Origin of the sequence: Actinokineospora sp. NBRC 105648 (assembly GCF_030269645.1) — a bacterium.
Taxonomy (GTDB): Bacteria; Actinomycetota; Actinomycetes; order Mycobacteriales; family Pseudonocardiaceae; genus Actinokineospora.
The window spans coordinates 284425-341801 of the sequence record NZ_BSTR01000001.1 but is presented as its reverse complement, the minus strand read 5'-3'; the positions used below and the strand labels follow the sequence as shown (position 1 = coordinate 341801).

The 57377-nt window shown below is 72.3% G+C and carries 51 protein-coding genes (2 of these 51 only partly in view); 12 read left to right on the top strand and 39 right to left on the bottom strand.

Translation table 11 applies throughout. The features are described 5' to 3' along the window. From QSK30_RS00910 to QSK30_RS00870, 9 genes are all read right to left on the bottom strand, one after another. On the bottom strand, positions 1 to 551 hold the 5' portion of the coding sequence (locus tag QSK30_RS00910) for a response regulator transcription factor (protein ID WP_285498792.1). The gene continues 139 nt to the left of window position 1, outside the view; 551 of the gene's 690 nt are visible here — the first part of the coding sequence; the start codon lies at positions 549 to 551; the stop codon falls past the left edge of the window. Further along, complete coding sequence (locus QSK30_RS00905) at positions 548 to 1090, bottom strand: hypothetical protein (protein ID WP_285498791.1); 543 nt, start codon at positions 1088 to 1090, stop codon at positions 548 to 550. The genes QSK30_RS00910 and QSK30_RS00905 overlap by 4 nt, the downstream gene beginning before the upstream one ends. Positions 1091 to 1118: 28 nt before the next feature. Beyond that, positions 1119 to 2318: an ABC transporter permease gene (locus tag QSK30_RS00900; protein ID WP_285498790.1), complete on the bottom strand. Its 1200-nt coding sequence runs from the start codon at positions 2316 to 2318 to the stop codon at positions 1119 to 1121. After that, complete coding sequence (locus QSK30_RS00895) at positions 2315 to 3001, bottom strand: ABC transporter ATP-binding protein (protein ID WP_285498789.1); 687 nt, start codon at positions 2999 to 3001, stop codon at positions 2315 to 2317. The genes QSK30_RS00900 and QSK30_RS00895 overlap by 4 nt, the downstream gene beginning before the upstream one ends. Continuing rightward, a complete protein-coding gene (locus QSK30_RS00890) occupies positions 2998 to 4122 on the bottom strand; it encodes an efflux RND transporter periplasmic adaptor subunit (protein WP_285498788.1) in 1125 nt (374 codons plus the stop codon). The genes QSK30_RS00895 and QSK30_RS00890 overlap by 4 nt, the downstream gene beginning before the upstream one ends. A gap of 82 nt (positions 4123 to 4204) precedes the next feature. Further along, the gene (locus tag QSK30_RS00885; RefSeq protein WP_285498787.1) at positions 4205 to 5086 is read right to left on the bottom strand and encodes a hypothetical protein; all 882 of its coding nucleotides are present in this window, start codon (positions 5084 to 5086) and stop codon (positions 4205 to 4207) included. Then, complete coding sequence (locus QSK30_RS00880) at positions 5087 to 5629, bottom strand: class I SAM-dependent DNA methyltransferase (RefSeq protein ID WP_285498786.1); 543 nt, start codon at positions 5627 to 5629, stop codon at positions 5087 to 5089. A 512-nt stretch (positions 5630 to 6141) separates the two neighbouring features. Then, complete coding sequence (locus QSK30_RS00875) at positions 6142 to 6849, bottom strand: SRPBCC family protein (protein ID WP_285498785.1); 708 nt, start codon at positions 6847 to 6849, stop codon at positions 6142 to 6144. Between the two features lie 24 nt (positions 6850 to 6873). Continuing rightward, complete coding sequence (locus QSK30_RS00870) at positions 6874 to 7464, bottom strand: ArsR/SmtB family transcription factor (protein ID WP_285498784.1); 591 nt, start codon at positions 7462 to 7464, stop codon at positions 6874 to 6876. Between the two features lie 108 nt (positions 7465 to 7572). Here QSK30_RS00870 and QSK30_RS00865 point away from each other — a divergent pair, with 108 nt between their 5' ends. Then, positions 7573 to 8607, top strand: coding sequence for a TRM11 family SAM-dependent methyltransferase (locus tag QSK30_RS00865; protein ID WP_285498783.1), 1035 nt, complete (start codon positions 7573 to 7575; stop codon positions 8605 to 8607). 333 nt (positions 8608 to 8940) lie between these two features. Here QSK30_RS00865 and QSK30_RS00860 read toward each other — a convergent pair whose 3' ends face one another. Beyond that, positions 8941 to 9876 (bottom strand): acyl-CoA dehydrogenase family protein, encoded by a 936-nt coding sequence (locus QSK30_RS00860; RefSeq protein ID WP_285498782.1) that lies wholly within the window; start codon positions 9874 to 9876, stop codon positions 8941 to 8943. A 115-nt stretch (positions 9877 to 9991) separates the two neighbouring features. Between QSK30_RS00860 and QSK30_RS00855 the strand changes: the two genes are divergently transcribed. Genes QSK30_RS00855 through QSK30_RS00840 form a run of 4 tightly spaced genes read left to right on the top strand, consistent with a single transcriptional unit; the run spans position 9992 to position 12429 of the window. Further along, positions 9992 to 10546, top strand: coding sequence for an RNA polymerase sigma factor (locus QSK30_RS00855; RefSeq protein ID WP_285498781.1), 555 nt, complete (start codon positions 9992 to 9994; stop codon positions 10544 to 10546). Position 10547: 1 nt separating this feature from the next. After that, positions 10548 to 11342, top strand: coding sequence for a methylated-DNA--[protein]-cysteine S-methyltransferase (locus QSK30_RS00850; protein WP_285498780.1), 795 nt, complete (start codon positions 10548 to 10550; stop codon positions 11340 to 11342). After that, positions 11321 to 11797 (top strand): hypothetical protein, encoded by a 477-nt coding sequence (locus QSK30_RS00845; RefSeq protein ID WP_285498779.1) that lies wholly within the window; start codon positions 11321 to 11323, stop codon positions 11795 to 11797. Before QSK30_RS00850 ends, QSK30_RS00845 begins: the two co-directional genes overlap by 22 nt. Beyond that, a complete protein-coding gene (locus tag QSK30_RS00840; RefSeq protein WP_285498778.1) occupies positions 11788 to 12429 on the top strand; it encodes an alpha-ketoglutarate-dependent dioxygenase AlkB family protein in 642 nt (213 codons plus the stop codon). Before QSK30_RS00845 ends, QSK30_RS00840 begins: the two co-directional genes overlap by 10 nt. 18 nt (positions 12430 to 12447) lie before the next feature. On the opposite strand, the gene QSK30_RS00835 is transcribed toward QSK30_RS00840, so the two are convergent. From QSK30_RS00835 to QSK30_RS00795, 9 genes are all read right to left on the bottom strand, one after another. Beyond that, positions 12448 to 13344: a PDR/VanB family oxidoreductase gene (locus QSK30_RS00835; protein WP_502871775.1), complete on the bottom strand. Its 897-nt coding sequence runs from the start codon at positions 13342 to 13344 to the stop codon at positions 12448 to 12450. Further along, positions 13344 to 14702, bottom strand: coding sequence for an acetyl-CoA carboxylase biotin carboxylase subunit (gene accC / locus QSK30_RS00830; RefSeq protein WP_285498776.1), 1359 nt, complete (start codon positions 14700 to 14702; stop codon positions 13344 to 13346). Before accC ends, QSK30_RS00835 begins: the two co-directional genes overlap by 1 nt. Further along, the gene (locus tag QSK30_RS00825; protein ID WP_285498775.1) at positions 14702 to 15229 is read right to left on the bottom strand and encodes an acetyl-CoA carboxylase biotin carboxyl carrier protein; all 528 of its coding nucleotides are present in this window, start codon (positions 15227 to 15229) and stop codon (positions 14702 to 14704) included. Before QSK30_RS00825 ends, accC begins: the two co-directional genes overlap by 1 nt. Then, on the bottom strand, positions 15229 to 16923 hold the full coding sequence (gene accD, locus QSK30_RS00820) for an acetyl-CoA carboxylase, carboxyltransferase subunit beta (RefSeq protein ID WP_285498774.1): 1695 nt from the start codon (positions 16921 to 16923) through the stop codon (positions 15229 to 15231). Before accD ends, QSK30_RS00825 begins: the two co-directional genes overlap by 1 nt. A gap of 11 nt (positions 16924 to 16934) precedes the next feature. Next, the gene (locus QSK30_RS00815; RefSeq protein ID WP_285498773.1) at positions 16935 to 18494 is read right to left on the bottom strand and encodes a PfaD family polyunsaturated fatty acid/polyketide biosynthesis protein; all 1560 of its coding nucleotides are present in this window, start codon (positions 18492 to 18494) and stop codon (positions 16935 to 16937) included. Next, positions 18491 to 20728 (bottom strand): beta-hydroxydecanoyl-ACP dehydratase, encoded by a 2238-nt coding sequence (locus QSK30_RS00810; RefSeq protein ID WP_285498772.1) that lies wholly within the window; start codon positions 20726 to 20728, stop codon positions 18491 to 18493. Before QSK30_RS00810 ends, QSK30_RS00815 begins: the two co-directional genes overlap by 4 nt. Beyond that, the gene (locus tag QSK30_RS00805; protein ID WP_285498771.1) at positions 20725 to 28281 is read right to left on the bottom strand and encodes a type I polyketide synthase; all 7557 of its coding nucleotides are present in this window, start codon (positions 28279 to 28281) and stop codon (positions 20725 to 20727) included. The genes QSK30_RS00810 and QSK30_RS00805 overlap by 4 nt, the downstream gene beginning before the upstream one ends. A 98-nt stretch (positions 28282 to 28379) precedes the next feature. Further along, positions 28380 to 28961: an SGNH/GDSL hydrolase family protein gene (locus QSK30_RS00800; protein ID WP_285498770.1), complete on the bottom strand. Its 582-nt coding sequence runs from the start codon at positions 28959 to 28961 to the stop codon at positions 28380 to 28382. Continuing rightward, positions 28961 to 30157, bottom strand: coding sequence for an NAD(P)/FAD-dependent oxidoreductase (locus tag QSK30_RS00795; RefSeq protein ID WP_285498769.1), 1197 nt, complete (start codon positions 30155 to 30157; stop codon positions 28961 to 28963). Before QSK30_RS00795 ends, QSK30_RS00800 begins: the two co-directional genes overlap by 1 nt. Positions 30158 to 30352: 195 nt before the next feature. Here QSK30_RS00795 and QSK30_RS00790 point away from each other — a divergent pair, with 195 nt between their 5' ends. Further along, positions 30353 to 30883 (top strand): PaaI family thioesterase, encoded by a 531-nt coding sequence (locus QSK30_RS00790; RefSeq protein WP_285498768.1) that lies wholly within the window; start codon positions 30353 to 30355, stop codon positions 30881 to 30883. Positions 30884 to 30945: 62 nt separating this feature from the next. Here QSK30_RS00790 and QSK30_RS00785 read toward each other — a convergent pair whose 3' ends face one another. Genes QSK30_RS00785 through QSK30_RS00775 form a run of 3 tightly spaced genes read right to left on the bottom strand, consistent with a single transcriptional unit; the run spans position 30946 to position 34562 of the window. Further along, positions 30946 to 32610 (bottom strand): AMP-dependent synthetase/ligase, encoded by a 1665-nt coding sequence (locus tag QSK30_RS00785; RefSeq protein ID WP_285498767.1) that lies wholly within the window; start codon positions 32608 to 32610, stop codon positions 30946 to 30948. Between the two features lie 2 nt (positions 32611 to 32612). After that, positions 32613 to 33629, bottom strand: coding sequence for a LysR family transcriptional regulator (locus QSK30_RS00780; protein ID WP_285498766.1), 1017 nt, complete (start codon positions 33627 to 33629; stop codon positions 32613 to 32615). A gap of 24 nt (positions 33630 to 33653) precedes the next feature. After that, complete coding sequence (locus QSK30_RS00775) at positions 33654 to 34562, bottom strand: LysR family transcriptional regulator (RefSeq protein ID WP_285498765.1); 909 nt, start codon at positions 34560 to 34562, stop codon at positions 33654 to 33656. Positions 34563 to 34827: 265 nt separating this feature from the next. Here QSK30_RS00775 and QSK30_RS00770 point away from each other — a divergent pair, with 265 nt between their 5' ends. Continuing rightward, entirely contained in the window at positions 34828 to 35319 is a 492-nt protein-coding gene (locus QSK30_RS00770) for a PaaI family thioesterase (protein ID WP_285498764.1), read from the top strand. A 515-nt stretch (positions 35320 to 35834) separates the two neighbouring features. Here QSK30_RS00770 and QSK30_RS00765 read toward each other — a convergent pair. The 11 genes from QSK30_RS00765 to QSK30_RS00715 form a co-directional block, all read right to left on the bottom strand. Further along, positions 35835 to 36533 carry a DUF3592 domain-containing protein gene (locus QSK30_RS00765; RefSeq protein WP_285498763.1) on the bottom strand — a complete coding sequence of 233 codons (699 nt, stop codon included), beginning with the start codon at positions 36531 to 36533 and terminating at the stop codon, positions 35835 to 35837. Between the two features lie 203 nt (positions 36534 to 36736). After that, complete coding sequence (locus QSK30_RS00760; protein ID WP_285498762.1) at positions 36737 to 37291, bottom strand: DUF3558 family protein; 555 nt, start codon at positions 37289 to 37291, stop codon at positions 36737 to 36739. A 10-nt stretch (positions 37292 to 37301) separates the two neighbouring features. Then, complete coding sequence (locus tag QSK30_RS00755) at positions 37302 to 37685, bottom strand: hypothetical protein (protein ID WP_285498761.1); 384 nt, start codon at positions 37683 to 37685, stop codon at positions 37302 to 37304. A gap of 173 nt (positions 37686 to 37858) precedes the next feature. Then, positions 37859 to 38698 carry an acyl-ACP desaturase gene (locus QSK30_RS00750; RefSeq protein ID WP_285498760.1) on the bottom strand — a complete coding sequence of 280 codons (840 nt, stop codon included), beginning with the start codon at positions 38696 to 38698 and terminating at the stop codon, positions 37859 to 37861. Next, the gene (locus QSK30_RS00745) at positions 38695 to 39525 is read right to left on the bottom strand and encodes an SAM-dependent methyltransferase (protein WP_285498759.1); all 831 of its coding nucleotides are present in this window, start codon (positions 39523 to 39525) and stop codon (positions 38695 to 38697) included. The genes QSK30_RS00750 and QSK30_RS00745 overlap by 4 nt, the downstream gene beginning before the upstream one ends. Beyond that, positions 39522 to 39779, bottom strand: coding sequence for an acyl carrier protein (locus QSK30_RS00740; RefSeq protein ID WP_285498758.1), 258 nt, complete (start codon positions 39777 to 39779; stop codon positions 39522 to 39524). The genes QSK30_RS00745 and QSK30_RS00740 overlap by 4 nt, the downstream gene beginning before the upstream one ends. Beyond that, positions 39776 to 40288 carry a PaaI family thioesterase gene (locus QSK30_RS00735; protein WP_285498757.1) on the bottom strand — a complete coding sequence of 171 codons (513 nt, stop codon included), beginning with the start codon at positions 40286 to 40288 and terminating at the stop codon, positions 39776 to 39778. Before QSK30_RS00735 ends, QSK30_RS00740 begins: the two co-directional genes overlap by 4 nt. After that, the gene (locus QSK30_RS00730) at positions 40288 to 41079 is read right to left on the bottom strand and encodes a ferritin-like domain-containing protein (RefSeq protein WP_285498756.1); all 792 of its coding nucleotides are present in this window, start codon (positions 41077 to 41079) and stop codon (positions 40288 to 40290) included. The genes QSK30_RS00735 and QSK30_RS00730 overlap by 1 nt, the downstream gene beginning before the upstream one ends. Before the next feature lie 11 nt (positions 41080 to 41090). Beyond that, positions 41091 to 42710: an AMP-binding protein gene (locus tag QSK30_RS00725; protein WP_285498755.1), complete on the bottom strand. Its 1620-nt coding sequence runs from the start codon at positions 42708 to 42710 to the stop codon at positions 41091 to 41093. 17 nt (positions 42711 to 42727) lie between these two features. After that, a complete protein-coding gene (locus tag QSK30_RS00720; RefSeq protein ID WP_285498754.1) occupies positions 42728 to 43918 on the bottom strand; it encodes a cytochrome P450 in 1191 nt (396 codons plus the stop codon). Between the two features lie 12 nt (positions 43919 to 43930). Beyond that, positions 43931 to 45166: a cytochrome P450 gene (locus QSK30_RS00715; RefSeq protein ID WP_285498753.1), complete on the bottom strand. Its 1236-nt coding sequence runs from the start codon at positions 45164 to 45166 to the stop codon at positions 43931 to 43933. A 225-nt stretch (positions 45167 to 45391) separates the two neighbouring features. Here QSK30_RS00715 and QSK30_RS00710 point away from each other — a divergent pair, with 225 nt between their 5' ends. The 3 genes from QSK30_RS00710 (at position 45392) to QSK30_RS00700 (ending at position 49248) form a co-directional block, all read left to right on the top strand. Then, complete coding sequence (locus QSK30_RS00710) at positions 45392 to 46717, top strand: FAD-dependent oxidoreductase (protein WP_285498752.1); 1326 nt, start codon at positions 45392 to 45394, stop codon at positions 46715 to 46717. A gap of 81 nt (positions 46718 to 46798) precedes the next feature. Next, a complete protein-coding gene (locus QSK30_RS00705; protein ID WP_285498751.1) occupies positions 46799 to 48055 on the top strand; it encodes a cytochrome P450 in 1257 nt (418 codons plus the stop codon). Next, entirely contained in the window at positions 48052 to 49248 is a 1197-nt protein-coding gene (locus QSK30_RS00700) for a cytochrome P450 (protein ID WP_285498750.1), read from the top strand. The genes QSK30_RS00705 and QSK30_RS00700 overlap by 4 nt, the downstream gene beginning before the upstream one ends. A gap of 81 nt (positions 49249 to 49329) precedes the next feature. Here the strand turns inward: QSK30_RS00700 and QSK30_RS00695 are convergent, their stop codons facing one another. Continuing rightward, positions 49330 to 50400, bottom strand: a complete 1071-nt coding sequence (locus QSK30_RS00695) for a TetR/AcrR family transcriptional regulator (protein ID WP_285498749.1) — start codon at positions 50398 to 50400, stop codon at positions 49330 to 49332. Positions 50401 to 50486: 86 nt separating this feature from the next. Here QSK30_RS00695 and QSK30_RS00690 point away from each other — a divergent pair, with 86 nt between their 5' ends. Beyond that, complete coding sequence (locus QSK30_RS00690) at positions 50487 to 51656, top strand: cytochrome P450 family protein (protein ID WP_285498748.1); 1170 nt, start codon at positions 50487 to 50489, stop codon at positions 51654 to 51656. Between the two features lie 165 nt (positions 51657 to 51821). Here QSK30_RS00690 and QSK30_RS00685 read toward each other — a convergent pair whose 3' ends face one another. Beyond that, positions 51822 to 53003 (bottom strand): hypothetical protein, encoded by a 1182-nt coding sequence (locus QSK30_RS00685; protein WP_285498747.1) that lies wholly within the window; start codon positions 53001 to 53003, stop codon positions 51822 to 51824. 190 nt (positions 53004 to 53193) lie between these two features. Here QSK30_RS00685 and QSK30_RS00680 point away from each other — a divergent pair, with 190 nt between their 5' ends. Then, positions 53194 to 54066 (top strand): LysR family transcriptional regulator, encoded by an 873-nt coding sequence (locus QSK30_RS00680; RefSeq protein WP_285498746.1) that lies wholly within the window; start codon positions 53194 to 53196, stop codon positions 54064 to 54066. A gap of 19 nt (positions 54067 to 54085) precedes the next feature. On the opposite strand, the gene QSK30_RS00675 is transcribed toward QSK30_RS00680, so the two are convergent. From QSK30_RS00675 to QSK30_RS00660, 4 genes are all read right to left on the bottom strand, one after another. After that, positions 54086 to 54967 (bottom strand): carbohydrate ABC transporter permease, encoded by an 882-nt coding sequence (locus tag QSK30_RS00675; protein ID WP_285498745.1) that lies wholly within the window; start codon positions 54965 to 54967, stop codon positions 54086 to 54088. An 8-nt stretch (positions 54968 to 54975) separates the two neighbouring features. Beyond that, complete coding sequence (locus tag QSK30_RS00670) at positions 54976 to 55929, bottom strand: carbohydrate ABC transporter permease (protein ID WP_285498744.1); 954 nt, start codon at positions 55927 to 55929, stop codon at positions 54976 to 54978. Positions 55930 to 56014: 85 nt separating this feature from the next. Next, positions 56015 to 56875, bottom strand: a complete 861-nt coding sequence (locus QSK30_RS00665) for a metallophosphoesterase (RefSeq protein WP_285498743.1) — start codon at positions 56873 to 56875, stop codon at positions 56015 to 56017. Continuing rightward, positions 56872 to 57377, bottom strand: the end of a protein-coding gene (locus QSK30_RS00660) for an ABC transporter substrate-binding protein (protein WP_285498742.1). It continues 874 nt past the right edge of the window; 506 of the gene's 1380 nt are visible here — the last part of the coding sequence; the start codon falls outside the window, past its right edge — the gene reads right to left on this strand; the stop codon is at positions 56872 to 56874. The genes QSK30_RS00665 and QSK30_RS00660 overlap by 4 nt, the downstream gene beginning before the upstream one ends.

Below are 57377 nucleotides of genomic sequence, written 5' to 3'. Positions count from 1 at the left end.
TGGTCGAGGATCTGCGCCTTCGACACCACTCGCCCCGCGTTGCGCAGCAGGTAGTGCAAGAGCTTGAACTCGGTCGGGGACAACTCCACGACCCGCCCGGCCTTGCGGACCTGGTGGCTGTCGACCTCCAGCTCCAGGTCGCCCACCGCCAGCCGCTCCGGGCGGTCCTGGCCCGCCGGCCGGGTGCGGCGCAGCACCGCGGTGACCCGCGCGATGACCTCCTCCAGGCTGAACGGCTTGGTCACGTAGTCGTCGCCGCCGATGGTCAGGCCGGTGATCTTGTCCTGGGCGGCGTCGCGGGCGGTGAGGAACAGCACCGGCACCGCGTGCCCACCGGCGCGCAGCTTGCGCAGCACCTCGAAGCCGTCCCGGTCGGGCAACATGACGTCGAGCAGCATCAGGTCCGGGCGCAGCCGCTCGGCCGCGCGCAGCGCCTCGGCGCCGGTGGCCGCGGTGTCGACGTGGAACCCGGCGAAGCGCAGGCTCGCCGCGAGCAGGTCGCGGATGCCCGCGTCGTCCTCGACGACCAGCAACGACGCCCGCTCGCTCACCCCGCCGCCTGCCTGCGGGTCAGCGTGCGCGCGGCGACCGTGCCGTCGGTGCCCGGCTGGCCCTGCACGACGACGGAGTCACCCGCGGCCAGGTCGGCGAGCTTGCCGACGGCCACCAGGTCGACCACGGTGGAGTCCGATGTGGACACCTTGACGACCTTACCGTCCTGGGTCTTGACGTACACGGTGGTGCCGTCGACGTGGTCGATCGTCCCGATCGTGCCACCGCGGGCCGGACCGCCCTGTCCGGGTTGGGCGCCCTGCCCGCCGCCGGTGCCGCCGCCCGTCCCGGTCCCCCGGCCCTGGCCGTAGCCGCCGGGCCCGCGGTTGCCCGCCGGGGCCGCGGCCGACGAGGTCGGCGCGGACGCGAACGCCTTGTGCGCCAACGCCCCGCCGCCGAAGGCGAGCAGCACCAGCACGGCGACGCCCAGCCCGATGGTCAGCTTGCTCGGCCCCTTCCCGGCCTTGCTCAGCTCGGTGTCGATGTCGCCGCCGACCGGTTGGGACAGCAGCGGATCGGGGTCGGATGTGGTTGCCACCAAGATCTCCTACTCGTGTCGCAGTGCTCTACTCGTGTCGCAGTGCTTCGATGGGCCGCAGCCGGGCGGCCCGGTGGGCGGGGTAGCTGCCGAAGAACAGCCCGATCAGCGCGGAGACGGCGAAGGCCAGCAGCACCGAGGACGGCACGATCACCGGCTTGATGCCCGCGATGGTGAACCGGGTGCCGATGAACCCGGCCGCCACGCCGAGCGCGCCGCCGAACAGGCTCAGCATGGTGGCCTCCAGCAGGAACTGGCCCAGGATGGCCGGGCGCCGGGCGCCGACCGCCTTGCGGATGCCGATCTCGCGGATCCGCTCGGTGACCGTCACCAGCATGATGTTGGTGACGCCGATCCCGCCGACCAGCAGCGAGATCGCCGCGACCGAGGCCAGCAGCACGGTGAAGGTGTCGGTGGTCGCGGTGCGCGCGGTGAGCAGCTGCTCCTGGCTGAGCAGCCGGTAGTCGGCGGTCTGGCCGAAGCCGATCCGGTGCCGACCGTCGAGGATCGTGGCGACCTGGGCGGTGGCGGCGGTGAGCGTGTCGGCGCTGGTGGCCTGCACGACGATCTGGCTGAGGCTGCCGTAGCCGGTCAGCGCGTTCTGCACGGTGCTCAGCGGCGCGATGGCGGTGTCGTCGGCGTCCTGCAGGCCCGAGGAGCCCTTGGCCGCGAGCACGCCCACCACGGTGAACGGGATGTTGTTGACCAGGATGGACTCGCCGACCGGGTCGCTGCCCGGGAACAGCTGGGTGGCCACCGTCGCGCCGATCACCACGACCTTGCGGGCGTGCGCGAGGTCGTCGGCGCTGAACAGCGCGCCGCGGGCGACCGCGCTGTTGGTGGTGCCGAAGTAGGCCGGGTCGGTGCCGAGGAACTGCCCGATGCTGTAGCTGACGCCCGCGTGGCTGGCAGTGGCCGAGGCGGAGGCGACCGGCGAGGCCGACTTCACCGCGGGGGCCTCGGCGGGGTCGGCCAGCGCGGTGGCGTCGGCTGTGGTCAGCGGCTTGGCCGAGGTGCCGGGCTGGGCGCGCTGCGGGGAGATCGTCAGGACGTTGGTGCCCAGGCCCGCGATGCTCTGCTGCACCGCGGCCGACGCGCCGTTGCCGACCGCGATCAGCAGGATGACCGACGCGACGCCGATGAGGATGCCCAGCGTGGTCAGCGCGGAGCGCAGCTTGTTCGCCGCCACGCCGCGCACGGCGAAGGCGAGGACCTCGGTGAACCTCACGCGCGGACCTCCTGGGCGATCTGGCCGTCGACGACCCGCACGACCCGGTTGGCGTGCGCGGCGACGTCGTCCTCGTGGGTGATCAGCACGACCGTGCGGCCGCCCGCGTGCAGGCCGTCGAGGATGGCCATGACGTCCTGGCTGCTGCGGGTGTCGAGGTTGCCGGTCGGCTCGTCGGCGAGCACGATCGCGGGCCCGGTGACCAGCGCGCGGGCGATGGCCACCCGCTGCTGCTGGCCGCCGGAGAGCTCGTTGGGCCGGTGGTGGGCGCGGTCGGCGAGACCGACCAGGCGCAGCGCGGCATTGGCCCGGGCCCGGCGCTCGGCCCGCCGGATCCCGGCGTAGACCAGCGGGAGCTCGACGTTGGCCAGCGCCGAGGTGCGCGGGATCAGGTTGAACGACTGGAACACGAAGCCGATCTTGCGGTTGCGCATCAGGGACAGCTGCGCCTCGCCGAAGTCGGCGGTGTCGATGCCGTCGAGCAGGTAGTGCCCCGAGGTCGGCACGTCCAGGCAGCCCAGCACGTTGAGCAGGGTCGACTTGCCGGAGCCGGACGCGCCCATGATCGCCAGGTACTCGCCGCGGCGGACGGTGAGGTCCAGGCCGCGCAGGGCGTGCACGGCGGTGTCGCCGCTGCCGTAGGTCTTGCGCAGCGCGCGGACCTCGATGACGGGGGCGGTCACCGGCCCGGCCCGGTTCCGGTGCCGCCGGTGCGCCCGGTCCCGCCCGCGCCGCCCTGGCCGCCGAAGCCGCCGGTGCCCAGGCCGGTGCGGTTGCCGTTCTGCTGGCCGGTCTGGCCGGTGGGCACCGAGGGCAGCACCACCTGGTCGTTCTCGGCGAGCCCGGAGGTGACCTGCACGTACTGGTCGCCGCGCACGCCGAGCTCGACGGTGCGCCGGGTCTCCGCGCCGTTCTCCAGGACGGTGACCGTGGTGACCGCGCCGACGGTCTGCACGGCGGCGGCCGGGACGGCGAGCGCGCCCTGGGCCTCGGCCACGGTGATCGACACGCTGGCCGACTGGCCGGGCTTGAGGTTCGCGGGCGGGCTGGTCAGGGCGAGCGTGGTGCCGTACTGCACGACGTTGTTGGCGGTCGTGGGCAGCAGGTCGACGGCGGTGAGCGCGGCCTGGATCGGCTGCGTGGGCAGGGCGTTGACGGTGACGGTCGCGGTCTGGCCCGCCTTGAGCTTGCTGACGTCGCTCTCGGCCACGTCGGCGCGCAGGGTGAGGTTCTTCAGGTCGGTGATGACGAAGTTGCCCGTGGGGGTGGTGCTGGTCGCGCTCGTGCTGGTGCCGCCGGAGCCCGCCTTGTCGCCGACGGCGATGCCCACCGAGGTGACGGTGCCGTCGCCGGGGGCGTAGAGCGTCATCCCGGCGAGGGTGGACTTGGCCTGGTCGCGGGCCAGCACGGCCTGGTTGACCGCGTTGTCGAGCTGGTCGGTGTCCTTGCCCGCGGCCACCGCGTCGTCCCGGTTGGTGACGGCCTGGCTGACGTTGTTCTGCGCGATGGTCAGCTGCAGCCTCGCCTGCGAGGTGTCCAAGGTGGACAGTGGCTGGCCCTTGGTGACCACGTCGCCCACCTTGACGTTGACCGTGGCCACGGTGCCGGTGGAGCTGAACGACGCGGCCCCGGTGTACCCGCTCTGCACGGTGCCCGCGGCGGTGACGGTCTCGGTGACGTCGCGCGTAGTGGCCGCCGCGGTGCGGGTCGTGGCCGCCGCCGCGGGCTCGGTGCCGGTGTCGAAGAAGAGGAAGTACCCACCGACCCCCAGCCCGACCAGCACGACGGCCAAGACCCCGTTCACGACTACACCACGTCTCATGGTCGGTCATCGTCGAGCACCGGGCTGTGCTGGACCTGCGAGCAAGCCGGCAGTTTCCTGTGAGTCAGGCCAGCAGGTCGACGAGCGCGGCGCAGGCCACCAGGGCGAGGTAGTGCCAGTGCTTGACGTCGACCACCCGCCGAACCCCGGGCCCCGGGCGAGCGGCCGCGCGCCACCGCTCGACCACAGCCATCCGGCTCCGATCACGACCGTGGCGGGGACCGCTGAGGGCGCCCTGGGCGGCCTCGGGGGTGAGCACGCGGCCATCGCGCAGCCGGATGTGCAGCCGGTCCTCGACCGTCCAGGTGAGGTCGACCTCGGACCAGGGGATGTCGTGGCGCAGGGCGGTGGTGACCACGATGAGCCCGTCCGGCCCGATCACGACGCACTCGTGCGCGGTCGACAACCAGACCCACCACGCGGCGGCCAGCCCGGACGCCTGGAGCGGCAGCACCTGCCAGAGCGGGCCGGGGTCGGTGCCGCCCAGCGCGACCGCCACGAACCCCATGACGGCCAGGGACGTCCAGCCCAGCACGCTTTCCCGCCCGAGGCGCAACACGATGGGGCGCGGCGGACCGGTCACCACCAGGCGCTGGCGGAGGCGGAGGCCGGTGAGCCCGCGGAGCAGCTTGCCGGGGACGGTCCGCCGGACGCCGTCGCCGTCGAACCGGTAGTACTCGCCGTCACTGACACCCACCTCGACGAGCAACCTGCCCGCGCAGAATGCGGTGACGACGCGGGAGAGGTCCTGGAACTCGTCGTGGCTGAACCTGGCGACGGGCCTGTGGTCCAGGCTCATCGAGACGCCTGCCGCGGTGGTGTGCAGGGTGAGCGTGTGGCCGGACGCGTCGGTGAGCACGCATTCCCCCGCCTTGCGGGTGTCCGCCTCCGGGAACTCGCGGAGCACGCGCTCGATCACGTGCTCGACACCCTCTGGCGCGGTCATTCAGGGGCGGCGGTGGACCGAGACGGCGTAGTCGCCGTTGGTGAAGGGGTCTTGAGACCAGGTGGCGTAGCGGTGGACGAGTTCGAGTCCGGCTTCGGCGGCGTGTTCGTCGTAGTTCGTGAGGGAGTAGGCGCGGTCGAGGCTGAAGCCGGCGATGAGGACACCGCCCGGGCGCACGTGCCGGGCCACGCCTGCGACGAGGGCGGGTTCGGTGCCGGGTGGGGTGAAGAGGGGGACGTTGCCCGCCATGATCACGACGTCGAAGGTCTTGCCGAGGTCGAGGGTGGTGAGGTCCGCCCGGTGCCAGGTGATGTGCGGGGCCAGGCGGGCGGCGGTGGTGAGCATCGACTGGTCGACGTCGGCGCCTTCGACCTCGATGCCCCGGTTGGCCAGCTCGATGGCGACCCGGCCGGTGCCGCAGCCTGCGTCCAGGACGGTGGTGGGGGTGAAGGTCTGGACTAGGACCACCTCGCCGTGCATGTCGGTGCCGGTGGCGGCTAGGGCGTCCAGGCGTTGCTGGTAGGTGGTGCCGTCCCAGGTCATGTCTCTTATGTTGCCATGGCTTGGGCTTTGAGGCTTCGGACTTTGGGGCTTCGGGTTTCGGGGCTTCGCGTTGGGTCTTCGGGTTTGGGTCTTCGGTGGGGTGGGTGGGTTCCGGCGGATGGCTGGATTGGGTGGAGTGGCTTTGTTTGGGGCCCCTAAGAAAAGAGGCGCCGGGGTGAAGCGGGTGGGGAAGGGATCACCCACGCCGGAGCCAGGCTAGCGCCTCTTTTCTCCCCAAACAAAGCCACTCCACCCAATCCAGCACGTTGGTGGGGGTGGGTGAAGAGCATCGACTGAGGTCGCTGGGGTGTGGGTTGTTGTTGTGTGGCAAGGGAAGAGAGGGAGCGGAAGTAACGAGCGGGGGAGCGGGAAGGGGAAGAGGAAGGGAGTGGAAGTAGGAGTGGCAGTGGGCAGGGAGTGGGCAGGGAGTGGAAGTCGGAGTGGGAGTGGCAGTGGGCGCAGGGCTTCCCGGGGGCGCCCCGGCCTCGGCGGCCGGGGCGCGGTCCCGTGAGTCAGGCGAAGACGCCGTTGAGCCAGGACTGCCAGGCCGCGGTGGACTTCTCGGTGTCGGTGTCGCCGGCGAAGAGGTGGTGGGCCAGGGAGACCGGGGCGCCCCAGGGCTCGCGGCAGTAGAAGCGGTACAGGGCGTCCGTGCTCCGGATGCCGACGAACTGGCCCTCCAGGTAGTCGACCTCGCCCTCGATCGGTGCCAGGCCCGGCACCTCGATGTGCACCCGCTGGCCCAGTTCGGTGACGCCGAGTGCGTTGCGCAGGACGTCGACCGAGCCCGGCTTGGTGGAGGAGTCCGGGCCGTCGGCGGCGAGGTAGTTCGCGCGCTGGCCGGGGAAGTGCTTGACGTACTGGTTGAGGGAGTGCAGGTAGAAGTCGGTGTGCTTGCCCGCTCCGTCGTACTGGGTGTCCCAGTCGTCGGTGAAGATTCCGCTGTGGACGTAGCGGAGGACGGTGGTGCCGCCGTCGCGGGCCTCGATGATGTGCTCTAGTGCGTTGAACCAGCCGCCCTCGCCGTCGACGCGGACGGAGGCCTCGTGCGGGGGGTTCCAGGCGGTGACGCGGTTGCCGGTGGCGTCGGGGGTGCCGTCGGCGGGCGGGAAGGGGACCGGGAACAGCCAGGCGCCGTTGTTCTCGGTGATGGCGTTGAAGACCTGCTCGGGGGAGGCCTCCAGGACGACCTCGCGGCGGATCTCGAACTGCTTCGACATGACAGGGCTCCTCTTGCTTCTGGGTCAGTTCTGGGGGGTCTTGAGACTCGGGTGCAAAGCGACGATCAACCGGTGCTTGCGCCCACCGGGCGCGTCCTGCGTGTGGTACTTGCGGACCAGGTCGGCCACCGCCTCCTGCAGCTCACCGGCGAAGGCGGCCCGGTCGGCCGCGGTGGCGAAGGTGACCTCGGAGTCGCTGGCGTAGGTGGCCAGCTTCTGCTTGGCCGCGGTGGCCCCGGCGATGAGCTGGCCGAGCTCGCGCACCAACCGGGCGGCGAGCGCGACCAGCCAGCGCGCGGACAGCTGGTCGGGCGACTTGGCCGGGTCGGGGGCGACCGCGGCCAAGGCGCTCGGCGAGATGACGTACGAGGCGGCGGTGGCGCGCAGGACCCGCTCGGTGCAGTTGCCCTTGCGCCGCTCCTCCACCAGTTCGACCAGGCCGTGCTTCTCGAGGGCGCGCAGGTGGTAGTTGACCTTCTGCCGCGGCAGCCCGACCACCGCGGCCAGCGAGCTGGCCGAGCCGGGCTCCGCCAGCGCGGCCAGCAGGGCCGACCGCACCGGGTCCAGCGTGACCTCGGCGGCGGCCGGGTCCTCGATCACTGCGACGTCGAACATGGGGAAAGCCTCTCACCGACAACTTTTATTGTCAAGGATGAAGTTAGTTGTCGGCTCGGTGAGGTCGTACCATGCCCTGACCACGAGAAATCCGACGGAACGGGAGCCATGCCCACCTACGCGCTGCTGGTGCGCCCCGCGCTGAACCGCGTCTACGCCGAGTCCTCGGTGGGGCTGATGGCGGCCGAGCTGGCGGTGTTCAGCAGGCACCTGCTGGGCGACCGGGTCACCGACATCGCCCCGACCCGGATCGCGGGCGTGCCGTACCTGGGCTTCCAGGCACCGGACCTGACCGACCGCGACGCGGACTTCCTGGCCAACCTCTCCTCGGCCTACGCCCTGTTCGAGGTGCGCGGCGACCTGCTGTCCCCGGTCCCCCTGCGCCCCCTGGACCGCTTCGACGACGACCTGGTGACCATCCAGAAGTACGCGGGCAAGACCAACGAGCACTTCACCAAGCTCCTGCTCAACCTGGCCGTCGTCTCCTCGGCGGCGGGCCAGGACATGCTCGACCGCAGACTGCGCGTCCTCGACCCGCTGTGCGGACGCGGGACCACGCTCAACCAGGCACTGATCTACGGCTACGACACCGCGGGCATCGAACTGGACGGCAAGGACTTCGACGCCTACGCCACGTTCATCCAGACCTGGCTCAAGCGCAAGCGCCTCAAGCACCAGGCCAACACCACCCGAGTCCGCCGCGACGGCAAAGTGGTGGCCCGCAGGCTGGAGGTGTCGGTCGGCGTGACGAAGGAAAGCTACAAGGCGGGCGACTCACTGAGCCTGGACTACGTCAACGCGGACACCACCGAAGCCCGCCGCTTCCACAAAGCCGAAACCTTCGACGTCGTAGTCACCGACGCCCCCTACGGCGTGCAACACGGGAGCCGCGCGGGCGGCGGACTGCACCGAGGACCACTGGAGCTGGTCCAGGCAGCGGCAAGCGGCTGGGCAGCACTGCTGCGACCGGGCGGCGCACTGGGACTCTCCTGGAACACCAACGTCATGCCCCGAACAGAACTAGTGGCAGCCCTGACAGACGCGGGCCTGGAACCGCTGGACGAGGGCCCCTACCTGGACTTCACCCACCGGGTCGACCAGGCGATCGTCCGCGACGTAGTGATCGCACGACGGCCAGGCTGATCAGGGCGCAGTCCGCACCGCCCAGCCAAGGCTGGGGTTCGGCGTCCCGGTGGTCCGGTTCCGGCGGATGGCTGGATTGGGTGGAGTGGCTTTGTTCGGGGCCCCTAAGAAAAGAGGCGCCGGGGTGAAGCGGGTGGGAAAGGGATCACCCACGCCGGAGCCAGGCTAGCGCCTCTTTTCTCCCCAAACAAAGCCACTCCACCCAATCCAGCACGTTCGTGGGGAGTGAGTGAAGAGCATCGGCCGAGGTCGCCGGGGGGGGTGGTTGTTGTATTCGGGCTAGGGGTGGTGTGCCCCGGGGGCTCAGCCACACGCCGAACCGGAGCCGGCTCGTCAAAAACCGCGGGCCAACTCGCCAAGCCGAGCCAAGTCCCGCTCCGCCAAGCTCTCCCGCAGGTACACGTGCAGGTCAGCCACCCGCATCCCGTGCTCCACATCCGCGCACAACGGCCCAGCCCCCGTGGCCCGCCCCACCCGCTCCGCCACCTCAGCAGCGACCCGTTCCACAGCCGCCCGCACCCGCCGGGCCACCTGCTCAGCGTCCGCAGCCGGGTTGGCATCAACCCACCGCGCAGCGCCGTCCAAGACCGCCGCGCCAGTGGCTAGCAGCTCGTCCACCGCCCCGATGTGGGCGAGTTGGTGCTGGTCAGGGGCGCTCAGCCGGGTCAACACGCGGGCCACGCCGCGGGCGCCGCCCAGCCACACCGCGGCCACTCCCATGGTCGCGTGCCAGTACCCGGGTGAGGCGAGGTGGTCCGCCAGTGGCCCGATCAGCCGGGCCGGGGCGTCGGAGAACTCGACGGTGCCGCTGTCGCTGGCTGCCATGCCGGTGGCGGGCCAGGTGTCGGCGACGGGCTGCACGCGCGGGTCCTCGGTGCGGACGTGGAAGAGCGCGGGCCCGTCCGGTCCGACCGCCGCGACCAGGGCATCTGTGCAGGTGTGCGCGCCCGCGCACCACTGGCGGTCGCCGGTGAGGCGCCACTCGCCCGGGCCGGGGGCGGCCTTGAGGCTGGTCGGATCAGCGGCCCACACACCCCAGTACGTGCCGGGGCCGATCTCGTCGCCCCGCTCCGCCAGGATCGCCGCCGCAGCGACGTGGCCCTCCGCAAGCCGGGCAATGGGCAGGCTCCGCTCACCGAACGACGCCAGCTCGGCCCAGCGGCGCGCGGTCTCGCCGCGGCCGGCGGCGGGGAGGCTCAGCGCCCCGGAGTCGGCCAGCGCCCGGAAGCCGTCCGCCGTCTCGACCGCTACCGCGGCATGCGTGCGCACAGTCTGGTCCCTCCACTCGCCGGCTACCCTCTACTCGCGGTGGGCGCGAAGTACCCAGCCGCGCGCGCTGGGAAACGCCTGCAACGCCGACGCGGAGGGCGGTGTTCTCCTGACCATGTCCGACCTGCCCGAAGCGGCCGTGCTCGCCGCCATCGCCGACGACCTGGACGCCGGGTTCGCCGAGCTGGTCCGCGCCAACCAGCGGATCGTCTACTCCGTCGCCCTGCGGGTGGGCGGCGCGGACGCCGAGGACCTGGCCGCCGAGTGCTTCCTGCGCGCCTACCGGGCGCTGCGGGGGTTCGACCGGTCCCGGATCCTGGCGCTGCGCCCCCGGTCCTGGCTGCTCACCATCCTGCTCAACACCTGGCGCAACCAGGTGCGGACCGCGTCCAGGCGACCCGCGATGGCGCTCGCCGAGCTACCCGAGCGGGCGGTCCCCGGGCCAAGCGTGGAGGAGGTGGTGACGAGTGCCGAGACCCAGCGCGAGCTGGGCGGGCTCGTCGCGCGGCTGCCCGAGGGGCAGCGGGTGGCGGTCGTGCTGCGGCACGTCGTCGGGCTGCCGGTGGCCGAGATCGCCGCTGTGATGCAGGTCCCCGAGGGGACCGTGAAGTCCCACGTCTCGCGTGGCCTGGCCAGGTTGCGCGAGCAGTACGCGAAGGAGGTGGTCTGACATGGGCACGTCCGATATCGACACGTCTGACATGGGCACCGACGACCTGACGGCCGCGCTGGCCGACGAGCTGCGCGGGCTGGCCGCGGAACCGCCGCGCGAGCTGGCCGCGAGCGTTTACGGCGACTGGACGCTGGTCCCCGGACCAGTGGGCGAGCTGTTCGTGGCGTTCACCCCGGTGGGCGTCAGCTACATCCGCACCTCGGAGTCCGTGCACGGGGACGCCGAGGAGTTCCAGGACACCTACCGCCGGGTGTTCGACCGCCCGCTGCGCCGGGCCCGGCACGCGCCGTCCGGGCTCGAACCCGCGCTGCGGGACCCGGCGCGGGCCGCCGGGGTCCCGGTGGACCTGCGGGTGCTCACCGACTTCGAGCGCGACGTGCTGGTCGCCGCCCGCCGCATCCCGGTGGGCGAGACCCGGCCGTACGCCTGGGTGGCCCGCGAGATCGGCCGCCCCCGGGCGGTCCGCGCGGTGGGCACGGCGCTGGGGCACAACCCGGTGCCGGTGCTGATCCCCTGCCACCGGGTCACCCGGTCGGACGGGCAGCTGGGCCAGTACGTGTTCGGCCCGGCGGTCAAGGAGCGGCTGCTGCGCACCGAGTTGTCCAATGTGGACGAGGCACTCGGGCTGGCCCGGGCGCGGGTGCTCTACCTGGGCGACTCGTCGACGAAGGTGGTGTGCTACCCCAGCTGCGCCCGGGCCCGGGCGATCCCGGCGGCGAACCGGGAGGGGTTGCGCACCATGGCCGCGGCCACGCAGGCGGGGTACCGGCCGTGCGAGCTGTGCGGGCCGTGATGGATCAGGAGTTGGCCGCGGGCAAGGAGTTGGCTACCGTCCTGGCGCTGGTTCGGCGCCGGGGCGGTGGCCTGGTCAACGTCGGCCACGGTCGGGACCCGGTCTCCAGCGCGGCGGCGACGGCATTTCTGTCCACATGGGACGGCGGAGTCGGCGAGGTGGTCTCCTGGCCCGCGGAAGCGGCGTCGTGGTTGCGCCAGGCGTGTCGGTTCACCGGTGGCGCACCGGATGTGTGGGTGGTCGCCGACGCCGCGCAGGCCTGGTCGGGCATGGCGCGCCGGCTGGCCGCCACACCGGGCTGGCGCCCAGCGCGAACCGTGGCGTTCGGCGGGTTGGCGTGCCCGGATCTGCCCGCACTGGTCGGGTTCGACGCGACCGAGGGCATCAGCGGCGCCACCACCGACGGTTCCGAGTGGACGTTCTTCGACGGTGAGCTGAGGGTGTCATGGAGCTGATCCCCCGCCCCCGCCTGGAGTTGGCGCCGGGCGCCGTGCACATCCCGGACTGGCTGGACCTCGCCGCGCAACGACACCTGCTCAAGGCCTGCCGCGGCTGGGCGTCCGGCATGCGGCACACCCAACTCCCCAACGGCGGTGTCATGTCGGTCCGGACGGTGTGCCTGGGCTGGCACTGGATCCCCTACCGCTACAGCAAGACCACCGACGACGGCTCCCCGGTGCTCCCGTTCCCCGACTGGCTGGCCAACCTGGGCGCCGACGCGGTGGCGGCGGCGCACGGCGCGGCGAACGGGTACCGACCGGACACCGCGTTGGTCAACTTCTACGACGCGGACGCCAAGATGGGCCTGCACCAGGACAAGGACGAGCGTTCCCCGGACCCGGTCGTCTCGCTCAGCCTGGGCGACACCGGGGTCTTCCGCTTCGGCAACACGGAGAACCGGGGCCGCCCGTGGACCGACGTCGACCTGCGTTCCGGCGACCTGGTGGTCTTCGGCGGCCCGTCACGGCTGGCCTACCACGGGGTGACCAAGATCCGGCCGGGCACAGCCGCCCCCGCCCTGGGGATGGGCGGGGGCAGGCTGAACATCACCCTCCGGGTGTCCGGTCTGGACGATCCAAGCCCGTGACGAGATCGACGGCCTACCTCACACGTCCAGGACCAGTCGGGGGGTGTGCGAGCGGGAGACGCAGATCATCAGGCACTTGCCCTCGGCCTGCTCCTCCGGGGACAGCACCGAATCGCGGTGGTCGGGGGTGCCGTCGAGGACCGCGGTCTCGCAGGTGCCGCAGGTGCCTTCCTCGCAGGAGGAGGACACCGGGACACCCTGTTGTTCGAAGACCTCCAGGATGGTCCGGTCGGCGGGGATCGTGAACACCTGGCCCGTCGAGGCGAGTTCCACCTCGAACGGGAGGAGGGCACCGGTTGTCGGCTTGGGGCTGAACCGTTCCACGTGCAGGGAGCCGGACGGGCACAGCTGTTCCACCGCCGCCAGCAGGCTTTCCGGGCCGCAGCAGTAGACGGCGGTGTTCGGTTGCAGGGCGCCGAGTTCGGTGGCCAGGTCGATCAGGCCGACCTCGTCCTGCGGGCACAGCGCGACCCGGTCGCCGTGGCGGGCCACCAGGTCCTCGGCGAAGGCCATGGCGGAGCGGGTGCGGCCGCCGTAGACCAAGCGCCAGTCGGTGGACGTCGCCAGCATCGGGATCAGCGGGGTGATGCCGATGCCGCCCGCGATGAACAGGTGGCGCGGGGCGTCGACCAGCTCGAAGTTGTTGCGCGGCGGCGCGATCGTCAGATTGTCCCCTTCGGACAGTTCGTGGACCAGCCGGGAGCCGCCCCGGCCCGCGGGTTCGTCCAGGACCGCGATGCGGTAGCGGGACAGGTCACCCGGGTCGCCGCAGAGGGAGTACTGGCGGACCACGTCCGGGCGCAGGACCACGTCGACGTGCGCGCCCGGCGACCACGCGGGCAGGTCCGGGCCGACCAGGTCCAGCGCTACGACGCCGTCGGCCACCGCGGTCCGGCAGGCAACCGTCACCGGGATCACCGGGCACCGCCGAAGAGCATGTCGCCCACCAGCGACGTGTCGTGCTTGCCCTCGCGGAACAACGGGTTGTCGAGGACCTCCCGCAGGAAGTCCGCCGTGGTGGCCACACCCGGGCCGCGCACGGTCAGCTCCCCCAGCGCCGCGTGCATCCGCGCGATGGCCACCGCCCGGTCCGGGCCCCACACGACCACCTTGGCCAGCAGCGAGTCGTAGGCCGAGGGGATCTTGTAGCCGCTGTAGAGGTGGGTGTCCACCCGGACGAACGGGCCGCCGGGGGCACCGAACTCGGTCACCGTCGCCGGGGCGGGCGCGAAGCCCCGGGTCGGGTCCTCGGCGTTGATCCGGCACTCCAGGGCGTGCCCGCCGAGCACGACGTCGGCCTGGGTGAGCGCGAGCGGTTCCCCGGCGGCCACCCGCAGCTGCTCGGCCACCAGGTCGAGCCGGGTGACCATCTCGGTCACCGGGTGCTCGACCTGCAGCCGGCAGTTGACCTCCATGAAGTAGTACCGGTTCTCGGTGTCCACGAGGAACTCGAACGTGCCCGCGCCGACGTAGCCCACGGCCAGGGACGCGCGCACGGCGGCGGCACCCATTTCGGCGATCAGTGTGTCCGGCAACCCGGGCGGCGGCGACTCCTCCACCAGCTTCTGGTGCCGCCGCTGCACGGAGCAGTCGCGCGCTCCCAAGTGGACAGCGTTGCGGTAGCGGTCGACGAGCACCTGGATCTCCACGTGCCGCGCGGATTCCAGGTACCGCTCGACGTAGACGCGGCCGTCGTTGAAGACCGCCTGGGCGTCGAGCCGCGTCTCGCGGTAGGCGCGCGCGAACTCCTCGCCCGAGCGGACGATCCGCATGCCGCGCCCGCCGCCGCCCGCCGCGGCCTTGATGATCACCGGGTAGCCGATGTCGTCGGCCAGGGCCTGCGCCTCGGTGACGGTGTCGATGGCCTCGGTGCTGCCCGGCAGCAGCGGCAGGCCCGCCTCGACCATCAGCGCCCGGGCCACCGCCTTGTCACCGAGCTTCTGCATGACCGAGGCGGGCGGGCCGACGAAGACGATGCCCTCGTCCTCGCACACCTCGGCGAAGTCCGGGTTCTCCGAGAGGAAGCCGTACCCGGGGTGGATCGCCTCGGCGCCGGTGCGCCGGGCCGCCTCGATGATCGCCGGGATGTGCAGGTAGCTGGCCCGCGACGGCGGCGGTCCGATGTGGACAGACTCGTCGGCGAACCGGACGACCGCCGAGTCGCGGTCGGCGGTGGAGTACACCGCGACCGTGCGCACCCCCAGCTCCCGGCAGGTGCGGGCGACCCGCAGCGCGATCTCACCGCGGTTGGCGATGAGCACGGTGGTGAACATCAGGCGGTCTCCGGGACGTAGGAGATGAGCGGCTCGCCGTACTCGACCGGGGTGCCGTCGGCGACCAGCAGCGCCACGACCCGGCCCGCGCGGTCGGCCTCGACCGGGATCATCAGCTTCATCGCCTCGACGATGCCCACCTGCTGCCCGGGGGCCACGGTGGCGCCCTCGGCGACGAACGGGTCGGCACCGGGCTCGGGCGAGCGGTAGAACACGCCGACGGTCGGCGACCCGACGTGCCGCAGGTCCTCGACCGCCGCGGCGGGCTCCGGGTCGCGCTCGACCGGTCGCGGCGCCAGGGCCGGCACCGGTGCGGCGACCGGGGCCTGGACCGGAGCGCCCGCGATGGCCACGGCGACGTCGGCGAAGGAGATCTCCACACCGACCTCGCCCGCGGTCACCTTGACCCAGCTCGGCGGCCGGGGGGCCTGCGCGCACAACGCGATCACGTTGTCCCGCAGTGCCTCCAGCACGTCCACCGGGGAGGACGTGCCGGCGGTACCAGTGGTGTCGGTCGTGGTGGTCATCAGGCGCTCTCCCTCTCGGCGGCGATCTCCTGGTCGATCAGGTCCGGGGCCGGGGTGCCGAACCGGCGGAACCGGGCGTGCCGCTGCGGGACGAGGTTCATCGCGTCCAGCGGCATCAGCGAGCGCAGGGTGCTGGTCAGCGCCTCGCGCAGGGCCGCGGCGGCGAAGCCGTGGTCGGTGTGCGCGCCACCCTCCGGCTCGGGCACCACACCGTCGACGATCCCCTGGGACAGCAGGTAACGGGCGTCGACGCGCAGCGCGGCGGCGGCCTTGGGGGCCGCGCCCGGGTCCTTCCACAGGATGGCCGCGCACCCCTCGGGGCTGATCACCGAGTACACCGCGTTGGCGCACATCAGCACCCGGTTGGCCACCGCCAGCGCCAGCGCGCCGCCGCTGCCGCCCTCGCCGGTGACGACGGCGACCGAGGGCACCGGCAGACCGGCCATCAGCCGCAGGTTCTCCGCGATGGCGACGGCCTGACCGTCCATCTCCGCCTCGACACCGGGGAAGGCACCCGCGGTGTCGATCAGGGTGACCACCGGCAGGCCCAGCTTGGCCGCCAACCGCATGAGCCGCGCGGACTTGCGGTACCCGGCCGGGCTGGGCATCCCGTAGTTGCGCTCGGTCAGCTCGGCGGCGGTGCGGCCCTTCTGGGTGCCGACCACGACCACCGGGATGTCGTCGAGGTAACCCAGTCCGCCGACGATCGCCTTGCAGTCGGCGGCCCGGCGGTCGCCGTGCAGCTCGACGAACCCCTGGGTGAGCAGGTTGATGTAGTCCACTGTGGTCGGTCGACCGAGGGTGCGGGCGGTGCGCACGACCTCCCACGGGTGCCGCTCGGCCAGCTCGGTGTGGTCGGTGACCAGCGCGGGCCCCGGCTCGGCGGGCACCCGCTCGCCCGACGGGCGGCGGGTGGCCGCGGCCAGCAGCTTGGCCAGCACCGGGCGCAGCTGGTCGCGCGGGCTGAGCACGTCGACGATCCCGTGCTCCAGCAGGAACTCCGCGGTCTGCAGGCCGGGCGGGAGCGACTGGCGGATGGTCTGCTCGATCACCCGCGGCCCGGCGAACCCGAGCCGGGCGCCCGGCTCGGCGACGATGATGTCGCTGAGCGTGGCGAACGAGGCCGCGACCCCGCCGAAGGTCGGGTCGGTGACCAGGGTCAGGGTGAGGATGCCCGCCTCGTCGAGCTGCCCGAGGGCCTGGCTGGTCTTGGCCATCTGCATCAGCGAGATCACCCCCTCCTGCATCCGCGCGCCGCCGGAGGCGGTCACCAGCAGCAGCGGGGTGCGCTCGCGCAGCGCGGTCTCGGCGGCCAGGGTGATGGCCTCGCCCACCGCCGCGCCCAGGCTGCCGCCCAGGAAGCGGAAGTCCATCACCGCGACGATCACTGGGTGGCCGCCGATCGCGCCCCGGGCGCAGACCACGGCCTCGTCCAGCCCGGTCTGCGACCGGGCCTTGCGCAACCGGTCCAGGTAGGGCACGGAGTCCACGAAGGACAGCGGGTCGGCGTCCGCGACGGCGAAGTCCAGCAGCCGCATGGAGCGCTCGTCGAGCAGGTGCGCCAGCCGCTCCGGCGCGTTCAGCGCGGCGTGGTGGCCGCACAGCGGGCAGACCTTGGCCGCGCGGGCGAACCGGCGACCGTAGATCATCTCCCGGCAGTCGGGGCAGAGCAGCCAGGACTTGGTGTCGCTCATGGCAATCCCTCCTAGGCGGTGGGCGCGGGTCGGTAGGTGGCGCAGGCCGCGGGCAGCCGCACACCGGCGAACCGCAGGGCCGAGACCCGGGCGGCGAACGCGGCGCCGCGCAGCACCTGGTCGGCGAGGGTGGCGACGTGCCGGTTCTCCACCGGGGCCAGGAACGTGCCGTGCGCCCAGGTGTTGAACGCGCCCATCGCCGGACCGCACCAGATCTGGTAGTCCTGCGCCCGGTCCGCGTCGCCGGACATGCTCCAGCGCGAGGACAGGCCCAGGTACCAGCGGAAGATGAGGGCCATCCGCCGCTTCTCGTTGCCGCGCGCCCGCTCGACCTGCTCCGGGTCGCGCTCGGCGAAGTAGGCCACGGTGTCGGTCCAGACGTCCTCCAGCGGGCGCCGGAACACCTTCTGCTCCAGCTCGGCGCGGGTGGCGGCCGGGATCGCGTCGATGCCCTCGTGCAGGCGGTAGAGCTCGTAGAGCTTCTTGGCGCGGCTGGGGAACATCGTGCCGCGCTTGAGGATCTGCACGTCCACGCCCAGCTCGAACATGTCCGACGACGGCGCCATCTCGCAGTCCGCGACGCCCGCGGTGGCCAGCAACCGCTTGACCGCGGGCGACTGGCCGGACTCCACGGCCGCCTGGTTGATCGAGCCGGTGACCACGTACGCCGCGCCCATCGCGTAGGCGGCGAACGCCGCCGCGGGCGTGCCGATCCCGCCCGCGGCACCGATCCGGACCGGCTTGCGGTAGTGCAACTCGGCCTGCAGCATGTCGCGCAGCCGCAACAGGTCCGGCAGCAGCACGGGCAGCGGCCTGCGGTCGGTGTGGCCGCCGGAGTCGGCCTCGGCGGTGATGTCGTCGGCGACCGGCGCCGACCGGGCCAGCTCGGCCTGCTCGGCGGTGATGTCCCCGGCGGCCACCAGACCGCGCAGGATCGACTCCGGCGCCGGGCGGATGAACCGCTCGGCCACCTCGGCGCGCGACACCTTGGCGATCACCCGGTTGTCGGCGACCACCTCACCGTTCGCGCCGCGCCGCAGGCCGACCGCGCGGTACCGCACGATCTGCGGTGTCAGGTCGAGGAAGGCCGACGCCTCCACGCAGCGCACCCGGTGCCGCAGGCACAGGTCCACAGTGGAGCGCTCCATCGCGAGCTCGCTCGGGCTGTGGATCAGGTTGCAGGCGAACGGCGCGCCCTGCGCGGTCCTGGTGATCTCGGCGAGCGCCTCGTCCACCTTGGCCGGGACGGTGGAGGCGGCGCCGTAGGAGGCGAGGTAGCCCGCCTGGGCCATCGCGCCGACCATCCGGGCCGAGGCGATGCCGTTGGCCATCGCGCCCGCCATGTAGGCGTGCCGCACGCCGTGGTCACGGGTGAAGTCGGGCGCGCCCAGGCGGTCTGGCCCCATCGGCGGGACGGCGGCGAGCACCGTGCCACCCGCGCGGGCGACGCCCTCGTCGTTGGTCGCGGCCACACCGCCGTTGTCGACGATGTAGCAGGGCCGTTCGAGGTCGGCGAGCACCGTGTAGACCTCGGCGGCCGTGCGCGCGGGCCCGTTCGCGATCGCGGTCACTTGGCACCCACCCCGCGACACTCCACCGCGACGTCGTCGAGCTGGTAGATCCGCATCCCCGGCTTCCACACGCTGGCGTCGCCGACCACGCGCACCCGCTGGTCACCGCGCTCGACCCGCTTGATGTGCACCTCCAGGGTCATCTCGCCGTCGGTGGCCAGGATCTGGCCGCGGTAGCGCCAGGACAGCGCCAGGCCGGTGGGCAGCACGAACTCGGGCGCGACCAGCTCGTCGGCCAGGCCGGTGTCCACCAGCCACTCCTGCATGGCCTGCAAGACGGCCTCCACCCCGAGCGAGCCGGGCATGACCGGGTCGAGGTGGAAGTGTCGGCGGAAGTACCAGTCGTCCGCGCTGATCGGCCGGACCGCCCGCAGGTAGCCCAGGCCGTGCTCGCCGCCGCCGTCGACCACGTGCACCTCGTCGAGCAGGTGCAGGTGCGCGGTGGAGCGGGCCGGGCCGTTCGGGCCGCGCTCGCCCACCTCGATCCGCCGGGTGGCGGTCGGGTGCTGGTCGAGCCAGGTGGGCACGTAGGCGCCGCCGTCGAGGCCGGTCTGGTTGGCCAGCGCCTTCTCGTTGAAGAACCCGAACAGCGACTCGCCGCGGTAGAACGGTTCGCCGTCGACGGAGAGCTCGTAGCTGAAGCTCTGCAGCACCGCTCCGCTCAGGACACTGGTGTTGATCAGCTCCGAGTGCTGGCGGATCGTCTTGCCGCGCAGGTCGACCTCGCGCAGCACGGTGGCCGAGCCGTCGAGGTTGCGCAGGCTGAAGTCGTCGTCCGGGTCGGTCAGCGTGGCGCCGAGGAAGTAGCCCAGCAGCAGCGCCGACTGCAGCGAGGTCTCCATGTAGATCACGTTCGGCATCGAGGCGTTCGCGGTCTCGGCGAAGTACCACGAGTCGGCGTGGGCGTCGTACTCGGTGTCGCCGCTGCCGCTCGCGAGCTTGTGCCGCTCGCCGTCGACCCGCATCACCCGGTCGCACAGGCGCAGCCCGCCGCTGGGCATCCGGGTCGCGCGGCGGCCCAGGCACCGGGCGAACTCCGGGCCCAGGGTGATGGCCAGGTCGCCGCGGGAGCTGTGGATCATGTGGAACTCGTTGAGCAGCGCGCGTTCCCCGTCGGCGTTGCGCCTGCCGAACCAGCCGGGGACGACCCCGCCCGCGGCCGGACCGATGGCCACGCCGGGGCGCTCGCGCACCTCGAGCCGCAGGCCGTGCACCCGGGCGACGACGGTGCCGCCCGCGGACAGCTCGACCTCGGCGGTCAGCCGCGGCCGCGGCACCATGTCGACATCGGACAGTTCGAGGGCCAGCGCCAGCTCGCCCTCGGCGGCGCCCACCAGCTCGACCTCGCCACCGTGCACCTCGAAGGTGGCGTCCGGCAGGCACAGGTGCAGGCCGAGGTTGACCGCGATCACCTGCGCGGCCTGGGCGGCGACCTCGGTGATCGCGGCCACCGGGTCGCCGGGGGCCAGCAGGCAGCGCGCGTGCAGGGTGCCGTGGTTCCAGCGACCCGCGCGGCGCACGGTCCGCGTGACCTCGCTGAGCACACCGTGCTCGGTCGCGAACAGGCGGATGTGCGGGTTGGCACCGTCCTGGTCGTAGGCGGGGCCGAACACCCCCGCGATGTCCCCCGCGCGCAGCCGGTCGAGCTCGGCGGATCCCAAGTGGACAGCGGTGGTCTGGGCGAGTGGCTTGAACGCGCCCTCGGTGGTGGCGGGCTCGGCGTAACGGCGCTGCGCCGGGCTGGGGACCTCGGTGGCGGCGATGACCAACAGGTGCCGGTCAGTGCGCTCGGCGGTCACCACGTAGTGGCGTACAGCACCGCGCCGTACAGCACCGTGCCGAACGACGCTGTCCTGGACGGGCGCGGCCGCGGGGGTGACTTCGGCCCAGGTCGGCGCTGAATCGTCCGGTCGGGGCGTCGTGCGCTCGGCGGCGGCGCGGACCGGGGTCTGCCCGGTCAGCGCCGCGATCTGCCACCGCTGCATGGTCTCCTGGGTGGCGAGGGCCGAGGCGTGCGCGGTGATGATGCTCTCGCGCAGCCGGGCCACCACCCGGGCCGCGTGGTCACCCGGCACCGGGGTGGGGACCACCGGCTCCGGGGTCACCTCGGCGACGGGCGTCCCCGGGCGCACGACCACGTCGGTGGCCGGGTGGGTGGGCTGGGCGGCTGGGGTGGGCAGGCCGTCGAACGCCTGACCCTCGAAGGCGAGCAGGTCGTCGTGGATGGCGGTCATCGGGTCGTCTCCGCTCGCAGGTCGCCGGTGCGCCGCTGGACGGCCTCGGCGAACTTGTCCCTCATGTCCGGGGTGGTCACCACGGACACATCACTGAGCCGCTGCAGCACCCGGCCGCCCGGCTCGCACACCGCCACGTCGACGGTGACCGTCATCGGGCCGTCGCGCAGGTTGTCCACCACCGCGATGAACGGCTCGCCGTCGGGCAGCGGGGCGAAGAACTCCCAGCGGCCCAGGGTGAGCGGCAGGCAGCCCGCGTCCAGGAACCACACACCGAGCACGGCGGCGGCCTGCAGCACCACGTCACCGAGAACCGGGCTGTGCAGGGCCGACGCGTACGCGCCGAAACCGACCGGCTCGTCGGCCAGCGCGCACTCGGCGACCAGGCGGCGCGGCTGGTGGTCCAGCACTCGCTTGACGCCCTGCAGGAGAGGGCCGTGGAAGAGGTCCGCGTCGGCGTAGGCGGTCGTCGGCGTGCCGGTGCCGATCGCGTAGGCGGGGCCCGACGGTGCGGGTTCTGCCTGCGCGGCAAGGACAAACGTGCCGCGGTAGTGCGAACGGCGCTGCGAGTCCGGGTTGCTGACGACAGCGGCCTTGATGGTCAGCTTGTCGTCGGTGACAGTGCCCGGCTCGGCGTCGAGCCAGTACTCCGCTTCGGGCGAGCCGTCGAAGACGATGCCGCGCTGCACCTCGAAACCGCGCACCTCGACCACGCGCAGACCCGGGTTCGCCCGCTCCAGCGCACCGGCGATCCAGCCGAGCGCGCCCGAGGCGGGCAGCACGGCGTGCGCGCCGATCCGGTGGTCGTCGACGACCGGGTCGTCGGCCAGGGCCCGGACGTCGCGACGAGCCAGCAGCGCGGCCGACTCGCGGACGGCGTTGGCCCCGGCCAGCGGCTCGGCCGGGCCGACGAGCACCTCGATGTCACCCCGGTGCGAGTCGGCGAACTGCTCGGCGAAAATGGCCGCGCCGGTCGCCGTCGGCAGCAGGTCGACACCCCGGGCGCGGAACAGCTCGGCCAGCTCGGGGGTGACCATGCCACCGTCCCAGGCGCCCCAGTTGACCGCGGTGACCCGGCGGTCGGGCACGGCCCGCTTCCAGCTGGCGGCGAGCCTGCCGAGGGCCTCGTTGGCCACCGCGTAGTCGGCTTGGCCGGTGTTGCCGAAGACCCCGGCGACCGAGCCGAACAGCACGATGTGCCGCAGGGAGGAGGCGTCGACGGCATCGACGACCGCGCGCAGGCCGTCGAGCTTGGGGCCTAGCACCGTGCGCAGGTCACCGGTGGTCTTGTCGGTGATCAGGGCGTCGGCGAGAGCGCCGGCGCCGTGGACCAGACCGGTGACGGGGATGCCCGCGAGCGCCGCGCGGACAGCGTCGGCGTCGGTGACGTCGACGGACAGGTAGCGGACCTTGGCGCCCGACGCGGCGACCGCGTCCAGGGTCTCGCGGATCTCCCTCTGGGCCAGGATCTCGCGATGCCTGCGGTCCACTTCGCGCGGGGTGACGGGACCCGCGGCGCGCATGGTCTCGATCAGCTTGGGCTTGAAGTCGCCCTCGGCGGCCCACTCGGGGACCTCGGCCAGCTCAGTTCGTCCCAACAGGACGAACTCGCCACTCCCCTGCTGGGCAAGGGCTTTCACGCACTCGGCGGTGACACCGCGGGCACCGCCGGTGACCACGATGACGTCGTCGTGGGCCAGGCCCGGCTCCCCGGTGATCTCCGGGCGGGTGGTGAACGCCGAGGTCCAGCGGTTGCCCGCGTGGTCGACCCCGACCTCGACGGGCTCGGCGGCCGCGTCGGCGATCTCGCGGAGCACCTGGTCGACGGCGGCCCCGGCGGGCAGCCGCGGCGAGAGGTCGAGCGCCCGGGCGAAGAGCCCCGGGACCTCGTGGCGCAGGGTCTTGACCAGCCCGGCGATCCCACCGGCGACGGCGTCGGCGGGGGCGGCGGCGCCCTCGTGACCTAGCGCGCCGTCGAGGGTGGTCACGGCGACGAAGCCCGCGCGGGTGTCCCCGGGCAGCTTGGCGGTGGCGTGCTTGGCGAGCAGGAGGTGCTCGGCGAGCAGGCGGGTGTTGCCGTCCCAGGTCGCGCCGGTGGGGTGGCCGACCAGGACGAGGTCGATCCGGTCCACTGTGGACAACTGGGCCCGCAGGTGCGCCTCGGCCGCGTCGAGGTCCCCGTCGGCGCGGGTGAGGCGGGTGACGGTCCAGCCGCGCTGCTCGAGGGCGTCGGCGTAGGCGTCGGCCTGGCTCACCACGGCGACGGGGTGGTCGGCGTAGGGGTTGCGGGCCTCGTCGACGGCGGGGAGGCGGCGGAGCTCGAGGTGCAGGCGGCGCATCTCGGGCTCGGCGGCCGCTGTGGTGCTCGCGGTGCTCTCGGTGTTCCCGGTGCTCTCGGTGCTCTCGGTGCTCTCGGTGTTCCCGGTGTTCTCGGTGTTCCCGGTGCGCTTGGCGCTCTCGGTGCCAGTCAGGAACCCGACCACGGCGGCGGGGGTGCGCAGGTCCGCGACCTGCTCCGGGCCGACCGCGGGCAGCGCCGGGAACCGCTCACCGAGGGCGCCGAGGATCTGGACGCGCTTGATGGAGTCGACGCCGAGGTCGGCCTCCAGGTCCATCCCGGGGTCGATCATCGTGGTGGGGTAACCGGTCTTGTCCGCGATGATCTCGATGAGCGTGGTCTGCACCTCCGGCGCCGTGTGCGCGGTGGTGGTGGTGGTGCCGGCGGCGGTGGGCTCGGCGGTGACCCCCATGAACGCGACCACATCGGCGAGGGTGCGCAGCTCGGCGATCTGCTCGGGACCGACTGCCGGCAGCTCCGGGAACCGCTCGCCCAGGGTGCCGAGGATCTGCACCCGCTTGATCGAGTCGACACCGAGATCGGCCTCGAGGTCCATCCCGGGGTCGATCATGGTGGTCGGGTAACCGGTCTTGTCCGCGACGATGTCGATCAGGGCAGCCTGGATGTCGGCACCCGCGGGCGCGGCTGAAGCCTCCACCACCGGACCTGCCGAGGGGGCCGCACCCATGAAAGCGACCACATCGGCCAGGGTCCGCAGCTCAGCGACCTGCTCCGGACCGACAGCCGGCAGCTCCGGGAACCGCTCACCCAGGGTGCCGAGGATCTGCACCCGCTTGATCGAGTCCACACCCAGGTCAGCCTCGAGGTCCATCCCCGGGTCGATCATCTCAACCGGGTAACCGGTCTTGTCCGCCACGATCCCGATCAGCGCAGCCTGGACATCAGCGCCCGCGGGCGCGGCGGCCACCCCACCCGCAGCGGGGGCCGCACCCATGAACGCGACCACGTCGGCCAGGGTCCGCAGCTCAGCGACCTGCTCGGGGCCGACAGCCGGCAGTTCGGGGAAGCGCTCACCCAGGGTGCCGAGGATCTGCACCCGCTTGATCGAGTCGACACCGAGGTCGGCTTCGAGGTCCATGCCCGGGTCGATCATCTCGACCGGGTAGCCGGTCTTGTCGGCCACGATCTCGATCAAAGCGGCCTCGATGCCGGGAACCTGTGCCACCGGGGCCGCGGGCAGGGCGGGTGCGGAAGCACCCATGAAGGCCACCACATCGGCGAGCGTCCGCAGCTCAGCGACCTGCTCGGGGCCGACGGCCGGCAGCTCCGGGAACCGCTCACCAAGCGTGCCCAAGATCTGCACCCGCTTGATCGAGTCCACACCGAGATCAGCTTCGAGGTCCATCCCCGGGTCGATCATCTCAACCGGGTAGCCGGTCTTGTCCGCCACGATGGCCACCAGTGCGGCCTCGATGTCCGCGGCGGGTGCCGCTGCGCTGGGAGCCGCGGCGACCACAGCCGGAGCCGCAGCCCGGGCAGCCGGGGACGCAGTGGCGGCCACCGCCGGGTTGTGGGTGGGTGTCGGGGAGACCGGAGGGGCCGAGCGCTGCGCGGGAAGCGCCTGCTGGGCCGGGGCGGGAGGGGCAGCCACGGCGTCCGCGGTCGGAGCCGCGATGCCGAGGGCTGTCGGGGCCGGACTGCCAAGCGAGGTCGGGGTGGTCGAGACCTGACCGGCAGCAGGCTGGCCGGTAGTGGCCGGGGCCGGTCGGGCACTGGCCGGGCTCGCGACAACCTGGCCGACACCGGCCGGGGCCGGTCGGGCAGTGGTGGGGTCCTGGGGTGCGAGCCGGGACGGGGAGAACTCGAGTTCGGTGAGGGCCGCCAGGATCTCGTTGACCCGCACGTGCGTCTCGCCGATCGCGATGCTCTGGTCGGTGACCGCCTCGACCGCCGCGTGCAGGCCCGCGCCGCCGTCGGGGGCCGAGCGGAGCGCCGACACCAGACCGTCGGCGACGCGGAGTTGGCCCTCGACGTAGCGGGTGTGCAGTTCCAGGTGCCGGGCGGCGACCTCGCCGAACCCGGCCACCACGCGCTCGTCGACGACCGTGCCGACCTCGGCCGGGCGCTCCGCCAGCTGGGTGGACAGCGCGAGGTCCGCCCCCTCGGCAGCGGACGGGGATGCCCCCTCCCAGCCGCCCGCGGCCGCACCGACCGCGGGCAGCACCTGCTGCGGGACGGCGGAAGCCGCTGGTCCAGCCGACACGGCAGCGTGCGGCGCAGCAGGCTCCTGCCACTCGGTCTGCGGCTCAGTGTGTGGCGCGGCAGGCTCCTGCCATTCGGTCTGCGGCTGAGGGAGCGGGCTGGACTCTCGCTGCGGCGAGGAAACCTGTTGTGAGCCAGACGCTTCCGCGCCACCCGCAGGCTGTGCGGCCTTGCGCACCGACTCCACCTGGTAGGTGCCGTCGAGTGCCGTGGCGTACGCGGCGCTCCGGGTGTCCGGGACGTAGTCGCGACCGGTCAGGGTCACCGTCATGCCCTTGGGGGTCTCGCGGACCACCGGCGGCGCGTCGAAGCGGTTGATGTCGCTGATCGGGGCACCCACCACGGCCAGCTCGACGGCCGCGCGCTTGAGCGCCAGGTCACTATCCACCTTGGACCCGAGGTCCGTGGCCACCGCGACGACCGCGTCGCCCAGCGTCCGGGTGGCCAGCTGGGTCAGCACCTTGCGCGGGCCGAACTCGACGAACACCGTGCAGCCGTCGGCGCGCATGGACTCCAGCGCGGAGACGAACTCCACCGGGTTGCGGAGCTGCTCGGCCAGCACCGACCGGTTGGCCGCGACGTCGGTGCCGTAGGAGGCACCCGAGGTGTTGGCATAGACCGGGTTAGTGGGAGCAGAAATCTCCACATCGGACAGTTCAGCGCGGAACGCCTCTACCGCGTGGCCCACGTGCGAGGTGTGGAACGCCGCCGCGACGGGCAGCACCTTCGCGGTCAGGCCGCGCGCCTTGCACGCCGCGACCACGTCGGCCACCGCGATCGTGGCGCCGCCGACCACCACCTGGTCAGGGGCGTTGTGGTTGCACACGACGACCTCGGGGTGGGCCGCCAGGACCTCCTCCACCGTCGCCCGGTCGGCGTCCACGGCGACCATCGCGCCCGCGTCGAAGTCCGACGAGGGCGGGGCCATCGCCAGGCCGCGCGCCCGCGCCAGCCGGAAGAAGTCCACATCGGACAGCGAACCCGCCGCCCACAGCGCGGACAGCTCACCGAAGCTGTGGCCGAGGAAGCCCTCGCAGGAGAGCCCCAACGAGCTCAGGAAGCGGAACTGGCCCGCCGCGAGCGCGCCGATCGCGGGCTGGGCGAACTCCGTGCGCCGCAACGCCAGCTCGCGGTCGGCGTCGGTCTCGCCGTCGAACGTCGCCGCCGGGAACACCACCTCCGACAGCAGCCGGTCCGCGCCCAGGAACACCGCGTTGGCCTCGTCGAAGGCCGTGCCCACCAGCGGGTTGTTCAGCACCGCCGTCCGGCCCATGTTCACGTACTGGCTGCCCTGGCCCGCGAACAGCGCGCCGACCCGCACCGAGGGCAGCGCCCGCCTGCGGTAGAACACGCCGGAGGGGTGCGACCACTGGTCGTCGGAGGACGCCTCGAGCTGCGACAGCGCCACCTCGCGCAGCGCGTCGTCGAAGCCGGCGAAACCGATTCGCGCGTGGTCCGCCGGGATGGTGTCGGTCGACGGCTCGGCGCCAGAACGCAGCAGCGCCAGCAGTTCCGCCGGGGTCGGGGCGTGCCAGAGGTAGGCCCGCGCCGTGCGGTGCAGGGTGCGCGTGATGGTGCGGTCGGCGCTCGCCTCCTCCAGCACGACGTGGAAGTTGGTGCCGCCGAAGCCCATCGCCGAGGCCGCCGCGCGCCGCTGCGGGCGGCGCGGGTCGGTGATCCACGGCCGGGTGCTGGTGTTGAGGTAGAAGGCCGCCGAGTCGAAGTCGATCGTCGTGTTGGGACGCTCGATGTTGATCGTCGGCGGCAGTGTCTTGTGGTAGAGGCCCAGCGCCAGCTTGATCAGGCTCGCCGCGCCCGCGGCGCCCTTGGTGTGCCCGATCTGCGACTTCACGCTGCCGATGGCGGCGAACCGCTGCTCGTCGGTCGTGTCGCGCAGCAACGAGTTCAGCGCGGTGAGCTCGGTCTTGTCACCGACCCGCGTGCCGGTCGCGTGCGCCTCGAACAGCCCGATCGAGGCGGGTGAGCAGTCGGCGTCGGCGTAGGCGCGCTCCAGCGCGACGACCTGGCCCTCGGCCCGCGGCGCGTAGATGCTCTTGAACCGGCCGTCGCTGGAGGCGCCGACGCCGCGGATCACCGCGTAGACCCGGTCACCGTCGCGCTCGGCGTCGGCGAGGCGCTTGAGCGCCAGCATGCCGATGCCCTCGCCGACCAGGGTCCCGTCCGCCGAGTCGTCGAACGGCTTGATCTTGCCGGACTTCGACAGCGCGCCGGTCTTGCTGAAGCACAGGTAGCCGAACACCGAGTTCTCGGTGTCCGCGCCGCCGGTGATCATCATGTCGGCGCGGCCGGAGAGCAGCTCGCCGATCGCGATGTGCACTGCGGACAGCGACGACGCGCAGGCGGCGTCGACCGTGCAGTTCATCCCGCCCAGGTCGAGCCGGTTGGCCACCCGACCCGCGATCACGTTGCCCAGCAGGCCGGGGAAGGAGTTCTCCTCCCACGGCGGGAATGCCTCGACGTAGCGCGCCGCGATCTCCTCAGCGTCCTGTTCGGACAGTCCACACGAGCGGACAACCTCGCGCAGGACCGGTGTGGAGAGCCGGGCCGCCAACGGGTGCGACAGCGTGGTCGGACCGGCGACACCGAGCACGACACCGGTGCGCTGCGGGTCGTACCAGTCCGAGCCGACCGCGCCCGCGTCGCGCAGCACGTCGCGCGCCACGCCCAGGCTCAGCATCTGCACGACCGTGGTGACCTCCATCTGGTTGGGCGGCAGGCCCCACTCCAGCGGGCTGAACGCCACGTCCGGCACGAAGCCGCCGCGGGTGCAGTAGGTCTTGTCCGGGGCGCCGGGGTCGGGGTCGTAGTAGTCCTCGACCCGCCACCGGGAGGCTGGCACGTCCTGCGTGCAGTCCGCGGCGTCGACGATGTTCTGCCAGAAGTCGCGGTGGTCGTGCGCCATCGGGAACAGGCCCGACACGCCGACGACGGCGATCGGGGTGTGCGCGGTGCGGTGCTGGTCGGAAGTCACTTGCGTCCCTTCTGCGGCCGCCCACGCGGGGCGGCTGGGCACGGGCGGACACCCCCGGTCGTCCGGAGTGGACAACCGGGGGCCGCTCGGCGAGGTCGTCAGGAGAGCAGCTCGGCGAAGCCGGCCGCGATGGCCCGGTGTCCGGCCGGGCTCGGGTGCATGCCGTCGGGTCCCCACATGGCCGGGTCCCTGGTCAGCGGGGTGTCGACCATGTCGTAGCAGACCAGGCCCAGCTCGGCGGTGAGCTTGGCCATGAAGTCGTTGGCCTCGGCGAAGCGCAGCCGCAGCGCGGCGCGCGCCTCGGGCGGCAGGCCGGGGAGCTTGCCGGGGATGTCGGGCCAGTTGATGGTGAACACCCGCGCGCCGCGCAGGCTGAGCCCGCCGAGCACGTGCCGCAGGTTGCGGCGGAAGGCGTCCTGGTCGAACGAGCCGCGCACCAGGTCGTTGCCGCCCACCGTGACCCCGTAGAGCGGGGCGTCCGCGCTGAGCGCCCTGGCCAGCTGGTGGTCGATGACGTCCTGCGTGGTGGCGTTGTAGGCACCCAGGTTCACGTACTCGTGCGGCGCGATCCCCAGCGACTCGGCCAGCCGCGGCACCCAGCCGAGGAACCCGCCGTCCGGGCCGGGCTCGCCGCGGCCCTCGGCGAAGCTGTCGCCGATGGTCATCAGCCGGATCGCCATCAGGCGGACCCGAGCATCTTCGCGACGTTGTCCGGGTGGAAGAACTGCTCACCGGTCATCGCACCGGAGATCACGTTGAAGAAGTCCTTGGCATAGGTCTCGTGCACGCTGAGCACCTTGAAGATCGCGTCCAGGTGCGGCGGCAGCCGCAGCTCGCCGATGGTGGCGGCGAACTGGAACGCCGAGCCGGTGCGCTCGTCGCGCGCCGCGGCGTAGTCGGCCAGCGCCTCGTCCAGCGGGCGCTGCCCGGACAGGCCCTGCTCGACCCGGTCGGCGAGCAGCTCGGCGTAGACCAGCGCGTCGCTGATGCCCTGGCCGGTGATCGGGTCCTTGTGGTAGCCGGCGTCGCCGACCAGCGCCCAGCCGGGGCCGTGCGAGCGGCGGTAGAAGTTGTCCGGGTAGCGGATGCCGGTGAACTTCTCCTGCCGCTCCCCGGTGTCGGCGACCTGCTCGGCGATGTCGGGGACGATGTCCTTGACGATCTGCAGGAAGTTGGCCTCGACGTCGGTGCGGAACTCGTTCCACCGGTCCAGCGGCTTCATGACCGCCATCAGGGTGAGCCCGTCGCTGGTCGGCCACACGCCGACCTGCTGGTCGACGCCGATCCGGCTGTGGAAGTGCGTCTCGAGGCCGCTGAAGTAGGTGTAGTAGATGAACGACGCGGCCGGGATGCGCTGGTAGATCTCAGCGCCGACGGCCTTGCCGACGAACGACTGGCTGCCGTCCGCGCCGATGACGACCCGGGCGCGCTCCTCGGTGGGCGACTCGGCGCCGCGCGAACCGCGGACACCGACCACCCGGCCGTCCTCGACGATGAGCTCGCGCACGGTGTAGCCCTCGCGGACCTCCGCGCCCGCGGCCTTGGCCGCGTCCAGCAGGATCGGGTCGAGCACCGTGCGCCGGGGGGCGTAGGTCGCCTCGATGCCCTCGAACGGGTCCGCGAAGCCGTCGATCAGGTAGTCGCGGTAGGACACCGTCATCCGGGTCATCGGCGTGACGCCGGTGGCGACCAGGGTGTCGAGCAGGCCCCACTGCTCGAGCTTGGCCAGGCCGTACTGCTGCAGGTAGTGGGTGGAGACGGTGTCGGTGGGCTGGGTGACCTTGTCCACCAGCAGGACCCGGTAGCCGCGCCGGGCGAGCAGCATGGCGGCCGACGAGCCCGCGCACCGAGCGCCGACCACGATTGCGTCATACATGGGTTGACTCCCGCGCTTGCCTCGATTGCATTCGAGGCTATTTCTACGGCCGTGTCAGCGCGCGGTCAACGCTCATCAGGCATGACTATCGGCCCATTTCTGGCGACTATCGCGTCCATTCGGACGAGACCTATTCCCATGCTGTCGGGCATCGGTTCACCGGCTGTCCAGAATCCCGTGCCCTAATCTACAGACATGCCTCCAAAGAGTAAATTCTCCGATGAAGTCGGCCGCGCGCAGGCCGCCCTGGCCACCGCGGTGACCGGTGGGCGGCCCGACTACGAGCAGATCCGCCGGATGGTCGACTCGGTGGTGCCGTTCAACAACCACGTCGGCGTCCGGGTCACCGCGCTGAGCGGCACCGAGGCCGTCGCCGAGGTCGCCGACCTGCCCACGATGCGCAACCACCTGGGCACGGTGCACGCGGGCGCGATGTTCCTGGCCGCCGAGGTGGCCTGCGCGGGCGCGTTCTCCGGGGCCGTCGCGACGCGGATCGCGCAGGTGAGCAGCTTCGTGCTGCGCGAGTCCAAGGTGAGTTTCCTGCGCCCGGCGAAGGGCCGCGTCCGGGCCACCGGAACGGTCGAGGCCGAGGTCGCCGCGCGCATTGTGGCGGACACCACCGCGCAGCGATACGAAATGACCGGAAAAGCATTGCTGCACGACGACGAGGGCACCCTGGTCGGCAAGGTCGACTTCGACTACGTGTGCTGGATGAATGCCGCTTGATGGGACAACCCGCCCAGCCGGGGACCGGCTGGGCGGGTGATCCAGGTCAGCGCCCCGACCTTTCAGGACCTGGGGTACATCGCCTCGATCTCGGGGGCGAAGTCGGCGGCGATGGCCGCCCGGCGCAGCCGCAGCGAGGGGGTGAGGTGGCCGCGGTCGACGGTGAAGTCGCCGGTGACCACGTGGAACCGGCGGATCGACTCGGCGCGCGAGACCAGCTCGTTGGCGGCGTCCACGGCGCCCTGGAGCCCGGCAGGCACCTCGCCGGACCACTTCGCCGCGGCGCCGAGGTCCACGGTGATCAGCGCGGTGACGTACGGCCTGCCCTCACCGACCACCATCGCGTTGGACACCAACGGGTGCAGCCGCAACCGGTCCTCCAGCGGCGCGGGCGCGACGTTCTTCCCGCCGCTGGTCACGATGATCTCCTTGCGCCTGCCGGTGATCCGCAGGTAGCCGTCGTCGTCGAGCTCGCCCAGGTCGCCGGTGCGCACCCACTCGGGCACACCCGCCGGGTCCGGCCAGTAGCCGGGCGAGACGTGCGGGCCGCGCACCAGGATCTCGCCGTCGTTGGCGACCGCCACCGCGGTTCCCGGGATCGGGCGGCCGACGGTGCCCAGCCGGTTGGTCCCGGTGGCGCTCATGGTGACCGTCGAGGTGGTCTCGGTGAGCCCGTACGCGCCGAGCACCCGCAGCCCGACGCCGGTGAAGAAGTCCAGTGTGGACTCATCGAGCGAGGCGCCACCGCAGATCATGTTCGCCAGCCGCCCGCCGAGCATCGCGCGCAGGCCCTCGAGCACCGGATCACCGGGCAGCTCGGCGCGGTGCTCGCCGTGGCGGGCAGCCGCGCCGTGGGCGATCGCGGCGGCCTCGGCGTCGTCGAACGCCGCGCCCGCGCGCGCCCGCACAGCCTTGCGGACCTTCTCCAGCACGTAGGGCACACCGACCAGGAAGGTGGGCTGGAACCTCGGCAGCTCGGCGATCAGGTCGGCCGCGTCGCCGACCAGACCGGTGCGGGTGCCCGCCCAGGCGCAGCCGAACAGCACGACCCGGCCGTAGACGTGGGCCAGCGGCAGGAACAGCAGGGTCGCGGCGTCCTCGGCCAGGAACAGCTCCGGCAGCAGCTCCACCACGTTCACCGCGGCGTGCAGGATGTTGCGGTGGGTGAGCAGGCAGCCCTTCGGCACGCCGGTGGTCCCGCTGGTGTAGACGATCGTGGCGAGGTCGTCGGCGCGGACCGCGGCCCGGCGCCGGTCCAGCAGCTCGGTGGCGGCGGTGCCGGGCAGCGGCTCGCCCAGCGTCCAGATGTTCTTGCCGTCGGCCGCGACCGAGAGCAGCAGGGCGCGGGAGCCCTCGGCGACGAACACCCCGACCGGCCCCGAGTCGCGCAGCACGTGCCGCACCTGCTCGGCCGAGGCGGTCGGGTAGATGGGCACGGTGACCGCGCCCACGCTGAGCACGGCGAAGTCGGCGACGGCCCAGTCCACGCTGGTGGGCCCGAGGACGGCGACCCGGTCGCCGGGCTCGACGCCCGCGGCGAGCAGACCGCCCGCCACGGCGCGGACCCGCTCGGCGAACTCGCCGTAGGTGGTCGGCACCCAGGCGCCGTCGACCCGGGCGCCGAACAGCGGCCGGTCGGGGGTTTCGGTGGCACGCCGGAAGACGGCGTCGGTGAGGGTGTCGTCGTCGGCGATCTCGACCAGGGCGGCGACGGTGAACTCGCGCACGGTCACTCCATTCTGCGCGGTGTCCGGACTGCGGCGACGGTGCGGGGCGCGCTGGGGCGCCGCCCCGATCCTGGGTCGTGCGGGGACCGCGGGGCAACGACCAACGGGTGAACGGTCGATAGGGCGCCGCGATCGCCGTCGCCGCGCAGGCCCAGGCAGCGCAGGAACGCCCGCACCGGAAGGGTTTCGGTGTCACCGCGCCAGACCGCGTGGATCACCAGGCTGGGCACCGGGTCCACGATCGGCACGGTGACCAGCCCGGCGAGCCCGGTCTGGTCCCAGCGCGGCGCCGAGGCGAACCCGATGACCTGCCTGGCCCGCACGGCGATCGCGGTGGCCAGCTGGTCGTCGATCTCCTCGACCACGGCCAGGTCGGTACCGGTGCGCTGGGCCACGGCCCGGATCTCGTCGTACATCGCCGGGCACTGCTCACGTCCGAAGAGGACACACGGTTGACCGGCCAGCTCGCGGAAGCCGATCTTGTCCCGGCCCGCCCAGCGGTGCGTGTCGGTGAGCAGCGCCACCAGGTCGACCCGGCGCACCGGGACCGAGGAGAAGCCCGCCGCGGCCGGGGCGCCGAAGACCAGGGCGAGGTCGAGGTCACCGTCGGCCAGTGCCCGCAGCTGCGGTCCGCTGCGCCGCTCGGTCAGGTCGACACCCAGTCCGGGGTGCTCGGCGTGCAGGCGCACCAGGGCGGGGGTGAGCACCAGGCGCCCGGCGGCGAAGTTGAAGCCGACCCGCAGCCTGCCCGCGCGCCCGGCCGCCACCGCGCGGGCCACCTCGACCGCGTCGTCGGCCAGGTCGAGCAGCTGGCGCACCTCGCCGAGGAACACCTCGCCCGCCGCGGTGAGCCGGACCTGGTGCGAGGACCGGGACACCAGCTCGACGCCGACCTCGCGCTCGAGCCGCTTGAGCTGCAGGCTGACCGAGGACTGGGCCAGGTGCAGCCTGCGGGCCGCCCGGCCGAAGTTGTGCTCCTCGGCGATCGCCAGGAACGACACCAATTGCTGGAACTGCACGGGCTGGCCTCCGGTCGGGATCTATCACTCCAAACAGGACGGTTCGACGGCGTTGTCGTCAAGGCAGCTCAAGAAGGCGCGCACGGCCGCGGCGGTCTCGCCCGCACGCCACACCGCGTACAGGTCCACTGTGGGCACCGGGTCGACCAGCGGCACCGGGACCGAGCCTAACCCGCTGACCCGGGCGTGCTCACCGCGCTGGACCGAGACGAAGCCCACTACCGGCTGGGTGGCGACCACGATGGCGGTCGCGCTCAGGTCGTCCACGTGGTCGGTGACCGCCAGCCGGGTCCCGCTGCGCTCGGCGGCGGCGCGGATGGCGTCGTACATGGCCGGGCTCTGCTCGCGGTCGAACAGGATGCAGCGCTGCTCGGCCAGCTCGGCGAAGCGCACCCGGTCCCGACCCGCCCACGGGTGCGCGGTCCCGACCAGGGCGACGATCGGCACCGGCATCAGCACCCGGTGCGCCAGGTCGGCGGTCGCGGCCGGACCGTGCACGAAGGCGACGTCGAGGTCGCCCCCGCTGACCGCGGCCAGCTGCGGACCCGAGCGCAGCTCGGAGAGCTCGACCACGACGTCGGGGTGGCGCCGGTGCATCCGGGCCAGCGCGTTGGGCAGGATCTCCTGCCAGGTCGAGAAGTTGTAGCCGACCCGCACCGACCCGTTGCGCCCGTCGGCGGCCTCGCGCGCGGCCTGGGCGGCCCGGTCGAGCTGGCGCACGATCATGCCCGCGTGCGCGCGCAGCACCTCCCCGGCCGGGGTCAGCCGGACCTCGTGCGAACTGCGCGCGACCAGCACCACGCCCAGGTTGCGCTCCAGCCGCTGCAGCTGCTGGCTGAGCGAGGGTTGGGTGAGGTGCACCTTGGCCGCCGCGCGGCCGAAGTGCAGCTCCTCGGCGATCGCCAGGAAGGACACCAGGTGCCTGAACTCCATCTCTCGACCCCTCCCCGCTCCACCCTGACCCAGGATGGGTAACGCCGAGGCCGACTTCGGCGAACGTCCGGTGAACCCCGACCGCCGATTGGGCCCGCTCGGGCGCTTTTCGTTGCCGGACAACGACAGGGCGATGCCCAGCGGCGATCACGCGATCGGAATCGCGCATCGCGGGCCGGTGGCCCGCGGTTGTTAACCGGGGGTCCACCCGGCACTGCTCGAATCGCTGAGCACTGACGAGTTCACCGCGGCGGAGGGCACTGAGATGAGCACCAACGGCAGCCAGGCGGTCGCTCCCGAGGCACCCGCCCCCGAACCCACCTCGGCGGCGCGCATCCGCGAGCTGCACGCGGTGCTCCAGCACGGTGTGGACTCCGGCCAGGGCGTCGGCGTCTCGCTGGGGGTCACCGTGGAGTCGCTGTCCGAGGGCCGCGCGGTCTACTACCTCGACCCCAGCCCGGCGGCGATCAACGCGATGTACATCGTGCACGGCGGGGTGATCACCACCCTGATGGACACCGCGATGGGCAGCGCCGTGTTCACCCGCCTCGGCGACGGGGTGGCCTACACCACCCTGGAGCTGAAGGTGAACTTCATCCGCGCGGTCCGCGGCGACGGCTCCCGCCTCACCTGCGTGGCGACCACCGTCCACGTCGGCCGCAGCACCGCCACGGCCGAGGCCCGGGTCACCGACGCCGCCGGGAAGCTGGTGGCGCACGGCACCTCCACCTGCCTGGTCCTGCAGCCGCAGGGCTAACCCACTGGCCGCACCAGGTAGTCGCCCACCGTGTCTTTCGTGTGGACAGTGCTCGTCAGACGAGAAGTGGGCGGCTGAACATAACCCCTGGTGACAGCTTTCTCGCTCGATCAGGTCAGATTCCGGTTGAGCAAAACCACCCACACGAGGGTCACCCCACCGGGCAGAAGTGCTCGCCGCGCCCCCGACCCGAACCGTACAAACAACGGTGTCGGAGTAGTCCCGACGAGTCGCGACGGAGGGAGCACGCCATGGTCACGCAGTTGCTCAACACGCTGCTCAGTCTGATCAAGTCCCTGCTCTGAGGGGATGGGTCCGGGACCGCCGCGGGGTCGAGGCAGTGGCGGCGGCCCCGGACACCACCAGCGCCCGCCCGGGTGCGAACCCCTTGGCCCAGAACGGAAACCGCGCGCGGACAACCCGGATCCGAGCGACCGAGCTCAGGCTGCTGTCCTCGATGAGCATCGGGAGGCCCAACCCCGCCGCACCGAAAGTGCCGCAGTACCCGGGCAGCATCAGCGCAGTGCCCGCACCGCGACCAGCCGCCCGTGCACCCAGACGACCATCGACCGGCCCGCACCACCGAGCAGCACCGAACCCTGGAAGTCACGGCTGTCGAAGGTCCGGAGCACCAACCGCGAGGTGTCGTCGGCGAAGGTGATCCGCACGCCGATCTCCCCCACGGTGGTGCCGTAACCCCGACGCCAGCCGTGCTCGCGAACCGCCCGCGCGCGGCGCGCCCACCGGCTCAGATCCCGCAAGCCGATCAGCGAAACGGCAAAGCCACCGAAGAGCGTGACGACCAAGAGGAAACTCACCAGATCCGACTGGTCCCGGATGCCGATCGCACCGATCCGGCCGGGATCGGCGGGGTCGTAGACCATGGTCACCTGGTCGCCCTCGACCAGCTCGGGGCTGTCCTGGTCCAGGTTCAGCTCCCGCAGCTGCTCCCGCCCGGCGATGGTGAACCGCACCTCGACGGAGTCCGACCGGAACGAGCGATCACCATGCGTCCCGATCACCACCCCGGGCACCCGCGTGCCGTACTCAGCGAGGGCTTCGGCGTCGTCCTCGGCCAGGTTCAGCCGGACGAAGCCCGCGGCCAACACCAACCCGGCCACCAGGCAGATCCAGCCACGCCGCACCAACCGCCGCAGCGCGGCCACGGCCACCACCTCATCAGACGAGTCCACCGCACCCCCCTCGGCGATCATCCCACCACCCCCACACAGCCGAACCCCGGCAGCCATCCCCACCTGCCGACCACTCCCGCCCCTGCATCCCATACACAGCCCAAAACACGGGCTCGGGGCGGTTGTCAAGGCATCTTTCCCGCCTTGACAACCGCCCCGAGCCCGTAGTCACACTTGTGTGTAGGGGAAGCAGGAAACCAACGACGCCGTGGGGGAACGCGACGTCAGGGCAGCTCGGCCTCGACCAACGCCGCCGCCTGCCGCGCCACCGGACACAGCGCACCGGCGTCGCCGCCCGCGACCGCGACATCAACCCGCGAGGTCTCGGTGATCGCCAGCGTCACCACACAGCCGGCTCCACCCCGGCGAATGGACTCAGCGGCGTCGTGCGAGCCCACCTTGGTGTTCGTGATCGAGCCCTGCGCGACGACGTCCTTGATCCCAAGATCAGGGAAAAGATCCACCGCGATGGCGTAGTTGTCCGCGAGGTTCGGCTTGTCGACGACCCACTGGCACGACCGCCGTTTGCCTACCTTCTCCTCCTGGCCCGGTCCCGCGCCCAGCGCGCGCACCGCCGAGTCCGACAGCAGGGCGCACGGTCGAACCGCGGAGAGGTCGGGCGCGGAGGAAGTACTGGTCCGCGTCGGCGTCGTGGTCCGGGAAGGGGCACCGGTCGACGTGCCGTCGGCGGGGACCGGGTTCCCGGCTGTCGGGCTCGCGCACCCGGCCAAGCCGAGGGCCACCGCGAGAACGGCGGTCGACAGCCGTGGGCGCCGCACCGGGGCCATCTCAGGCGAGCCCGTCGGCGTTGTGCTGGTCGGTGCTGCGGTAGTTGGCCATGGCCTGCTTGACACCTTCCTCGGCCGTGAGCAGTGACTCGCGGAACTGCCGGAGCTGGGTGAGCAGCCCCCGCTCGTCGGTCGCCACCTCGCGCAGGTACGGCGACATGACCTTGGCGCCGTTCGAGCCGCCGAGCTTGGCGTACTGGTCGAGCGCACCGAGCCGATTCTGCTCGGTGTTGATCCAGTTGATCATGTTACGGATCGCCCGCAAGAGTGCGTCACCGCCGTGGCCGTTGACAGCGAACTGGCCGGCACCCGCGCTCGCCGCGAAATCGGACATCGCCTGGCCGATAGCGCCCAGCGAACCGCCCGCCCCCTCATCGACGTACATCCAACCCCGTCCCACGCTCGTCGGTACGCCGTACTAACGATCATGAGTTGTACCCGATGCAGTGGCGGGGACGCCAGCGGCCCCCGACCGGGATCCGGTCGGGGGCCGCGGGTGCCCGGGGTCAGGCGAGCAGGTCAGGCGGGCAGGTCAGGCGGACAGCTCAAGCGGGCAGGTCAGGCGGGCAGGGAGGTGCAGGAGGCGATGAAGCGGGTCAGCTCGGTCTGGCGGTCGGACTTGGTGTCCACCGCCCGGTCGATGACCTTGATCAGGTGCTCGTAGGCCTCCGTGTGGTCGTAGCGGGCCACATCGGCGATCTTGAGGGCCCAGCGCCAGTAGCCGCGCATGGTGTCGGCCAGCGGCATCCGGAAGCCCGCCACCACCTCGCGGATGGGCTCCACCACGGCGTCGCCGTAGGCCCGCAGGTACCGGGTCACGATGTCGGCCATGAAGGTGAAGTGCCGGGCCTCGTCGCGCGAGAGCCTGGTGAGGACCGTCTTGAGCACCGGCTCGGTGATCACGTCGCGCAGGTGCTGGTAGTACATCTGGGTCGCCTTCTCCTGCACCAGCGCGTAGGCGAAGAACTGCACCGGGTGCTCCAGCCGCAGGTCGAACTCCTTCTGCCCCTCCACCGCCAACTCGTCCCACAGCGCCTCGCGCGAGGTGATCCCCGCCGCCACCTGGTAGCGGCAGAGCGCTCGCGCGTGGGTGTCCTCCTCGTAGGCCCACCGCGTGGTGAAGTGGTACAGCTCCCGGTTGTGCACGAAGATCTTCGGGTCCACCGAGCCGTCCACCGGGAAGTGCCGGTGGTAGATGTCGAAGTACCCCGGCAGGTGGTCCTCGATCAGCGTGATGAACCGGACCGCCGACAGCTCGCCCTCGGACAGGCGGCCCGCGTCGGCCGCGGCCCAGTCGAAGGCGGTCTCCACGTCCCAGCCGCGCGCGGCGGGCGAGGCCGCCATGAAGCTGTCGACGGCGTCGGCCACCTGCGTGGCCGGGAGCAGCGGGCCGGTCATCGCGCGTTCCGGCAGACGAGGGCGTAGTGCTTGGTGGTGTAGCCCCAGCCCGCGTTGGCCACCTCGAGGTAGTGCGTCAGCTTCGCCGCCAGTCCCGGCTCGTACTCCTCGAGCCGGTCCGCCGCGACGGCGACGTTGTCGATCCACGCCTCGATGGTGCGCCGGTAGTGCTCGGTGAGGTCGTCCACCGCGATGATCGAGAACCCGGCGCGCTCGGCGCCCGCGACCAGCTCCGAGAGCGGGCGCATGTCGCCCCAGCCGAAGATGTCGTTGCGGACGAAGTCGGTGCCCGAGCGCGAGTCGAACGCCGCGTGCGCGGCGGCGTTGCGGAAGCAGCTCTCCGAGACGTAGAGCCGTCCGCCCTTGCGCAGGACGCGGCGCGCCTTGCCGAAGACCACGTCCAGGTCGGGCATGTGCACGATCGAACCGAGCATGCTGACCGCGTCGAAACCGCGCTCCGGCAGGTCCATCTGCTCGAAGTGCCCGACCTGAGTGCGCACGAGCTCGCTGACCCCCAGCTCGGCGGCCCGCCCGGCGATGTACTGGTGCTGCCGGGGTGCCGGGCTCACGCCGAGCACCTGGGCCCGGTACTCCCGCGCCATGAACAGGATCAGCGAGCCCCAGCCGCAGCCGATGTCGAGCAGCTGCTCGCCGCCGCGCAGGCCGAGGTGCTCGGCGACGAAGCGCAGCTTGTTCTCCTGCGCGTCGGCCAGCGGCTGCTCCGGGGTGGCGTAGAGCGCGGAGCTGTACTTGCGCAACGGGTCCAGGAACTGGCCGAAGACCTCCGGGTCGAGGTCGTAGTGCTGGTTGGTGTCGGCGACCGTCACGCCCGCTCCCCCAGCGCCTTGGCCACGACCGCGGCCACGTCGGCCACTGTGGACACACCGAAGACGTCCTCGTCCTCGAGCTCGACGTCGTACTGGCGCTCGATCTTGGCGATCATCCGCAGCACCTTGACCGAGTCGACGCCCTCGACCCCGCGCAGGTCGGTGTCGGCGGCCATCTCGGCGGCCTGGACCCCGATCTCGGCGGCGGCGATGCCGGTGACGGTGCTGGTGATGTCGTCGAGGGTGGTGGTCATGATCGAGCTCCGTTCGGGGAGAGGTTGGCGGTGATGGCCTGGTCGAGGAGGGCGACCTCGTCGTCGCCGAGGGTCAACTGGTGACGCACCTGGTCGAGCGAGAACGCCTGGTACACCGCGGATGCCGTCGCGCAGACGACGTCGTCGGCGTCGAGCACCTCGGCGCAGGCGTGGAACAGCTCACCGCCGTCGGGGCGCAGCGAGGCGACGCAGCGGTAGTCGCGGCCGACCAGCAGCGGGGTGACGAACCGGGTGCGCATCGAGGTGGTGAACGCGGGCTGGTGCCGGTCGAGCACGATCAGGTTGCCCATCGTCTCGTCGCAGATGACACCGACCAGCCCGCCGTGCACGACGCCGGGGTAGGACTCGAAGCCGCGGTCGAGGGTGAACCGCGCCTGCAGCCCGTCGGGGTGCGGGGCGAAGGTGAGGCGCAGGCCGTGGTCGTTGTGCGGGGAGCAGCCGAAGCAGCGGTAGTCCGGCAGCACCGACCACGGCACCTGCACGCTCATCAGGCCAGGACCTCGGCGAGCGCCCGGCGGACCTTGGCGTTGCTGCTCAGGTCGAGCCCGGTCATCCCGCCGAAGGTGCGGCGGATCTTGTCCTGCAGCACGTCCAGCTCGCCGTCGGCGGCCACCTTCTCCAGGAACAGCTCGAACCCGGTGTCGATGGTCTCGTGGTCCTCGACCCCCTCGCCGATGCCCGCCTTGAAGGTGCTGACCGGGTGCTTGATCTTGGCCTCGGAGCTGTAGACGTAGAGCGTCTCCAGCACGGAGGCGAGCTCCTGCGGGCGCTTGGCGAGCCGCTCGGTGGTGTAGTGGATGAACTCCCGCGCGTGCCCGGCCTCATCCCGGCTCGCGTTGAGCAGCAGTCCCTTGAGGACCGGCTCCTCGACCCACGCGGCGACCGCGCGGTAGACGTGGTTCACGGTCAGCTCGGAGATGATGTTGGTCGCCAACGTCGCCGACGGCGTGGTCCCCGGCGCGTACGGCTCGCGCATCGCGTCCACGGCGCGGTCGTCCACCGCCTCACCGACCCCGGCCAACCAGGACCGGAACGCGTAGTGGTGCTGGACCTCCTGGTAGCCCCAGACCACGGCGAAGGTGGAGAAGTCGTAGTCGTCGACGAACTCGTTGAGGAACCCGTGCACGGCGGCGATCACGTTGGACTCGCCCATGGTCGCGCTCTTGGCCAGGGTCACGTACTCGGGCTTGACCAGCGACCGGTCGATCGAGTCGACGTCGAGGTCGGCGAGCTTCCAGTGCAGGCGCTCGTAGTGGCGGAAGACGTCGTAGCTGTGCACGGCACTCCTTCTCAGGCGGTTCCCGCGACCAGGTCGCGGGCGGCGAGGCGCTGGAACTTCCCGCTGCTGGTGCGCGGGAGCGAACGGGGTGAGACCAGCCGGACCGTCACAGCGGTCAGGCCGAGTTCGGTGGACACCGCCTTGCGCAGGTCGGCGGTCAGGGCTTCGGCGGCCGCGCCGCGCAGACCGGACTCGGCGATGACCCACACCGCCTCCGCACCGCCCGGGGCCGCCACCGCGACGCACCGTCCCTTGTAGACACCGGGGGTCGTGCGGGTGATCGCCTCGACGTCCTGCGGGTAGTAGTTGGCGCCGCGGACGGTGATCATCTCCTTGTGCCTGCCGGTGACGAACACCTCCTCGCCGCGCCGGTAGCCCAGGTCGCCGGTGCGCAGCCAGCCATCCACAAAGGACTCACCGGCGCGTTCGGCGTCCGCGGCGAGGTACCCGGCGGTGACCGGGTCGCCCTGGATCTGGATCTCGCCGACCCGACCCTCGGGCACTTCGACACCCGACTCCACCTCGACGACCCGCAGCCGCAGGCCCTTCACGGGGTGGCCGACCCCGGCGACCGCGCGGGCGCCGGGTCCGTCCACCTGGACGGCCCGGCCGCCGTCGGCGAGCTTGTCCCGGTCGACGTGCTCGAAGACCGGCGCTCGCCCCAGCGGCGGAAAGCAGACCGCGAGGGTGGCCTCCGCCATCCCGTAGACGCCGAACATCGTCTCCGGGCGGAAACCGCCGTCGGCGAAGCGCTCCTGGAACGCGCGGACGGCGGCCTCGGCGATGGGTTCGGCCCCGTTGAAGGCGATCCGCCAGTGCGCCATGTCCAGCTCGGCCGCCTCGGCGGCGGTGAACGCGGCGGCGAGCTGGTCGTAGCCGAAGTTCGGCATGGCGGTGATGGTGGCGCCGCTGGCCAGGAACTCGCGCAGCCAGCGGGCCGGGTCGTTGATGAACGACAGCGGCGACCAGACGAACGCCGGGATGCCGATCAGCACCGCGGACAGCGTGCCGAACAGGCCCATGTCGTGGAACAGCGGCAACCAGAACCCGCCGCCGTCGCCCTGGCCGAGCGCGATGCCCTCGCGGATGGCGACCAGCCCGGCGACCACGTTGGCGTGGGTGAGCCGCACCCCCTTGGGCAGCGAGGTGCTGCCGGAGGTGAACTGCACGATGGCCAGGTCGTCCGGGCCGACGGCGGGCAGCGGACCATCGCCGGACAGGTCGGCAGTGCTGATCAGCTCGACCCCGGGGACCTCCAGCCCCTCGACCAGCGCACCGAACCGGTGGGAGACCAGGATCCGGCGCATCCCGGCGGCCTCGGCGATCGCGGCGAGCCGGGCCGGGTAGGCGCCCGCGTGGCGCATGCCCATGGGCAACGGAAGCGGGGTGGCGGCCGCGCCGGCGGCGCTGACCGCGAACAGGCTCTGCAGGAACTCCGGTGCGTTCGGGCACAGGATGCCCACCGGCTCGCCGCGGCCGACACCGCGGGCGAGCAGGCCTGCCGCCATGGCGCGGGCCGAGGCGGACAGGTCGCCGTAGGTGATCGACTCCTTCTCCGACGGGAACGTCGCGCGCACCGCCGGGTACTCGGCGGCGACCCGGTCGAGGATCGAGTGCAGTGTGTCGCTCACGGTGGACTCCTCGGGTGTCAACGGAATCGGACCGGCAGGGACCGCGGGCCGCGCATCGACACGGTGTCCCGGTACGGCGGCGCCGAGTCGAGCAGCTCGTAGTCCGGCGCCCGCCGCATCAACCGTTCGAAAAGGACAGTCGCCTCCAGGCGGGCCAACGGGGCGCCGAGGCAGAAGTGCGGTCCGTGGCTGAACGCGAGGTGCTTGCGCCCGCCCCGCGCCGGGTCGAAGCGCAGCACGTCGAGCCGGTCGGGGTCGGGGAACACCTCGGGGTCGCGGTTCGCCGAGCCCGCCAGCAGGATCAGCCCGGTACCGCGCGGCAACTCCCGACCGGCGAACTCCACGTCGCGCATCGCGACCCGGGTCGGGAACGGCACGGGCGTGTCGAAGCGCAGGAACTCCTCGACCGCCGGCGCGCTCAGACCCGGGTCCGCGCGCAAGATCGCCCGCTGCTCGGGTGCGCGCCCGAGGGCGAGCACCCCGGAGGCGATCAGGTTCATCGTCGTCTCGTGCCCGGCGATCAGGAGCAGCACGCCGATGTCGCAGATCTCCTTGACACTGAGCCGGTCCCCGCCCTCGGCGACCGCGACCAACTTGCTCAGCAGGTCGGGACCGGGGTGCCGTTCGCGCTCCGCCACCAGCGCCGCGAAGTACTCGGCGAAGGCCACCACCGCCTCGGCCCTGGCCGCCTTCTCGGCCTCGGTGAGCAGGGCGTCCGGGTCCAGGCCCCGGCTGATCGCGCTCGCCCACCGGCCGAACACCTCGTGGTCGGCGGCCGGGACACCGAGCAGCTCGCAGATCGTGGTGAGCGGCAGCAGGTAGGCGATGTCGGCGACGAAGTCGACCTCGCCGCGCTCGATCGCGTTGTCCAGCAAGCCGTCCACGATCTCGGTGACCCGCGGGACCAGCGCCGCGACCGCGCGCTGGGTGAACGCCTTGGTGACCAGGGAGCGCAGCCTGGTGTGGTCGGGCGGGTCCATCAGCAGGAACGAGCCGGGCAACCGCGCCGGGTCGACGCCGGGGCGGAACGGGTTGATGCCGGAGAAGTAGCCGTGCCCCCACGCCGGGTCGCCGAAGACCGCGTCGCAGTCGGCGTAGCGCGGCACCAGGTGGATACCGGGCACGTAGTCGTGCAGCGGCCCGGCTTCCCGCAGCCGCCGGTAGACCTCGGACGGGTCGGCGCGCACCTCGGGCGAGAACACGGTCACCACCACGCCTCCTCAGGCGAATCTGGTCGGCAGCGCGGCGAGCCCGCGCACGATGAGGTTGGGCTTGTACGGCGGGGTGTCGGTGCGCGGTTCGAGCACGGACACCTTGCGCAGCAGCACTTCCAGCAGCACCGACATCTCCAGCTGGGCCAGCGGCGCGCCCAGGCAGTAGTGGATGCCCAGGCTGAACGCCAGGTGCCGGGGCGGCGGGGTGGCCCGGTCGTGGTAGCGGGTGACGTCGAGCCGGTCCGGGTCGGTGAACGCCGCCGGGTCGCGGTTGCCCGAGTTGATCAGCACGACCACGCCGTCACCGGGCGCGAACTCCTCACCCGCCACGGTCATCGCCCTGGTGGCCGAGCGGGTGGTGAGCTGCACCGGCGGCTCGTAACGGAGCAGCTCGTCCACCGCCGCCGGGATCACCTCGGGCCGCGCGCGCAGCACGGCGAGCTGGTCGGGGTTGCGCATCAGCGCCAGCAGGCCGCTGCCGACCAGGTTCACCGTGGTCTCGTGCCCCGCGACGACGGTGGTCAGGCAGGTGCTCAGCATCTCCAGCTCGGTGAGCACGTCGCCCTGGTCCTCCACAAGGGACAGTGCGCTGAGCAGGTCGTCCCTCGGGTCGGCCTTGCGCTGGTCGATCAGCGACCGCAGGTAGGCCATGAACTCGCTCGCCGCGGCACTGCGGGCCGCGTGCGCCTCGGGGGTCATCAGCGGATCGGGGTCGAAGCCGCGCGCCAGGTCCTGCGACCAGCGCTGCACGTCGGCGTGCGCCTCGACCGGGATGCCCATCAGCTCGCAGACGATGGTCAGCGGCAGCGGGTAGGCGATCTGCTGGATCAGGTCGAACTCGCCCGCGGCCAGCGCGCCGTCCACCAGCGACTCCGCGAGCCGCTCGATCCGCGGTCGCAGCCGGGTGACCATCCTGGGCACGAACGCCTTGGACACCAGCGTGCGCAGCCGGGTGTGGTCGGGCGGGTCCATCCACAGGAACGAGGTGGGCAGTTCCTCGGCGGCGCTGGCCGCCGCCACGCTCGGGTGCAGGTGCGCGGCCTCGTCGGCGTGGCTCCACGCGGTGTTCTGCAGCACCGCGGCGGCGTCGGCGTAGCGGGTCAGCAGCCGCAGGCCCAGCGGCGTGCGGTGGACCGCGCCTGCGGCCCGCAGTTCGGCGGCGGGGGTGTAGGGGTCAGCCCGGTGCGACGGCGCGAACAGCCGCAGCAGGGGGTCGGCGACGGTGGCGCCAGCGGAAATCACGCGGTGAGCGAAGCAGCGGTACTTGGCGCTGGCGTGAATTGCCCGTGAATGGGCGCCGACAGCTCGCCGGAAACCCCGCACGATAACGGCTCCCAATAGCGTCATCGCCCGCCCCGATCGAAAAGGGACAATGGTGCGATTGGCCGTGCGCATGAGCATTGACCGGGGCCACCGGCAGCCCGCACGATCGCGCCGACCCCACCAGCCACGGCCGAAAGGCACCCCATGCCCACGCACGCCGCCGTCGTCGGCGCCAGCATCGCGGGCCTGCTCGCCGCCCGGGTGCTGGCCGAGCGGTTCGACCGGGTGACCGTCCTGGAGCGCGACGAGCCCGCGGGCGCCGGGCAGCGGCGGGGCGCGCCGCAGGGCAGGCACCTGCACGGGCTGATGGAGCGCGGCCGGGCGATCCTGGAGGAGCTGCACCCCGGGCTGACCGCCGAGGCCGCCGCGCTGGGTGCCCCGGTCACCGAGGTGCTGGCGCACTCGCGCTGGTACCTGGGCGGGCTGCGGGCGCACCCGACCTCGACCGGGCTGACCACGCTGCTGGCGAGCAGGCCGCTGCTGGAGTCCCTGGTGCGGGCCCGCACCGCGGCGCTGCCCGGGGTCGTGCTGCGGGCGCGGACCGCGGTGACCGGGCTCACCTCGGTCGGCGGGACGGTCACCGGGGTCGAACTGGCGGACGGTTCCACGCTCGCGGCGGACCTGGTCGTCGACGCCACCGGCCGGGCGTCGCGGGCACCGGAGTGGCTGGCCGCCCTCGGCGCCCAGGCGCCGCCCGAGGAGCACGTCGAGGTCGACCTCGGCTACGCCTCCCGGACGTATCGCCACAGGCCAGAGCACCTCGATGGCGACTTCGGCGTGGTCGTGTCGACCATGCCGGGACAGCGCGGCGGCGGCGCGATCCGGCTGGAGGGCGACCGCTGGCACGTCACCCTCGGCGGGATGCTCGGCGACCACCCGCCGACTGGGCACGAGGCGTTCACCGCGTGGGCTGCGACGCTGCCGGTGCCCGACATCCACCGGATCATCGCCGACGCCGAGCCGCTCGACGACGCCGTGCCGCACCGCTTCCGCGGCTCGCTGCGCAGGCACTACGCCCGGGTCGCCGCGCCCGCCGGGTTCTTGGTGCTCGGCGACGCGCTGTGCAGCTTCAACCCGCTCTACGCCCAGGGCATGACCGTGGCCGCCCAGCAGGCGCTCGCGCTGCGCTCGTGCCTGCCCGCGACCGCCGACCTGCCCGCCCGCTTCTACGCCGCGGCCGACCCGGTGGTCGACACCGCGTGGCGGATGTCGACCAACTCCGACCTCAACCACCCCGGCGTGCGCGGCCGCCGCACCGCGCGGGTGCGGCTGACCAACGCCTACATCACCCGCGCGCACCGGGCCGCGCACGCCGACCCGGTGGTCTCCCGGGCGTTCATGCGGGTGGCCAACCTGGTCGACCCGGTGCGCGCGCTGACCGCGCCGGGAATGGTTCTCCGGGTGCTCCGGGGAAGTTCACCGGGAATTGGTTCCGCGCCGCGTGAATCGGCTCAGGCAATAACGCGATAGCCGTACCGAATGCCTGCTTGACCGTACTGGATACCGCTGGCGAGCATTTCGGTGCGCACCGCCGGAAATCGGAGACTAGTTGTGAGCCATGACCTCCCCGAGGGTATTACCCCCGTTCAGCTCGCCGTCATCGAGAGCGTGGCGCCGAACTGGCGGCACGACCCCTACCGCAGCTACGACGTGCTGCGCGCCGCCGGTCCGTTCGTGCCCGGGCCGATGGACACCCAGCTGGTCCCGCGCTACCGCGAGGCGGACCTGATCATGCAGAACCCGGACTGGAGCCACGCCGAGGAGTCCGAGCTGCTGCACCCGGACAGCGAGGTCGAGCTGCCCGGGTCGTTCCTGTGGATGGAGCCGCCGGACCACACCAGGCTGCGGGGCCTGGTGAGCAAGGCGTTCACCGTGCGCACGGTGGAGAACCTGCGTGGGCGCACCGAGCAGGTCGTGGCCGACCTCATGGACAAGATGCTCGCCCAGGGCAGCGACGGCACCGTGGACCTGTTGGAGGCACTGGCCTACCCGCTGCCGCTGACCATGGTGTGCGAGCTGCTCGGCGTGCCCGCCGAGGCGCACGAGCACGTCCGGCAGATGTCGTCGGGGATCGCCCGCGGCCTCGACCCGGACCTGCTGCTCTCGCCCGAGGAGCTGGCGGCGCGCACCAAGGCGGTGCACCAGTTCACCGAGTTCTTCACCGAACTGCTTGCCCAGCGGCGCAAGCAGCCGGCGGACGACCTGATCACCCGGCTCGTGCAGGCCGAGGCCGAGGGGGCCCGGATGAGCCCCACCGAGCTGCTGGGCACGCTGCTGATCCTGGTGGTCGCCGGGCACGAGACCACGGTCAACCTGATCGGCAACGGCGTGCTGGCCCTGATCCGCAACCCCGACCAGTTCGCCGCGCTCAAGGCCGACCCGGACCTGGCGGCGCCCGCCGCCGACGAGGTGCTGCGCTACGACGCGCCGGTCCACCTCACGACCCGGACCGCGCGCAAGGAGATCACGGTCTCCGGGCGCACCTTCGCCCCCGGCGAGAGCGTCATCGTGCTGTTCGGCTCGGCCAACCGCGACCCGGAGGCCTTTGTGGACGCCGACCGGCTCGACCTGACCCGGTACGCGGCGGGCAAGCGGGCGAACCGGCACCTGTCGTTCGGCCTGGGCCTGCACTACTGCATCGGCGCACCGCTGGCGCGGCTGGAGATGGAGACGGCCCTGCGCGCGATCGCCACCCGGGTCTCCGCCTTCGAGCTGCCCCAGGACCCGCCGCCGTACCGCCCGAACCTCGTGGTCCGGGGCATGTCCGAACTGCACGTCCGCGTCGTCCCGCAGGAGCAGAGCCGATGAACGCCTTTTGGGTCGAGGACAACGCCAACCCCTACCCCAGCTACGACCGCCTGCGCGCCCAGGGCGCCCTGGTGCCGCACCTGCTCGACGACGTCCCGGTCACCCTGGTCACCCGCTACGACGAGTGCGCCCAGGTGCTCACCGGGAACGACTGGGGGCACGGGTACTCCGCCGGTATCAGCCCGTTCCGCGACACCGTGGCGGCCATCCCCGGCTCGTTCGTCCGGATGGACCCGCCGGAGCACGGGCGCCTGCGCGGACTGGTCAACAAGGCGTTCACCCCGCGCACCGTGGCCGACATGGTGCCGCTGGCCCAGGGCGTGGTGGACACCCTGGTCACCGAGGGCCTGGCCAACGGGTCCATCGACGTCCTCAATGGACTCGCGGTCCCGCTGGCCGTGGCCATGATCCCGGGTCGGCTGCTGGGCGCGCCAGTGTCGGACGCGCACTTGTTCCGCCGCTGGCAGCTGGCCATCGCGCGCGGGAGCGACCCGGACCACCTGCTGTCCACTTCGGACATCGAAGCGCGGGGAGCGGCCGCCCAGGAGTGCCTGGCCTACTTCGCCGCGCTGATCGCGGAGAAGAAGGCGAACCCGACCAACGACCTGCTCAGCGAGCTGATCGCGGTGGAGCAGGCCGGTGACCAGCTCGCCGAGCGCGAGGTGCTCGGGCTGTGCGTGCTGCTGCTGGTGGCGGGCATGGAGACCTCGATCAACCTGATCGGCAACGGCATGCTGGCCCTGCTGCGCGACCCGGCGCAGCTAGAGCTGCTGCGGGCGCGCCCGGAGCTGATGGCCTCGGCCATCGACGAGATGCTCCGCTACGACGCGCCCACCCAGTTCACCATCCGGGTCGCGCTGTCGGACACCGTGGTCGGCGACCGGGAGTTCAAGCGGGGCGACGGCGTCGTGGTGCTGACGGCGTCGGCCAGCCGGGACCCGCTGGTGTACGAGGACGCGGACGCGCTGGACATCACCCGGTACGAGGGCAAGCACCCGGCTCGGCGGCACCTCGGGTTCAGCCTGGGGCTGCACTACTGCGTCGGCGCGCCGCTGGCCCGGATCGAGGCCGAGGCGGCCTTCCGGACGCTCCTCGACCGGGCGCCCGCGTTGACACTGGCGGCGGACTCGGTGGAGTACCAGCCGAGCCTGATCCACCGGGGGATCCTGTCGCTGCCGGTCAAGCTGGGCTGACCAGGTGTGCGGACACCGCCACGCGGTGTCCGCACACCCCGGTGGCTGGTTTCCCCAGGGCAGGCCAGTTCTCGTGAGAGTCTAGTTCCTTGTGGACAGTGCGGCGTTGGTCGAGCGGGAGCTGTTCGCCGCGATCGTGTGACAGGCGTGGAAACCCTCGGCCCGGGCGACGACCCGGCCGTTCACGACGCGCACGGCGACCTCGGTGCCGTCGCCGGCGGCCGAGACCCCGGCCGCCGCGGCGAGCGACGGTTCGCCCACCACCCGCAACCGCGGCCAGGTCTGGCGGGGGAACGCCTGGCGCAGGCACCCGGCGAGCTGGGTGATCACCAAGCGGGACAACGGGAGCAGCTCATCGGGCTGGCTGGTCACCAGCACCAGCGTCACCTGGTCGGTCAGCCGGACGGCCTCCTCGACCGCGTCCAGGCGGTCGAGGCCGAGGACCACGACCACCCCGTCCCCGGGCTGGAAAGCCGCACCGGTAACCAGGTCCACCACCTCGGGCGCCCGCCACGGCTCACCCACGGCACGCACCGGCGCGGCTTCGCGCGGCGGTGACCACCAGTCGTTCATGGGCAGGCCCGCGAGGCGCTCGCAGGCGGAGACGATGTCGAACGGCTCCCCGAAGGCCGGTGCGGCAGCGGAAAGGGCGGTCGCGCCGTGCAGGGTGGTCAGGATCGTCTCGGCGAGCCGCACCCGGCGGGCGGGCGGGGCGCCGGGCGGTGACGCCGGCGGGTCGAGACGTTCCAGGGCCAGACCGAGCAGCAGCGCGTCGAGCTGGAGGAGTTGGGCGAACGCGCGCCGGACGGACACGTCGGCGGCGACCTCCGCGAGCAGGTGCGCGCCGAGCTCGTCGGGCAGCCCCGCGACCCAGGCCCGCGCCAGCGCGCCCACCGCCTCGGCGCTCGTCCGCCCGGGCGCGGCGTGCGGCCTGCCGGGCGCGCGCTCGGCGAGGTCGGCCAGCACGGCGAAGTAGAGCGCGCGCTTGCCGGGGAAGTTCGAGTAGACCGCGCCCCGGGTCAGCTCCGCGCGCTCGGCGATGGCGTCGACCTTGGCCTCGCGGTACCCGCGCTCGGCGAACTCCGCCCGCGCGGCGGCGAGCACCCGCGCCCGGTTACGCTCCTGCGCCTCGATGCGGCTCAGCCGTGGCATCCACCCCTCCTTGCCCTGCCCCGGTCGTCACGATACCGTCAACACTCGGATGATAAGAACATCTGATGTGACCATCTGGAGGCTTGGTGCGCACCGTCCCCGAGATCGACCTGACCGACCCCACCGTGCTGAACGACCCGTTCACCGCCTACGACCGGGCCGGCGACCAGGCGCCGCTGGCCCGGCTGCTGGCGCCGGGGCTGGGGCCGCTGTGGGCGATCACCCGGCACGAGGAGTCCAGGGCGATGCTCACCGACCCCCGGTTCGGGCTGGGCGCGGACAGCTTCCTGCGGCCGCCGGGGATACCGGAGCATTGCAGGCGCTACCTGCACACCATGTCCGAAATGGACGGTCCGGAGCACACCCGCCAGCGCCGACTCGTCGCGCCCGCGTTCACCCCGCGCCGCGCCGCCGAGTTCGCCCCCCGGCTCCAGGCGATCGTCGACGGACTGCTCTGCGGGCTGACCGGCGAACTCGACCTGCTGGCCGCGTTCGCCCGTCCGCTGCCGATGGAGGTCATCTGCGAACTGGTCGGCATCCCCGACGAGGAACGCCCCACCTGGCGCACCTCCGGCGCAGCGGTGGCGAGCGGCTACGGACCGGCGTTCCTCGCCGCCATCCCGGAGATCATCGACAGCGCCCGCGCGGCCGTCGAGCGCAGCCGGGCGAACCCGGGCGCGGACCTGCTGTCACACCTGATCCGCGCCGAGGAGGACGACCGCCTCGACGACACCGAGCTGGTCACCCTGGTCTGGCACCTGGTGCTCGCGGGCCAGACCCCGACCAACCTGATCGCCAACGCCGTCGAGACCCTGCTCGCCCACCCCGACCAGCTCGCCACCCTGCGTGCCGACCCCACCCTCGCCCCGGGCGCGGTCGAGGAACTCATGCGCTGGTGCGGTCCACAGCTGCTCACCACACCCAGGATCGCCCGCGAGGACGTCGAGATCGACGGCGTCACGATCCCCCGGGGGGACAAGGTGACCGCCTCGATCGCCGGGGCCAACCGCGACCCGCTCGCCTTCGAGGACCCGTGGACGTTCGACATCACCCGCCCGGCCCAGGCACGCGGACAACTCGGCTTCGCCCACGGCCCGCACTTCTGCCTGGGCGCCCCACTGGCCCGGGTGCAGACCGAGATCGCCCTGACCACCCTGCTGACCCGCTTTCCCAACCTCACCCTGGCGGGCGAGCTGACCCGAGCCCCCGACCCCGGCACCTGGCGTCTGGCCGCCCTGCCGGTCCGCTTGGACTAGCGGGCGTACGGGCCTCGCACCTTGTAGTCCTAATTTAGGACTACAAGGTGCGTCAGAAGCACCACCTGGTGGCGCCGATGCTTCGTCGGCACAGCGGGCGGTTCAGCGGCCGGGCTGATCAGGTGCAGGCAGGGGCACGCGAGCCAGTCCAGGGTCAGTCAGGTGTCAGCCCAGGCCGTGCCAGAGGATGGCGTGCGATCGGGGTTCGCCGTCGACCAGTACGTCCGCGAACCCCACCGCGTCGCCTCGGGAGTTGAGGCTGACGGGGATGGGTGAGGTAGAACCGGACGGCGACGGGAGTGCGGCGGCGCGGCCGGGTCGGTCCCAGTACACGCCGAGCGTGCGGCCGTCGGCACCGCGTGCGTAGCCGAGCACCGTGCCTCGGTCGTTGATCACCGTCGCCGCGCCCGCCTCCGTGCCCGGGGGTGCGGCGAGTTCGTGGGCAGCGCCCTGGCGGTCCCACCGCACGGCTTGTCCCCGCTGGTCCGCCGTGAGGAACCGGCCGACCGCCTGGCCCCGCCCGTTGACCCCGGCGGGCGCGCTGTAGGCCGTGTCCGGCCGGGTGCCCAGCACCGAGATGGCGCCCGCGCGGTCCCAGCGCACGGCCACCAGCTTGGTCGCGTCGGAGGCCGTGCCGTAGACGGTGCCGTCGTCGGCGACCAGCTCGGCGCTGGCGCTCGTGCCGCCGGGGAGCAGCGGCAGCTGCTGGGCGCGGCCCCGGCGGTCCCAGCGGACCGGTGTGGTCCGGCTGTCGACCATCGTGGCCACCCAGCCGACGACGACGCCGTCCCGGTTGATCGCCGCCGGGCGGCTCTCCACGAAGCCCGCCGGGACCTGCAGCTCGACGAGCGAGCCGCCGCGGTCCCAGCGCACCGCGTGGTTGCGGCCGCTCGCGACGGCGGACTGGCCCGCCGCCACGCCGTCGGCGGTGACGGCCGCGACGTGGCTGGTGGCGCCCGGTACCAGGGTCGGCAGCTCGGTGACCCGGCCCGCCGGGTCCCAGCGGACCGCGCGGTTGCGCGGTCCGCCGTCGAGGACAGCGCCGCCGAACACCGACCCGTCGTCGGTGATGCCGATCGGGTAGCTCCCCACGCTGCCCGCGAGGTTGGGCAGGGCCTCCGCCCGGCCCGCGCGGTCCCACCGCACGCCGCGCGGGAAGCTGTTGAGCCGGGCCGACCAACCGGCCGACGCGCCGTGCGCGTTGACCGCGACGGCCGTGCTGTACAGGTCACCGGGCAGCACGCCCAAGTCGACGGCGGTGGGCCGGGTACCGGCGTGGGCGGCGGGCGCCAAGGCGACCACAGCCGCCGCGGTTACCGGGATGGTGATCCATCTGAGAGCTCTCATCCGCGTTCCCCTCTCGTGCTCGACGCGATGACACTCGTCATATCGCCGCGGGGGTGCGCCGCCGATTACCTCGGGCGGGTGGAAAAGCGCGGCGTCCGAGGGACAGCCAGCCGCCCCTTGACCGACGCCGGGCGTTAACCGAGTGCTCCGAACGCGCGGTTAGCCTTGCGGCGGGCGTGGGAGGTCGAGTATGGAGTTGCGTCACCTGGTCTCGTTCCTCGCCATCGCCGAGGAACTGCACTTCGGGCGGGCGGCAGCGCGGTTGCACTTGGCGCAACCGTCACTGAGCCAGCACTTGCAGCGGCTGGAGCGCTCGGTCGGGGTCGAGCTGGTGAGCCGCAACTCCCACGAGGTGAAGCTGACCCCCGCGGGCGAGGCGTTCCGGGAGCTGGCCAAGGACGTCGTGGCCCGGGTCGACAAGGCGGCGCAGGCGGCGCGCGCGGCGGCGGCGGGCCGGGCGGGCACCATCCGGGTGGGCTACAACTTCCCGGCGGGACAGCGGATCCTGCCGCCCACCCTGGCCGCGCTCAGCGCGAAGTTCCCGCTCATCGACATCGACATGTACGAGATGCGCACCGGTCCGCAGCTGGCCGCGCTCGACGAGGGCCGCATCGACGTGGCCATGGTCTACGGCAAGCCCACCTCCGCCCGGCTGCGCCACCGGCACCTGCTGCGGGTGCCGCTGGTCGCGGTGGTCGGGCTGCGGCACCGGTGGGCCAACCGCGACCGGGTGCCGTTCGGGGAGCTGGCCAACGAGTCGTGCATCCTGTTCGACCGCGCGACCTCCACGGCGATGTACGACGCGATCTTCTCCGCCGCCGAGCGCAGCGGGATCCGGCTGAAGGTGGCCGAGGAGGTCGACGACCCGGGGGCCACCGCCATCCTGGCCTCCATCAAGCCGGTCGTCGGCTTCGCCTCGGCCGCCCGCAACGCCACCGCGCAGACGGTGTCGGTGCGCCTCTACGACCCGGTGCCCACCCTCGACCTCTACGCGGTGTGGGTGGCCTCCGACCACGCGCCGCTGGTCGGCGCGTTCGTCGACTGCCTGCCCGCGCCGGAATAGCCTCACTGCCGGATTGGTCTCACTTCAGCCCGGAGCGCACGAACGCGTTGACGATGTGCCGCTGCAGCACCAGGTACAGCAGGAAGATCGGCAGGCAGGTCAACCCGGCGGCGGCCATCAGCGGCCCCCAGTCGTTGCCCTCGGTGCCCATGAAGCTGCGCAGTCCCAACTGGACCATCCCGTTGCTGCGCTGCAGCACCATGGCGGGCCAGAAGTACTCGTTCCACGCGGTGATCACCAGCAGGATGCCCAGCGCCGCCAGCACCGGCCGCAGCGTCGGCACCACGACCGTCCACAGGATCCCCCAGGACGAGCGGCCGTCCATCCGCGCCGCCTCGAGCAGCTCCTTGGGGAAGCCCATCAGGTGTTGGCGCAGCAGCAGCACGCCCAGCGCCGAGCACAGCGTCGGCACGATCACGCCCGCGAGCGTGTTGAGCAGGCTGAGCTGGGAGAGCAGCACGTAGTTCGGCAGCATGGTGACCTGGAACGGCACCAGCCAGGTGCCGACGAACATCAGGTACAGCAGCTTCTGGAAGCGGAACCGCCAGGCGGCGAACGCGTAGGCGGCCAGCAGCCCGGTGAGCAGCTGCCCCAGCGCGGTCAGCACGGCGACGACCGTGGTGTTCACCAGCATCCGGACCATGTCGGTCTTGGCGAACGCGTCGGCGTAGTTGTCCAGGGACAACGGCCACGGCAGCACCGAGAGCGAGTACACGTCCTCGGGGGCGCGCAGCGAAGTGGCGTAGAGCCAGTAGATCGGGAACAGGCAGGCGAGGCTGAGCACCGCCAGCACCACGTGCCCGACGACGCCGCGGCCGCGGTGCCCGACGGGTTCGTCGGCGGCGGCGGGGTGGTCGACCACCTGGTCCTCGTGGACGGTCGGCTCGATGGTGGCGGTCATGGATCCCCTCAGTCGTCGTGCGTGCTGAGCCGGTCGGACACCAGCACCAGCCCGGCGGCCAGCACCACGAACCCGACGAAGAACAGCACCCCGGCCGCGGCGCCCAGCCCGGCGTCGTAGCTGTGGAACCCGTAGTCCCACAGCAGGTAGTAGATGTTGGTGGTGGCGCCGACCGGGCCGCCCTGGGTGAGCGTGTCGATCAGCGGGAAGGTCCACTGCGCGGAGAGCAGCACGGTCATCAGCACCAGGAACGCCATGGTCGGCGAGAGCAGCGGCAGCGTGATCCACCGGGTGACCTGCGCCCGCGACGCCCCGTCGACCTCGGCGGCGGCCGAGTAGTCGGGGTTGATCCCGGTCAGGCCCGCCGAGACGACGAGCACCGCGAAGCCGACGATGTGCCAGCCGGTGATCACGATGATGGCGATCTGCGCCGGTCCGGCCTCGTGCAGCCAGTTGATCGGCGAGCCGATCACCTTGTCCACCACGCCGCCGGTCGGGTCGAGCAGCCACTGCCACACCGCGGCGCCCGCCACCGGGGCGACCAGCATCGGGGCGAAGACCATGGCCCGGTAGGCGGCGCCGACCCGACCCCGGACCCGCCGGGAGAGCAGCCCGACCAGGACCGGGATCACCAGGGTGAACGGCAGCATCCCGAGGATCACCACCACCGTGCGCCACAGCGCGGCGCCGAGGTCGGGGGTGTCGAGCAACCGCTCGTAGTTGGCGAAGCCGACCTCGGTGACCGGGGAGGTGGGCAGCAGGTTCCACGAGTGGAACGAGAGCTGGAACGTCTGCGCGAGCGGCCGGTAGGTCCACACCACCAGCAGCACGATCGCGGGCGTCAGGTAGAGGTACGGCGGCGCACCGCGCAGGAACCGTTGCCACAGCGGCGGTTTCGCGGCGGGCGCGGGGGTCCCGGCGGCCGGTCTGTCCACTGTGACCTCGACGAGCTCACCGGTCACCGCGGTCCACCCCCAACCGCGCGCCAGTCGCGCGAGCCGCCGGGCACGGCCGCGCCCCCGCGCGACCGTGCCCCCGAGAACTCCCTCACCACGGGCCGACGACCGCTCGGACCATGGCCAACCGCTCCGCCTCGTCGACGTCGTAGACCTCCGCCGCCGGGGTCACCGGCACCGCGGTGACCACGACCTGGTCGCCGAAGACGTCGATCCGGCTGAACGCGGCGTGCGCGTTGCCCTGCAACCGCCCGCTCGGCGGCACCGGGACGGTCGCGTAGGCCAGCGCCGGGCCGACCCACACCGGGACCCCGGCGACCGCGCCGACGCCCGCGTGGTGGGCGTGCCCGGTGACCACGAGCCGCACGTCGGTGCCCGCGATCACCTCGGCCAGCTGGTCGGCCTGGCGCAACCGCAGCAGGTGCACGGTCGGCACCGGCGAGGGCAGCGGCGGGTGGTGGGCCACCACGACCGTGCCGCGCGGGGCGGGCTCGGTGAGCACCTTGCCCAGCCAGTCGAGCTGGGCCGGGGACAGGTGCCCGTCGTGCTTGCCCGGCTCGGAGCTGTCGAGCACCACGACGCGCAGGCCGCGCACGTCGAACACCGCGTCGTACTCGGTGTCCGCGGCGGGCTCACCGAGCAGCTCGGTGCGGAACGCGGCCCGCTCGTCGTGGTTGCCCATCGCGTGGATCACCTGCGCGCCAAGGCTTTCGGCGACCGGGTGCAGCGCGGCGGCCAACCGCCGGTAGGCCTCCGGCGAGCCGTTGTCGGTGAGGTCGCCGGTGAGCAGGAACGCGTCCACCCGGGTGCCCGAGGCGACGACCATGTCCAGCGCCGCGGCCAGGTTGGCCGAGGTGTCGACGGTGCCGTGCATCAGCTTGCCCGCGGGCATGATGTGGGTGTCGGTGAACTGCACCAGGGTGAGGTCCGGCCCGGACTCCGCTGCGGTCACTTACCGCCCCCGGGGATCAGCTTGGCCACCTCGTCCTGCTTGGCCTGGAGCGTGGTCTTCGGGTCCGCGCCCTGGAAGACGGCGTTCTCGACCGCGGACATCATGCCGTCGCGCACCTGCACGTAGCTGTCGCCGGGGAAGGACACCCACGGCTCCATCCTGGCCAGCTGCTCCAGGTTCGGCTTGATCAGCGGGTTCTTGTCCGCCCACGGCTTGAGGCCCGCCGGGTCGTTGACCAGCTCGGTGCGCAGCGGCAGGTAGCCGATCTTGGTGGAGATCACCGTGTAGGCCTCCTCGCTGGTCAGGAACTTGATCAGCTCCCAGCCCGCGCGCTGCTTGGCCTGGTCCTTGGCGAAGACGAACAGCGAGGCACCGGAGTTGGTCGGCACGACCGGCTTCCCGGCGAAGGCGGGCAGCGCGGCGGCGCGCAGGTTCTCCTTGAGCCCCTTGCCGAAGGTGCCCTGCAGGGCGCTGGACTCCACGATCATGCCGAGGTCGCCGC

Excerpts from the sequence above, each read along its gene's own strand:
- QSK30_RS00825 (WP_285498775.1), bottom strand. The coding sequence starts at position 15,229 with ATGACCACCACGACCGACACCACTGGTACCGCCGGCACGTCCTCCCCG.
- QSK30_RS00675 (WP_285498745.1), bottom strand. The coding sequence starts at position 54,967 with ATGACCGCCACCATCGAGCCGACCGTCCACGAGGACCAGGTGGTCGAC.
- QSK30_RS00865 (WP_285498783.1), top strand. The coding sequence starts at position 7,573 with ATGCCCACCTACGCGCTGCTGGTGCGCCCCGCGCTGAACCGCGTCTAC.
- QSK30_RS00875 (WP_285498785.1), bottom strand. The coding sequence starts at position 6,849 with ATGTCGAAGCAGTTCGAGATCCGCCGCGAGGTCGTCCTGGAGGCCTCC.
- QSK30_RS00870 (WP_285498784.1), bottom strand. The coding sequence starts at position 7,464 with ATGTTCGACGTCGCAGTGATCGAGGACCCGGCCGCCGCCGAGGTCACG.
- QSK30_RS00740 (WP_285498758.1), bottom strand. The coding sequence starts at position 39,779 with ATGACCACCACCCTCGACGACATCACCAGCACCGTCACCGGCATCGCC.
- QSK30_RS00885 (WP_285498787.1), bottom strand. The coding sequence starts at position 5,086 with ATGACCGCGCCAGAGGGTGTCGAGCACGTGATCGAGCGCGTGCTCCGC.
- QSK30_RS00695 (WP_285498749.1), bottom strand. The coding sequence starts at position 50,400 with ATGCCACGGCTGAGCCGCATCGAGGCGCAGGAGCGTAACCGGGCGCGG.
- QSK30_RS00855 (WP_285498781.1), top strand. The coding sequence starts at position 9,992 with ATGTCCGACCTGCCCGAAGCGGCCGTGCTCGCCGCCATCGCCGACGAC.
- QSK30_RS00750 (WP_285498760.1), bottom strand. The coding sequence starts at position 38,698 with ATGACCGGCCCGCTGCTCCCGGCCACGCAGGTGGCCGACGCCGTCGAC.
- QSK30_RS00770 (WP_285498764.1), top strand. The coding sequence starts at position 34,828 with ATGAGCACCAACGGCAGCCAGGCGGTCGCTCCCGAGGCACCCGCCCCC.
- QSK30_RS00735 (WP_285498757.1), bottom strand. The coding sequence starts at position 40,288 with ATGAGCGTGCAGGTGCCGTGGTCGGTGCTGCCGGACTACCGCTGCTTC.
- QSK30_RS00800 (WP_285498770.1), bottom strand. The coding sequence starts at position 28,961 with ATGGCGATCCGGCTGATGACCATCGGCGACAGCTTCGCCGAGGGCCGC.
- QSK30_RS00880 (WP_285498786.1), bottom strand. The coding sequence starts at position 5,629 with ATGACCTGGGACGGCACCACCTACCAGCAACGCCTGGACGCCCTAGCC.
- QSK30_RS00765 (WP_285498763.1), bottom strand. The coding sequence starts at position 36,533 with ATGATCGCCGAGGGGGGTGCGGTGGACTCGTCTGATGAGGTGGTGGCC.
- QSK30_RS00680 (WP_285498746.1), top strand. The coding sequence starts at position 53,194 with ATGGAGTTGCGTCACCTGGTCTCGTTCCTCGCCATCGCCGAGGAACTG.
- accD (WP_285498774.1), bottom strand. The coding sequence starts at position 16,923 with ATGAGCGACACCAAGTCCTGGCTGCTCTGCCCCGACTGCCGGGAGATG.
- QSK30_RS00755 (WP_285498761.1), bottom strand. The coding sequence starts at position 37,685 with ATGTACGTCGATGAGGGGGCGGGCGGTTCGCTGGGCGCTATCGGCCAG.
- QSK30_RS00775 (WP_285498765.1), bottom strand. The coding sequence starts at position 34,562 with ATGGAGTTCAGGCACCTGGTGTCCTTCCTGGCGATCGCCGAGGAGCTG.
- QSK30_RS00840 (WP_285498778.1), top strand. The coding sequence starts at position 11,788 with ATGGAGCTGATCCCCCGCCCCCGCCTGGAGTTGGCGCCGGGCGCCGTG.
- QSK30_RS00710 (WP_285498752.1), top strand. The coding sequence starts at position 45,392 with ATGCCCACGCACGCCGCCGTCGTCGGCGCCAGCATCGCGGGCCTGCTC.
- QSK30_RS00810 (WP_285498772.1), bottom strand. The coding sequence starts at position 20,728 with ATGACCGCCATCCACGACGACCTGCTCGCCTTCGAGGGTCAGGCGTTC.
- QSK30_RS00795 (WP_285498769.1), bottom strand. The coding sequence starts at position 30,157 with ATGTATGACGCAATCGTGGTCGGCGCTCGGTGCGCGGGCTCGTCGGCC.
- QSK30_RS00685 (WP_285498747.1), bottom strand. The coding sequence starts at position 53,003 with ATGAGAGCTCTCAGATGGATCACCATCCCGGTAACCGCGGCGGCTGTG.
- QSK30_RS00790 (WP_285498768.1), top strand. The coding sequence starts at position 30,353 with ATGCCTCCAAAGAGTAAATTCTCCGATGAAGTCGGCCGCGCGCAGGCC.
- QSK30_RS00700 (WP_285498750.1), top strand. The coding sequence starts at position 48,052 with ATGAACGCCTTTTGGGTCGAGGACAACGCCAACCCCTACCCCAGCTAC.
- accC (WP_285498776.1), bottom strand. The coding sequence starts at position 14,702 with ATGTTCACCACCGTGCTCATCGCCAACCGCGGTGAGATCGCGCTGCGG.
- QSK30_RS00850 (WP_285498780.1), top strand. The coding sequence starts at position 10,548 with ATGGGCACGTCCGATATCGACACGTCTGACATGGGCACCGACGACCTG.